The organism is Novosphingobium sp. LASN5T (genome assembly GCF_003856955.1).
Lineage (GTDB): Bacteria > Pseudomonadota > Alphaproteobacteria > Sphingomonadales > Sphingomonadaceae > Novosphingobium.
On record NZ_RQSI01000005.1, the window covers coordinates 1 to 57,671 of the forward strand.

The following is a 57,671-nucleotide window of genomic DNA, read 5'->3' on the forward strand; positions in this document are numbered from 1 at the left end:
GGGTGCTGGTATAGCTACCGGAGCAATCATGTTTTCGTTCGCCGTTTGGATATGGCGGCGACAAATCATCAAATATCCCGAAGACACTTGGAAAGCTCGCCTCTAGGCAATTTGTCCACGCCGCCTAGGGTCAGGACCGGATACTGGCGCGGCTAGCGCGAAACTCAGCAGAAATCGAGCGGCAGGGCGGTCGTTTTCTTAAGCTGCTTCATCACGATGAACGTGCGGACGTTATCGATCTCCTCCCCGATCAGCAGCTTCGCGGAAAGGAACTCGCTGTAGCTTTCCAGATCGTGGGTATAGATCCGCAGCATGAAGTCCATCTCCCCCGTGGTGTAATCGCACGAGATCACTTCGGGCAGCGCTTCGATCCGCGCGCGGAACAGGCGCTCGGCCTCGCCGGTCTGCGAGCGCAGCTTCACCGCGATATAGGCGGAAATGCCCAGATTGAGCTTTGCCGGATCGAGGATCGCGGCGGTGCGTTCGATAAAGCCCTGTTCGCGCAGACGATGCAACCGCCGCGAACATTGCGAGGGCGAGAGGTGGACGAGCGTGCTCAGTTCGCCCGGCCCCAGATCGCCTCGAATCTGGATGTGCTGCAGGATCTTGCGATCGAACCTGTCCAGCCGTTCCTGCGCCATCCTATACTCCTGCCTGCCGCCTCCCGCGCCCGGAGCGCGGCTCTCTCCCGGATCACCAACGGCTTGTCAGCCGGGCCAGACTTCGCGGAACAATCGATCGAAATTGCCGCCGATGACCTTTTCGACCACCCGATCCGGATAGCCGGCCGCGTTGAGATCGGCGGCGATCATCTCCAGCCGGCGCGGGGCGTTGAGATCGGGCACGGTCACCGGGCTGTCCGCCTCGCCCGGCGCACCGATACCGGCCTTCTGCCGCGCCTCGGCCGTCTGGCGCACGATGTCCATGTAGGCCGGCGAAATGTCCACGGGGGTGATGCTCTGGTCGCTGCCGATCCCGACATGATCCTCGCCGCAGGTATCCAGCGCGTGGCGCAAATGCCGGCGAAACAGCGCGCGCGAGGCCGCCACCGGATCGCGGCCGAGGAACGGCATCAGGTAGAGGCCCACCACGCCACCCCGGTCGGCAACCGTGCGGAACGCCGTGTCGGGCAGGTTGCGCTGGCTGTCGAACACCGCGCGGGCGCCAGTGTGCGAGATCGTGATCGGCCGGGTGGAGGCTTGCGCCGCCTGAATCGCGGTGGAGGGATTGGCGTGCCCCACATCGACAAGCACGCCCAGGCCGTTCATGCGCGCCACCGCCTCGCGCCCCAGATCGGTCAGTCCCTCGCTTTCGGGAAGCGAACTGCCCGCGCCCAGCGCGTTGCGATCGTTGTAGGTCAGTTGCATGATCTTCACCGACATGGCCGCAAAGGCATCGATCAGGCCAAGATCGGTGCCGATCATGCCCATGCCCTGAAACCCGAAGATCACGCCCAGCTTCCCCTCGCGCTTGGCCCGCGCGATATCGGCATGGTGGCGCACCAGTGTCAGGTAATCCGGATGACGCGCGATCTGGTCCAGCCAGAAGCCGATCTCCTTGACCGTCTCCGCCAGGCTGCCCGGCTTGCCCACGGTCAGGTTGATCGCGGTCATGCCGGAAGCGCGGACGTTCTCCAGTTGCGCGGGCGTGAGCGGCCCCGGCTTGGGATAGGGCACGTTCCAGGTATTCGGCGAGGCCAGCGCGTCGATGACGATGGCGCGGCGGTAAAACGCGCCGATCGCGGGTGGAACGCCGTTCGCCGCAGGCGCGGCGCTCGCCGTTCCGCCAGCGCCCGCGGCCAGCGTCGCCAGCATGCCCAGCGAAAAGGCGCGACGATCCACCCCCGGCATTCCCTTACTGCCCTTCCGGGACCGGCGGCGGCGCGGGCGGCGCCTCGTCGGTCAATCCCAGCTGCTTCCAGTTGATCAGCGCGTTGTACAGCATCCGGAATTCGCCCAGGTTCTGCCAGCGCCAGATCGGATTGGTGGCGAACATCAGCACGCGGCCCGAACCATCGGGCACGTTGATGATCGCCGGACGGTCCTTCACCTGGTCCGATCCGCGCATGAACCCGCTCTGCACGCCGTCCTTGCCGCCGGGAAATTCCATCAGGATCTGTCCCTTGAGCCTGTCCGGCACGGTGAACAGCGTGCTGGTCGCCCAGCGGACCGGCATCTTCTGGTCCTTGATGTCGGCATCGTAGCCATAGAAGATCGGGCTGGCGGGCTTGGTGACCCTGGCCGTCACCACGGGGCCGGGCGCGTAGAAATTGCCGCCGGCCTTGGTTTCGGACAAATCGTCCACCAGCCCGAAATCGATCGGCACTGCGCTGGCATCGCCGGTTGTGATCAGCGTTCCGCCCTGCTCGACGAACTTCTGCAGTTCGGCCAGGCCTTCCAGCCCCATGCCGCCGCGCACGTCTTCCGACGATCCGTAATCGCCCGAGAAGCGATAGCGGTCGGTCTTGGTGTAGGGCAGCGGCTTGCCCTTCATCGGAATGTCGAAAACGATGTCCTTCACCGACCGGCCCTGCATCGGCAGAATGATGACGTCGTAACTGGCGCGCAGGTTGCCCTTGCGGACCTGCTCCTTGTAGATCAGGTCATAGGACACGGCGTGCCGATCCATCGCATAGCGCAGCCAGCCGACCTTCTCGCTCGACCCCCAGGTGCTGAACACCGCCGTGCGCGGCAGGACGGTGTCATGCGCGGGGGCGTTCGGCTGCCCCGAAAGCCCGATGGCCTCCAGCCCCAGTTCCTCGACCGCCGGCTTGAGCGCCGCATAGGCGCCGCCATCGACCAGGAAGGAGCCCGCCGGAATGGTCTTGCCGCCGGACTGGAACGCCTTTTCGACGACCTTCACCGGCGTGTCCTTCAGCCGGTAGCGCAGCGTGGCCATGTTGACCGAGCCTTGATCGAGCACGGCGTAGGTCCGCGCGCCGCCGCCACTGATCCGCCCGGTAACGGTGAACTGCGCCAGCGGTGTGACCGGCACGGAGAGCGCGGCCTTGTCCGCCACCTCCACGATCCGGGTGTGCGTCATCAGCCCCATGGTCCAGGCCGCGTCGTCGTAGGTCGTCAGGTTCTCGTCCGGATAATCGTTCTGCAGCTTCAGCAGCATCTTGGCGAGCCGGCCGTAGGGCTGGTTGAGCTTGATGATGAGCGAACCGGCCGGGAACGTGCCTTCCTTGACCGTCACAGCCTGGTTGGCGCGCCCGATCTCTATCCCCTGCAACTGGAGAATGTCCGTCACGAACTTGATGCGCGAAGGGTCGGCGTGATCGGCGGGAATGACATAGGCGTAGGGCGCCTTGTCCGCTCCTGCCTGGATCGCGTTGCTGCTTTTCTTGTAGAAGTTCTCGAGGATGACCTGCGGGAACCGCGCGGCCAGGTCGAGCGCGGTCAGGATGCCGGTTTCCATGTAGTTGGTGTTGTTGCGCATCGACCACATCACCTCCTTGTAGGGAGGCAGCGGCCGGAACCAGTCGCGCTTGGTCCAGTCCCCGCCGCGCACGCCCGTCTGCACTTCGGGGGCGACATGGCGGTACATCGTGGTCGCGCCGGCGTTGCCGAAGGTTTCGTACATGCGCAGCATGCCGTTGTGGTTCGACGACATGAAGGCGAGGTAGCCCGGCGTCCAGGCATCGACAAAGCCGTGCGTCCACACGCCGGGCATGCCGTACTTGGTCATCTGCGCCATTTCGAAATTCGAGAACCACGGCAGTTCGCCGAACAGGATCGGATCGAGATCGGGGTTCTGCGGCGCCTGCCCGGAATAGGTGTACATGAAAGGCACCGATTCATGCAGTTCGTGCATGATCGGCGGATGCCAATCGAGGTAGTACTTCATCAGGTGACGCGCGCTGACGTCCGAGAAATTGATGTCGCGGTTGTTGTCGTGGTAGATGTACTTGCCCCAATAGGGCGGACCACCGGGCTTGTTGCGATCGTCCTTCTCGTCGATCAGGTTGCGATAATACCAGTCGACGTAGCGATCGCGCCCGTCCGCTTCCAGCACGGGCGTGATCGCTACGACCAGATTGTCACGAATGCCCTTCATCATCGCGCTGTCTTCGGTGAGCAGACGATAGGCCAGTTCCATCAGCATTTCCGGCGGACCGGTCTCTGCGCTGTGGAGGCCGCCGGAGATGTGATAGACGGGCTTGGTCGCGGCGATGACCGCCGGCGCGTCGGCGGCCGGCAGCTTGCGCGGATCGGCCAGCAGCGCCAGGTTCTTCTTGTAGATATCGAGGCTGGCGATGTTGTCGGGGGCAGAGATCATGACCACGATGTTCTCGCGGCCTTCCTCGGTCTTGCCGATCTCGATGATCTTCACGCGGTCCGGCGCGGCTTCCGCCAGCTTGCGATAATAGGCGATGATCTGCTCGTAGTAGTGCAGCGTATCGGGCGCGCCGATATTCTTGCCGAGCACCTGCTTGGGCGAAGGGATCGTCTGCGAGACCGGCAGGTGATCGACCAGCGGGCTCATGAACTCGGGCTTGGTGGTCCACCGTTTCACGTCGGCGGCGTAGTCCGGGTCCATCTGCTGCGCCATGGCGGTACCGCTCAGCAGCATGGCCATGGCCATGCCGGCAACAATCGTTCTGTTCTTCACACGTGCTCCCCGAAAATGACGATTACCCGACGCGCCGGCCAGGCATGCTGAAACGCCTCACGCCGCAGGCGCGAGGAAGAGAGGCTGGACAGTCCCTTTGAAAGGCGGCCAACCTTATCGGCGACCGGAATCGACACAACGCCTTTTCTTGCGCCGTGCGCGCGGATTGGCGAAGGATCATGCACGAGCGAAGCATTGTGCAGGCCGAAAATTCCACATTCGATGCGTTCCTCCGCCATCTTCCCCAATTCCGCAACCGGCGTGCGGCGCGATCGCGCTTCATGCAATCCGCGTGCATTCTGCGAATCCGGCCCCTTGCATTCTTATTGACGGCAACCCCCTCCTGTTTCACGCTCCCGGCCATAAGAACCTTTGGGGGCCGCGGCAGCGTGCATTTGCACCGTCGCGGAAAAATTGCGGGGAAACAAGGGAGTAGAATCTCCTCCTCTCATATGGGACTCCTGAAATTGGGCAGACAAGCCTGTCGATCGCATCCGTTGCATCGGCATGGTGATTTGTCATACGGCGGCGCCTTCGCGCGTCACCGCGTGATGAGGGAACAAACAAAAGGGAGGTCAAGTGACAAAGAACATGAACCGGGGTTGCACCTCAATCCGCCTCAAGGCCATGCTGCTGGCGGCGGGAAGCGCGACGCTGCTCGCCACACCGGCTCTGGCGCAGGAAACGCCCCAGGACCGCGGCGGCGATGAAATCGTGGTGACCGCGCTGAAGCGCGAAACCAACCTGCAGGACACGCCGATCGCGATTTCCGCCATCAGCGGCGCAGCGCTTGCCAATTCGGGCGTGCAGAGCATCGCCGATCTGGGCGCGACCACGCCGGGCCTCAACTTCGTCGATGGCGGGCCGTCGCAACGCCGCGTGGTCATCCGCGGCATCCAGGGTCCGGGCGAGCCGATGATCGGCACCTATTACGACGAAACGCCGGTGACCGGATCGATCGGCGCCAGCAACGACGCCGGCGGATCGACGCCCGAACTGCGCCTGTTCGACGTGCAGCGCGTGGAAGTGCTGCGCGGTCCGCAGGGCACGCTCTATGGCTCGGGTTCGATGGGCGGCACGCTGCGCGTGATCTACAACAAGCCGAACCTGGACGCGGTGCAGGCCGGCGTGGACATCAGCGGTTCCAACACGCACCACGGCGGCTGGAACATGGAAGGCAGCGCAATGATCAACGCGCCGATCGTGACCGACAAGGTCGGCCTGCGCGTCGTCGGCTTCTATCGCAACCAGGATGGTTTCATCGACAACACCACGCTGGGCATCAAGAACATCAACAAGCAGGAAAGCTTCGGCGGCCGCGCGCTGCTGCGCCTGAAGCCGACCGAGCGCTGGACGATCGATCTTGCGGCCTACATCAACCGCAGCCGGACCGACACGCCGAGCTGGACGCTGGGCGCCGGCAAGTACATCTCCGATGCCTATACCCGCCAGCCGGTGCGCGACAACGTGGAGCTGTACAGCATCACGTCGAACTATGACCTCGATTTCGCGACGCTGACCGCGACCGGATCGTACATGCACCGCAAGCTGTCGTCGGTCTCCGACGTTTCGCGCTACATCCGCGGGCAGCGCACGCCCGCCCGCTGTTCAGCGCTGGTTGCCGGCGGGGCGGCCTGTTCGCCGACCCAGCTCACGAACTTCTACGCGCTGGTCGATGGCCAGTCGACGTCGGCGCTGTTCCCGCAGCAGGACATGGACACCTGGACCGGCGAAATCCGCCTCAGCTCGAACGGCAAGGGACCGATCAACTGGACCCTGGGCGGCTTCTATTCGAACCGCCACACCAACGTGGCCAATCCGCAGGTCAATGCCGATCCGCTGAACGGCCAGGTGATCTATCCGCTCCAGATCGCCACGGTGCGCTTCATCGATGACAGGCTGGAACAGATCGCGGGCTTCGGCGAAGTGTCGTGGGATATCACCGATCGCCTCAACCTGACCGGTGGCGCGCGCTATTTCCACTACAACAAGAACATCGTGGGCCAGACGACCGTTCCCTCGATCCTGGTCGGCGCGCGCCTCACGCCGCCCACCGCCGTCACGTCGGGCGAAAGCGGCTGGGTGGTCAAGGCCAACGCATCGTACAAGATCACGCAGGACGTGATGCTCTATGCCGAAGCGGCGCAGGGCTTCCGCCCGGGCGGCGCCAACCAGGTGCTGGGCCTCGACGCCGCGCTGACCGCGTACAATTCGGACAGCCTGTGGAACTACGAAGTGGGCCTCAAGACGGCGTGGTTCGACCGCAAGGTGACGCTCAACGTCGATGCGTTCCAGATCGACTGGAGCGACATGCAGATCACGCTGCGCACGCCCAACGGCGCCTTCTCCTACATCGGCAACGCCGGCAAGGCGAAGGTCAAGGGGATCGAGGCGGAAACCGGCATCCACCCGCTGCCAGGCCTGTCGATTCTGGGCAACTTCTCCTACATCGACGCCAAGCTGACCGAGAACCAGAACACCGGCGTGACCGCCACGTCGGGCCTGAAGGGCGATCGCATACCCTACGTGCCCAAGATCATGGGTGGCGGTTCGGCGCAGTACAGCTGGCCGCTCACCGAGTCGCTCTCGGGCTTCCTGCGGGCGGACTTCAACTATGTCGGCAGCTCGTGGTCGGATTTCCGTCCGAACTACGTCTATGCCCGCAAGGTTGACGATTACGCGCTGGTCAACGCCCGCATCGGCATCGAGGAGCCCGACAACAAGTGGGGCGTGTACCTCTTCGTCACCAACCTGTTCGACGCGACCGCGATCACGCGTTCCACGTCGAGCGCCATCGCCGTCGGCCGCACGCTGGTAACCAGCGCCACGCCGCGCACGGTCGGCGTCAATTTCCGTACCAACTTCTGATCCCATCGGGGCGGCCTTCAGCCGGGAGAAGGCCGCCCCGATTCCATTCCCATTTCAAGAGAGCGCCCATGTTCACCATCACCAGGAACCGTCTGGCCGCCACGGCCGCAACCACCGTTTTCGCCCTGTTCACCACCCCGGCCCTGGCGAAGGATCTGGTGGTTCACGCCGGGCATCTGATCGACGGGGTCGGCGCGAAGCCGCGCGACAACGTCTCGATCCTGATTCACGATGATCGCATCACCGGCGTCCAGGACGGGTTCGTCACGCCCGCCGGCGCGGAAGTCATCGATCTTTCGACGGCCACGGTTCTGCCGGGCCTGATCGACATGCACGATCACATCACCTCGGCCTATACCGGCAAGAACCCGATCGCCGAGCGCGTGACGCATTCGGACATCGATACCGCCTTCGATTCCGTGGGCTTCGCGCGCAAGACGCTGGAAGCCGGCTTCACCTCCGTGCGCGATGTCGGCGGGGAAACCGGCGTTGTCGTCGCGCTGAAGCGCGCCATCGCCGGCGGCAAGATCGCGGGGCCGCGGCTGTGGGTTTCGGGCTATCCGCTCGGCCCCACCGGCGGCCATGGCGATCCGCAGAACGGCATGAGCACGGAACTCGATTTCCATAGCGAAGGCCGCGTCATCGATGGCCCGGACGAAGCCGCCAAGGTCGTCCGGCGGATGCACCGCGATGGCGTGGACCTGATCAAGATCATGCCCAGCGGCGGCGTGCTGAGCATTGGCGACGATCCGAACAACACACTGATGACCGACGCGGAGATCAGCGCGGTCGTCAACACCGCGCACAGCCTTGGCATGCGCGTGGCCGCGCACGCCCATGGACGCGACGCCATCATCCGCGCTTCGGCGCTGGGCGTGGATTCGATCGAGCACGGCTCGTTCGGCGATGCCGAAGCCTACAAGGTGATGAAGGCGCACGGCACTTATCTGGTACCCACGCTGCTCGTCGCCGACACGGTGGTCAAGGTCGCCAAGGCCCACCCGGAATCGCTGAACCCGTCGTCGGCAAAGAAGGCGCTGGAAGTCGGCCCGATCACGATCGCCAACCTCGGCAACGCCTACAAGGCCGGCGTGAAGATCGCCTTCGGCACCGATCAGGGCATGGCGCCCCATGGCACCAACGCGCAGGAATTCGCGCTGATGGTCCGCGCCGGCATGACGCCGATGGACGCGATCCGCGCGGCGACCGTCAACGCCGCCGATCTGCTCAACGCCAGCGCGGATGTCGGATCGGTCCAGGCCAATCGTTACGCCGACCTGATCGCCGTGGCGGGCGATCCGCTGGCGGACGTCACCCAGCTTGAACGCGTGCGCTTCGTGATGAAGGGTGGCGCGGTCGTGAAGGGTTGGACGGACGCCACGGCAAAGTAAGTATGTTCGGATCGGACCGGGGGCTATCGGCTTCCCGGTCCGGTGGTTACCCTTGCGCGCGGCGCATGCGCCTCACCGCCGCGTCGAACACCATGCGCGCCGCACCATTCGCACCGCCGGTGATGCGGCGCGCATCGGCCGCGCACTTGTCGCGAATGATCCCCGTCAGCGAAATCTGCTCGCCCTGCATCGATTGCGCGAGCAACTGGATCTGCGCGGCCCGCTCCACCGTCCACATCAGCATGAACGTCGACGCGATATCCGGCCCGCAGACCGCGACACCGTGGTTGCGCAGCGCCAGCACATCGTGCTCGCCCAGCGATTCCAGCATCCGCCCCTTCTCTTCCGGATAGAGCGTGATGCCCTCGAAATCGTGGTAGCCGATGCGGCCGGTCAGTTGCGCGCCGTAGAAGTTGTCGTGGCTGAACCCCTGCGCCTTGTTGACCACGGCGGAAACCGCCAGCGTATGCGCGTGGGCCACGCAATTCACGTCCGGCCGGTGGGCGTGGATCACGCCGTGCAGCGCGAAACCCGCCGGATTGGCCTTGTAGCCGTTGTCTTCCAGCAGGTTGCCGTCGGTATCGACCTTGACGAGACTTTCCGGCGTGATCTCTTCGTAGGCGAGGCCGAAGGGATTGACGAGATAGCCGTGAATCGCGCCCGGTACGCGCAGCGAGATATGGTTGAAGATGATCTCGTCCCAGCCGAACCAGGCGACGAGATGATAGAAATCGGTGAGTTCGCGGCGCAGCGCCGCCTCGTCCGTCAGAACGGCCTTGGTCATGCTTGCTTCTCCGGAAAGCGGGTGCCGGCACGGAAACGCGCCATGTCGACGATCGCCCGGCTGACGGGCAGGTCCATGCCGATCTCGTCCGCCATCTCGAACACGGCATCGGCGATCGACGACAGCTCCAGCGGCCGGCCTTTCAGGTAATCCTCCAGCATCGACGTCCGGAACGCCCCGGCCAGCCGTCCACGCCCCAGCATCTCGTCGCGCGTCATCGGCGGGCAGGCGTTGTAGCGCGCGGCGACGCGCCAGGTTTCGTCGAGGATGTTCGACACGATCGGGACCAGCCGCGCATCGGAGCACAGATCGCCGAGTCCCGCCTCCGCCACCACCGACAGCGGGTTCGTCGCCAGGTTGAGCGCGGCCTTGGCCCAGACCGCATCGACGATGCGGTCGCTGACCGTCACGTCGATGCCGCACGCCGCCAGCACCCGCGCGAGGGCCGCAACCTTGTCCCGGCTGTCGCTGCCGATCGCGCCGATCACCAGGCTTTGTTGCTGGGTGACGGTGACGTGGGCGGGCGCCTGCATCATCGCCGTCGTATAGACCACGCTGCCCACGATCTGCGCCGGCGCGAACCGCCGCGTCAGCGTGCCGTCGGGATCGACCGCGCGCAGCGGCTCTGCCCTATCCGCCCGCCCGAGCCGGAACCACCACGGAATTCCGTTGACCAGCGGCACGACCAGCGTGTCCCTGCCGATCGCGGCGGGCAACGTTGCGGCCACGCCGGGCAAGGCCGCCGCCTTCACCGCCAGCACCAGAACATCGGCCGGGGTATCGGGAACCCGATCGCTGACCGCCGGATGACCGGTAATCGTCTCGCCCGCCTCCTCGCAGGTCACGCCATCCCGTTCGATCAGCGCGGCCCTTGCCGCATCGCGCACGACCAGCGTCACGTCCTGCCCGCCATGGGCGAGCCGTGCCGCGATCGCGCTGCCGATCGCCCCCGCGCCGACCACCACGAACGTCATGCCAGCACCGCGCGCAGGGCAGCCACGAATGCTCCCACCTGCTCTTCGCGCAGACCTGCGATGTTGATGCGCCCGGACGGCACGACATAAACGCCGTGATCGTCGCGCAACCGCGCGATATCAGCGGGGGCAAGCGCCAACGACGAGAAAAAGCCATGCTGCGCCGCCAGCCGGCCCAGATCGATGGGGCCGATCCGTCCTTCCCGCGCAAGCAAGGCGCGCAATCCCTGCACGCGTCCGCGCATGGCATCCAGTTCGGCGCGCCAGATCGCGGTCAGTTCGTCCGAATGCAGGATCGTGCGCACCACTGCCGCGCCGTGGTCCGGCGGCATCGAATAGGTGGCGCGGGCCAGCGCGGTAAGGTTGGACGCCGCCAGCTCGACTCCCTGCCGCCGGCCAACCACGAAAAGCGCGCCCACGCGTTCGCGATAGAGCGCGAAATTCTTGGAGCAGGAATAGGCAACGAGCGCGTTTGGCACCTCCTCCAGCAGGATGCGCAATCCCGCCCGGTCTGCCTCGAGGCCCTGCCCCAGCCCATGGTAAGCGGAGTCCACCAGTGGCAGGAGATTGCGGCGCGCCAGTGCCCTGCCGATCGACCGCCATTGCGCTGCGCTGGCGTCCACCCCGGTCGGGTTGTGGCAGCAGCCGTGCAGCACGAAGACATCGCCTTCCCGCGCCGCTTCTAATGCTTCCCCGAACGCGGCTTCATCGATCTGTTGCGAGAGCGGATCAAGGTAGCTGAAGGTGCGGACAGCCAGACCGGCGGCGGCGAACAGGGCGCCATGGTTGGTCCAGCTTGGCGCGCCGAACCACACGGTGCGGTCCGGCTTCTCCCGCGCGAGCAGATCGGCGGCGAGCCGCAGCGCGCCGGTTCCACCGACGGTCTGGATCGCGGTGACGGCATGGTCCGCCCGCGCATCGCCCAGCGCCAGCGGCTCCACTCCCTCCAGAAACGCGCGATCGCCTTCGACGCCAAGGTAACTCTTGGTCGGTTGGTCGAGCAGCAGCCGGCGTTCGGCTTCCTTGACCGCCCGCATGACCGGGGTCTGCCCGCATTCGTCCCGATAGACGCCGATCCCCAGATCGAGCTTCCGGTCCCGGACGTCGGCGGAAAAGGCGGCGCCCATGGCCAGAATCGGATCGTCGGCCTGTCGCGCCAGGGTCATGAAGTGCATGTTCGGGTCCCGTGATGAACGGGCTTCACCCTAGCGGGGGGGCGCGGCAATCGGCTTGCGTAATGGGGGTCGGATGCGCGCCGGATGCAACCGGGTTGCACCTTCACGCCATTTGGAGAAGGCGGCTTGCGTCAGACCTCTGCGCCGCACTCGAAGCACCCTGCCGTGTACGATGATCCCGCAAGCGCCCTTGCGGCCTCGGCCATGAAGTCAGATATCTTTGAGATCGCTCACGAATTCGTAGCGGTCACCGCGATAGACCGATCGCGTGAATTCCACGATGCGGCCACTGGGCACCCAGGTCTTGCGTTCGATCCGCAGAACTTCCGAATTCTGCCGCACGCACAGAATGCCTGCTTCCGTCGGCGTCGCCAGCGATGCGCGCACGCGTTGCGTGCCCGCCGTCGGCCGGAAGCCATAACGGTCGAGCGCCTGATAGAGGGAATCGCCGAGCGCTTCGAGATCGGGAATGAACTCCGCCGGGACCACGGCATGTTCGATCGCCAGCGGTTCTCCTCCCGCCAGACGGACGCGCCCCAGCCGGGCGACGCGGGCGTTCGCGGCGATTTCGAGAGCGGCAGCCTCTTCCTCGGTCGGCTGGGCATAGCCCTTGTTGATCCAGACAACGCCGGGATTTTCGCCGCGCGAGCGGGTTTCGTCACTGAAACTGCTAAGCTTGCCGCCGGGCGTTTCGATGCGGCGGGCGACGAACGTGCCGGAGCCCTGCTTGCGGACCAGCACGCCTTCGTCGATCAACTGTTCGATCCCCTTGCGCACGGTGACGCGCGAGAGACCGGCCATTTCGCTGAGATCGCGCTCCGATGGAAGCGCGCTGCCCGGATCGATGGCCCCGCTGCTGATGTGTTCGCGCAGGCTGCGCGCCAGTTGCAGGTAGAGCGGTGTTCCCTCCCCGCTGCGTGTCCAGGCAATGTCTTGCATCGTTTGCTCAATCTCGCCTTTCCAGCGCCCCCATGACCTTGCGCAGGTCACCCCCGTTGGCGTCGAGAAGGGCCTGCCCTTCCCGTACCGGAACGCCCAGCGCCACGATCACGCCAAGCCGGATCTCGTTCCCGGCGGTCTCAAGCGCCTGCGCGGCGGTTTCGGCGTCCACCCCGGCGATATCCTGAACCATGCCGCGCCCCCGTTGCAAGAGCTTCGCGTTGGATATGCGCATCGCCACCATGCGCCCTTCATAGACCAGTCCGCGCCGGATCATGATCGCGGTGGAAAGAAGGTTGAGCACCGCCTTCTGCGCCGTACCGGCCTTCATCCGGGTGGACCCGGCGACGACCTCGCTGCCGGTCACCACCACGATCGCATGTTCGGCCTTTTCGGCAAGAACCGAGCCGGCATTGTTGGCCACGCCGATGGTCAGCGCGCCCAGCCGACGGGCCTGCTCGATCGCCGCGACGGTGTAGGGCGTGCGCCCGCTGGCGGCGACGCCGATCACGACGTCCGCCGGCCCGATCCCCGCCTCGGCAATTTCGGCGCAGCCTGCCTTCGCATCGTCTTCCGCGCCTTCATAGGCTTCGGTCAGCGCGCCGAGACCCCCGGCCATCAGGAACACCATCCGCTCCATCGGCCAGCCGAAGGTGGGGTGCAGTTCCGTGCCATCCTGCACGGCAAGCCGCCCCGACGTTCCCGCGCCGACGAACACCAGCCGCCCCGTCGCGCCGAGGCGCTCAGCCGCCGCTTCCGCCGCGCGAGCGATGGCGCGGGTCTGCGTCTGGATGGCCGCGATCGCCGCCATCTGGCCTTCGAGCATGGCCTCCACCGCCAGGTCCGTCGGCCAGAGATCGAGATCACGGTAGCGCGGATCGAGAGCTTCGGTATTCATGACATCCTTTTCCGCAAGGCGGGGATCAATCTGTTTCAGAAACCGCTGGCCCGCCCGGCCCCGGCACCACGGCACAGACCACGAAGGCCACCAGCGTGCCAATGCAGAGCTGGAAGGGAAACGACAGGCCGAGCAGCGCGGCCGGCAGCCCGATCGCGCGCGCGATCGCGGGTTGCAGCAGCAGCACGGTGAAGAAGCCCACCAGCAGCGATGCGATGACCGATCCGGTCGTTCCCCGCCGCGTGAACAGCGCGGTGAAATAGACGCCGAGCAGGCCCGCGTAAGTGAACACCATGACCTGCAGCGCGAATTCCAGCAGGCCCATGTCCGAATAGCGCTGCCAGTAGAACGAGACGATCGCCATCACGAACATCGCGAAGCCGATCACGCCCATGCCGGCGCGGCCCGCCTGCACGTAATGGTGTTCGGCCACGGCGCCGCGCCTTGCGCGCCAGGGTCGGTAGAAGTCCTGCACCAGCACCGAGGACATCGCGTTGAGCGCGGAATTGGTCGTGGCGACGGCCGCCGCGCAGATGCCCACGGTCACCAGACCGCGCAGTCCGCCGGGAAGCTGGGTCAGGATATAGTGCATGAAAATGCTGATCTTCTCGCCGCCGAACTCGTTGCCGGCAACCGCCGTGGCCCCGCCCATCAGGTCTGGCCGGTCATAGAAGACGTAAAGCAACAGCCCGATGACAATGAACATGCCGACTACCGGAACCGTCGCCAGGACCGAAAGGTAGAGGCTGCGCGCGCCGGTCTTCGCATCCCGGCAGGCGAGCAGGCGCTGGGTGGTATCCTGATCCAGGCCCGAATTGGCGATATAGAGCAGCGTCAGACCCGTCAGGATCGCCAGCATCGAGAACGGGCGCGACGGATCGATCGAGAAATCGAAAAGCCGCAGCTTGTCCACGCCTTCGGGCGTATGCGACAGCCCGTGGATGATGTCCGCCGTCGATGCCGGGATCGACAGGCGCAGGAACACCAGCACCGCGATGGCGGACCCCAGATAGACGACGAACTGGATCAGGTCGTTCCACAGCACCGACTTGAGCCCGCCGACGAAGGTGAACAGCACGCTCGCCACCACCAGCAGCGCGGCCGCGATCATGATGCCCTGCGCCTCGACCGTGCCGGTAATCACCATGGCGAGGGCGATGGCGGCAAGATAGACGCGCGCGCCGCCGGCTAAGACGCGGCCGACCAGGAACATGCCGCCGGCCCAGCGCGTCGCCTTCTCGCTGAAACGCAGGGTCAGGAGTTCATAGGCGGTCGTCGCCTTGATCCGGTAAAAGCGCGGGATCAGCACATGCGCGACGAAAATGGCTCCCAGCAAACCGCCGATATTGCCGCTGAGATAGGTGAGATCGCCGTGATAGCCATAGTCCGGCCCACCCAGGAAGGTCGCGGCGGACTGTGTGGCGGACAGCACCGAAATCGCCGCGAGCCAGGCCGGCACGTTGCCGCCCGCCAGGAAATAATCGTGCGCCGACGCGGTCTTGCGGGGCGTGAAGATCCATCCTCCCCCGACGAGCAGCAGGAGGTAGCCGGCGATCACCAGCCAGTCTGCCATCGAGAAAGGCAGCGTCATTGCGGAATTCTCCCGTCCTTTGCCCGGCATGCCATGGCCGGGGCCTTGGAAAAAGCCGGCGTCCGGTCAGCAGGGACCGACCGGACGCCGCGAAGGGTGGCAGGGTCTCAGAGATGCGCGGTCAGCGAAAGGCCGATCGTGCGCCCCATGATGTCGTAGGTATCGGGGAAGGTGTTGAACACGCCGCCGGTCGAAACACGCGGCGGGTCCTTGTCGAACAGGTTGTAGATACCGGCCGTCAGCGTGATCGCCTTGGTGAATTCATACGATGCCGACAGGTCGAAGGTATCCTGCGCCGCCAGCGTTTCCGTCGACCCGGCGGTGCTCGACCGCACCTTGCCGATGCGCTGCCAGTCGAACTGGATCACGCCCTTGTCGAACATCCAACCAAGGCCAACCGTGTGGCGATAATCGGGCTGGACCAGCGTGGTGCCATCGCTCGAACAGGTCGCGCCGAAGGTGCCCTTGCACTGCACCGCCGCCACCGTGGCGTTGGCCTGGATCAGATAGGACGTGACGATGTTGCCCTGATAGCTGAGGCGCATGCCCTTGCCGGGCAGCCAGTCGGGGCGGACGGTGTAGTTCGCCGCGATGTCGAACCCGCGCTGCAACAGGCGACCGAGGTTCTGGTTGTTGACGTAGGCGTCCTTGAAATAGCCGGTCGCCGGATCGCGGGTCACCAGCCCGCAGAGCGGGTTGCTGGCCGAGGGATTGGTGATGTAGCAGCTGGTGATCGCCGCGATCGGCTGGATCACGCCGACGGCGCCGCGCAGGTCCAGCTCGTACCAGTCGACCGTGACGTTGAGCCCCGGCACGAAAGTGGGCGTCAGCACCGCGCCCAGCGTCTTGGTATAGCCCGTCTCCGGCTTGATGTTGGGATTGCCGCCGTAGTAGTAGTTGCCGGTCAGGTAGCTGGCGGACATGGAATCCGCCGAACCCACCGCCGGGGCGCCGAAGCGCGCGCACTGCGCGGCGTTGCCGGTGCCGAGCACGCAGGGATCGCCGCCATAGCGGGGCTTGAGGCGATCGACCGTGACCAGGTTGTTGAACGGCAGCGACGAGGTGCTGGCGGCGAACTCGCCGAAGTTCGGCGCGCGCAGAACCCGCTGGTAGGTGCCGCGCAGACGCAGGTTGGCATCGACTTCCCAGTTGGCTTCCGCCTTCCAGGTGCCATGGTTGCCGAACAAGTTATAGTGCGAATAGCGATAGGCGCCACCGACGTTCAGCTTGCGGATCAGCGGCAGGTCATGCAGCAGCGGCACGAGCACTTCGCCGTAGAGCTCCGCCACATCGAACGAACCCTTGTAGGCCGCCTGCACGCCCTGGCGATAGGTATTGCCGCTGAGCAGCGCGCTGTCCTGCGCGATGGTCGCGTTTTCCTTGCGGTATTCCGCGCCGATCGCGAAGCCGATCGGGCCGGCGGGCAGCGAGAACAGTTCCTCCAGCGTGCCGCTCAGCGTGGCGGCGGTGACGAACTGGTCGCGCTTGCGGTTGAAGCCGTTGATCGAGCTGCCCAGCGCGCCGGCCAGGGCGCTCTGGTTCGGCCCGAAGATATTCACGGTGTTCACGATCGCGCCGAAGTTGTTCACGCCCGCCGCGTTGGCGACGAGGCCATCGCCGGTAATCAGCGAGTTCTCCGTCGAGCGGCTGTACTGCGCATAGATGTTCCACTTGGTCGAGGCCGTCAGCGGGCCACGCAGACCGGTCTGGAACTGCAGCGTGTCGCGTTCCGTATGGTACGTGATGAGGCCGAGTTCGGCCAGCGAGCGCGAGACGTTGACTTGCGCCGCGCCATTCACGAACGTCAGCTGGTTGCGGATCTGGTCGGTCAGGAACGGGTTGTTCTGGTTGATCGAGACCACACGGTTGACCGAGGCGGGCGTCGCGCCCGGCGTGCCGGTCTCTTCGGTGCGGGCGTTGGTGTACATCGCGCGGCCGTAGATTTCGACCTGCGGCGTGATCTCGTACTTGAACAGCGCGGCCACGTTGATGCGCTTCAGCGGCGAAACCAGCGGATAGCTGCCCGAAATGTTCGAGGTGGCCGAAGGCGTGGTCGTGAACGCGCCACCATCGGTGAAGCCGAACTTGCGCCCGCTGGCCACGTCGGTGAAGACGCCGCCGATGCTGGGGATCGTCTGGTTGGGCGTGGTCGCCCAGCTGCGCTGGCTGGCGGTAATCCCGTCCCGCTGGGTGTAGTCCGCCGCGATCACGATGTGGCCGCGATCGCCCAGCCCGGCGCCCAGCATCAGCGAGCCGCCATACTGCGCACCGCCATGCGTGGCGAGGCGCGCGGCGGACGTGGCCCGCAGGCCCTCGAAATCGTCGTTGAGGATGAAGTTCACCACGCCGGCCACGGCATCAGCGCCATAGACGGCGGCGGCACCGCCGGTCAGCACGTCCACCCGCTTGATCAGCGAGGCCGGAATCGCGTTCACGTCCACCGAGTTGCGGAAGCTGAACGGCGCGGCACGGGTGCCGTCGATCAGCACCAGCGAGCGGCTCTGGCCGAAGTTGCGCAGTTCGAGAACCTGCGCGCCGAATGCGTCGCTGCCCTGCGAGCCCTGGCGGACGCCGCCCGAAAGCTGCGGCAGCTTGGTCGAGAAATCCTCGATCGTCAGCGCGGACTGGAGCTTGATCTTCTCCTCGCTGGTCGAAGCGACGGGGCTGCTCGCGGTGAGGCCGGGCACGGCGATGCGCGTGCCGGTAACGACGATCTCCGCCGCTGGCGCTTCGGCGCCGGCATCCGACGGCGCATCGGCGGACTGCGCGTGCGCAACGCCCGTCCCCTGCACCAGCGCGACGGCGAGAGCGGCCGTGGCCACGGCATGACGATAGGATTTCACCATGGGATTTCCCTTCATTTTCCTGTTTCCCTGAACCCAGTCGCCGTCGCCGTGCTGACAGTGCGACCCGAAGACTCGACGGCTTGCTCGGCTGGATTGACCTTCAAAATGCATACCTGTGCGAGAATGTAAAGTATCGGTATTTAACTGGTACTATTTTTATCATACCACAGCAGCGGATGCAGCCTGCGGACGCCACAGCGTTCCGCCGGTGAGCGGCGCTTTCACACCGGTCGTGCCGGGATAGGTCAGCGGCAATCCGCGCACGCTGCGCGCGGCCAGGAACGCCATGGCCTCGGCCTCGACGAAATCGCTGCGCAACCCCAGATCGCCGGCCGCCCGGCAATCGCCGAGCCGATCGCGCAACCCCTGCATGAGCACGGGATTGTGGCAACCGTCACCACAGACAATCCAGGCATTGGGCGGCTCCGGGAGGCTGCGACCGGCCAGCGCGACGGATTCCACCGTAAACGCGGTCAACGTCGCCACCGCGTCTTCCAGCGCCAGATCCGTCAGGCAATCCAGTGAAAAATCGTAACGATCCAGCGAGCGGGGTCCTTTGCCCCGGAAGTGTTCGTGCGCCAACAGATCGGCCAGAATCCGCGCATCGACCTGCCCCGCAGCGGCCAGTCTGCCCCCGTCGTCGTAACGGCCCGCGCCGCGCTGTTGCACGATCAGATCGATAAGACCATTGGCGGGACCGGTATCGAAGGCGACCAGTTCCCCGTCCGCGCCGATCCAGGTTACGTTAGCCACGCCACCGAGGTTCAGGAACGCCAGCGGCCCCGGCAGTCCCATCCGCGCCGCCAGCGCGGCGTGGTAGGCCGGCACCAGCGGAGCGCCTTCGCCGCCCGCGCGCAAATCGTCCTGCCTCATCTGCGCGACCACGGGCACGTCCAGCACATCGGCCAGCGCCTGCGGATCGCCGACCTGCACCGAAAGCTGGCGGCGCGGCCGGTGCAGCAGCGTCTGCCCATGAAAGCCCACGAGGTCGGGCCTGCGCCCCGCCTGTTCAATCGCCGCACGGCCCGCGCGCAGATAGCCCGCGTCGATCACCGCCCCCGCTTCTGCGAACGAGGACGGCACGCTGCCATGGCCATCCCACGCCAGCGCCTCATGCGTCGCCCGCACCACCACGGCGCGCTCGTCATCGGAGAACGGAACCAGCAGGCACGGCCCGTACCCGTCGATCCGTTCGCCATCGGTTTCGACCAGCGCGACATCGACGCCATCGAGCGAGGTCCCGCTCATGTATCCCATCACCAGCATCAGTTTGTGTCCTCCCAGCGGCAGACGACCAGGCTGGCGTCGTCGTGCGGCTTGACGCGCGCGAAGCGACGCAAGGAGCCCGGCGCACGCTCCAGCGCCCGCAGCGCATCCACCCAGCGCCGCCATTCATGGGCGCTGCGGATGGCCAGAAAATCGGCCGGGTCGGCCACGCCGAACAGTTCCGTAAGGCGCAGAAAACCGTCGCTGGCGATGGCGAAGCTCTGACCGGGGCGCAGCGGAAGGCGCGCCTGCCAGGCATGGTCCGCCGCCGCCGGTTCGGTGCCGAGCACCCAGTAGCCGCCTTCCCGGTTCATCAGCCGGCGATTGGCGACAAGGCCCGGCATCAGTCGCTCCTTGAGCGCATCCGGCGTGATCGCGGGGTCTTCCGCCAGAACCCCGCGCAACGCGGCCAAGGTGCGCTCTTCGATCGCATCCAGCGCTGCGCTGCCCCAGAGCCGCGCCGCGCCGTCCGCATCGGCCGCCACCACGCGGCAGTCGGCCAGGGTGGTGATCTCCGCCATGCCATCAATCGCCCGCACCATGGCGAACGCCGCGGAGGGCAACTCGTGATGCCCTTCCGGTTCGCGCACGCGCTGGCGCAGCAGGGCTTCGCCACACTGCGCCATGACCGTGCGCAGCGCTTCAACCGTGGGCATCGCCGGATGCGCGCGCAGAACGTCGGCGAGGAACCGGCTCGCCGTTTGCGCCAGCCATGCCGCGTCACTTGGTTCTTCCAGCAGCGAGGCGCCGATGCCGGTCGCGCCGTCGATCACCCAGGCCGCGTTTCCGCAATGCCCCACAACATCCTCGTTGATCGCGCCCTGGTAATCGGTGGCGGCTATCTCGATCCTGAGCATGCATACGCCTCCCTGAGCCCCACGCGGACGACACCGTCCCGCCGCCGCCGCATCGCGAATTCGCCAGATCGGTATCATCATTTTTGAAAATAATAAAACCATTTTAATGCCACTTGAGGTGAATCGCCCTGAATGGTATCTCACACGCCATGACCTCGACTCCCCATACCCTCGAAACGCTCGTGCCGGGCGCAACGCGGATGGCCGCGGAAGCGCTGTCCGCGCCGGCATTGTGCGCGCGGCAGCTCCAGCTTAATACCAATCTGGTCCGCGACGCCGGCCAGCGCCTGCGCGCGCTCGCCCCGTCCTTCGCGGCGACGCTGGCGCGCGGCAGTTCCGATCAGGCCGCCGCCTTCGCCAAGTTCCTGCTGGAAACGAAAGCCGGCATCCCCACGGTCAGCCATGCCCCGTCGACGGGTTCGCTCTATCACGCCACCTCGGCCCATTTCCGCAACGTGCCGCTGATCGCCATCTCGCAATCGGGCCGCAGTCCCGATCTGCTCGCCGCCGCCGATGACGCGCGCGCGCGGGGTGCGGTGGTCATCGCCGTGGTCAACGATGCCGCCTCCCCCCTCGCCGACCTCGCCGAGATCGTCGTTCCCGTCCACGCCGGCCCCGAAACCAGCGTGGCGGCGACCAAGAGCTTCCTTTGCACGCTCGTCGCGCTTACCCATCTCGTCGCCGAATGGAGCCAGGACGCGGCCCTGCTGGAAGCGCTGCCCCAGACGGGACGCGTGCTCGAACAGGCCGCCGCCGCCGACTGGACCGCCGCCGTCGCGCCGTTGAGGGACGCCAGCGAGATGCTCGTGCTGGGCCGTGGCCCCAGCCTGCCCATCGCCGGGGAAGCCGCGCTCAAGCTGAAGGAGACATCGAACCTCCATGCCGAAGCCTTCAGCAGCGCCGAAGTCGCGCATGGCCCGATGACGCTGGTGGGAGCAGGCGATCCGGTGCTGGTCCTCGCCCCGCTCGATATCGCCCGGACCGGCCTTCGCGCGCGGCTGGAGGATTTCGCAGCGCGGGGCGCGAACGTGATCGCCGCCGGCCTGCCCGAAGACGTGGCGCCCGCGAGCCTCGTCCTGCCGATGGACACGCAGGTCCATCCCGTGCTGGGCGCGATCGCGCAGATCCAGAGCTTCTATGGCCTCGCCAATGCGCTTTCACTGGCGCGGGGGTGCAATCCCGATAGCCCTCCGCATCTCAACAAGGTAACGCGCACGCTATGACGCTGACGGCTCTTACCGGCGCGAACATTGTTCTGGCCGACGCGGTTGCCGAAGGGCAGGCGCTGTTGCTCGATGGCGACCGCATTGCCGGCCTTGCTCCGGCGGATGCCCTGCCGGCCGACTGCGCCCGCCATGACCTTGACGGCGGCTGGCTGCTGCCGGGCTTCATCGACGTGCAGGTCAACGGCGGGGGCGACGTGCTCTTCAACGATCACCCCTCGGTCGAGGGCATTCGCGCCATCGCCGCCGCCCATCGGCGCTTCGGCACGACCGGGCTGCTACCGACGTTGATCAGCGACTATGCCGCCGTGGTCGATAACGCCATCGCGGCGGGCGAGGCGGCGCTGGCCGACCGGGTGCCGGGTGTCCTCGGCATCCATATCGAAGGCCCGCACCTCAACCCCGCGAAGAAGGGCATCCACGACAAGGCGCGCTTCGCGGCGGTCGATGCGGACGTCATCGCGCGGCTGGCGCGGCCCACCCTGGGACGGCGCGTGGTGACGCTGGCCCCCGAACTCGCGCCGGCAGGAACGGTGCGGGCGCTGGCCGATGCGGGCGTGCTGGTCTGCGCGGGGCACAGCCTTGCGGACTACGACCAGACCCGCGCCGCGCTGGGAGAGGGATTGGCGGGCTTTACCCACCTGTTCAATGCCATGACGCAGTTGCTCAGCCGCGATCCGGGCATGGTCGGCGCGGCGCTGGAAGATCGCGCCAGCCATTTCGGGCTGATCGTCGATGGGCTCCATGTCCATCCCGCCGCGCTGCGCGTGGCGCTGCGCGCGCGCGGGATCGACGGGGCGATGCTGGTGACCGACGCGATGCCCCCGGTCGGCGGCACGCAGGACCGGTTCACGCTGATGGGGCAGGACATTGCGGTGATCGACGGCACCTGCCGGGGGCCGGACGGCACGCTCGCCGGATCGGCGCTGAGCATGGTGCAGGCGCTGTGCAACGCGATGGACCTGCTCGGCTGCGACATCGTGACCGCATCGCGCATGGCGAGCGGCAATCCGGCGCGGTTCCTGCGGCTCGGCCACGAAACCGGCGCCATCGCGCCGGGCTTGCGCGCCGATCTCGTCCATCTGGACGAAACGCGCGCGGTCACCGCCACATGGATCGCCGGCGCGCGCGCGGATCACCCCGCATGATGCCCGAACTGGGCCTGATCGAAGGCCGCTTCGGACGCATCTGGACCGAGGCGGAGCGCGGCCATGTCGTGCAGACGCTCGCGGCGGCGGGCTATGGCTTCTACCATTACGGCCCCAAGGCCGACCGCGCGTTGCGCCGCGCCTGGCGCGAGCGCCACGATCCCGAACAGACCGCGATGCTCGGTCGCCTCTCGGCCCAAGTGCGGGCGGCGGGGATGCGGTTCGGCATCGCGCTGACGCCGATCGGCTCCACGCACCCGTTCGACGACGACGCCCGCGACGCCCTCGCCCGGCGGGTGGCGGACCTTGATGCCATAGGCATCGACGACCTTGCCATTCTGTTCGACGACCTGCGCGGCGACATGCCGGGCCTTGCCGCGCGGCAGGCGGACGTGGTCAACTTCTGCGCGGGCCTGACCCGGGCGACGCGGGTCTATACCTGCCCCACCTACTATTCGGACGACCCGGTGCTCGATCTGGTGTTCGGCGACCGGCCCGCCGGCTATCTCGGGGAACTGGGGCGACGGCTCGATCCGGCGGTCCTCGTCTACTGGACCGGCGAGGAAGTCTGCTCGCGGGCGATCGACCGCGCCCATCTCGAACGTGTGGCGCGGGAACTGGGGCGGCCGGTCTGCCTGTGGGACAACTATCCCGTCAACGACGGCGCGCGCATGTCGCGCTTTCTCCACTTGCGCGCGTTCACCGGCCGCTCCGCCGCTATCGCTCCGCACGTTTCCGGCCACGCGATCAACCCCGCGATCCAGGCGCACCTCGGCTGCATTCCCGCCCTGACGCTGGCTGCGGTTTACCGGCAGGGTGAAGCCTACGCCTATGGCGCGGCATTCGGCGAGGCCGCGCGGCAGGTGCTGGGCGCAGAGTTCGCGCAGATGCTGCAGCAGGATCTTCCGGCGTTTCAGGACGTTGGCCATGAACGGCTGGGATCGCGCGGCGAACGCCTGCGGGCGCGCTATGCGCCGATCGACCACCCCGCCGCGCGCGAGATCGTTCGCTGGCTGGACGGCGACGATCTGATGACCGACGACGAAGTCCAGACGCAATAGGGCCAGACAACGGCGCCATGACCGGAAAACGCGACACGGAATTGCTGGAGCGGCTGCGCGATGCGGTGGGGCGGCGTCACGTGCTGACCTCGGCGCGCGAAACGGCGCGCTACCGCCAGGGCTATCGCACCGGCAGTGGGCCGGCGCTTGCCGTGGTGCGGCCCGGCAGCCTGGTCGAGCTGTGGAAGGTGGCGCAGGCCTGCGTCGCGGCTGACGTCTCGATCATCATGCAGGCTTCGAACACCGGGCTGACCGGCGGCTCCACGCCCGATGGCGCGGATTATCCCGGCGGCCTCGTCATCATCAGCACCACCCGCCTTTCCGCGCTGCATGTCATCCGCAATGGCGCGCAAGTGCTGTGTCTGCCCGGCACCACGCTGCACCGCCTGGAGCAGGCCCTGCGCCCCCACGGGCGCGAGCCGCATTCGGTGATCGGCTCCTCCTGCCTCGGCGCCTCGGTCGTGGGCGGAGTCTGCAACAACTCGGGCGGGTCGCTCGTGCGGCGCGGGCCGGCCTATACCGAGCTGGCGCTGTACGCGCAGGTCCGGCCCGACGGCACGCTGGCGCTGGTCAACCACCTCGGCATCGCGCTGGGGGACGATCCCGAAACGATGCTCGCCCGGCTGGACGCGGGGGCCTTCGCCGAAGCCGACATCGATCCCGCCCTCGACCGCCGGGCGCACGACCATCGCTATGCCGAGCATGTGCGCGATGTCGATAGCGCCAGCCCGGCGCGCTTCAATGCCGATCCGCGCTGCCTGTACGAAAGCGCCGGCAGCGCGGGCAAGCTGATCGTCTTCGCCGTCCGGCTCGACACGTTCGCGCGCGAGGAAGACACCGCCACCTTCTACATCGGCGCGGCTTCGCCCGAACCGCTCACCGAACTGCGCCGGGCGATGCTGCGCGATTTCGCGCAGCCGCCGATCGCCGGGGAATACATGCACCAGACCGCGTTCGACGTGGCCGACCGCTATGGGCGCGACATGTTCTTCGCGATCGAGCGGCTCGGCACGGACCGGCTGCCCGCGCTCTTTGCCGCCAAGGGCCGGTTCGACGCGCTGTTCGGCAACGGCCTGAGCGACCGGGTGATGCAGTGGGCCAGCCGGTTCGTGCCCGATCCCCTGCCCGCACGGATGCGCGCCTTCCGCGATCGCTTCGCGCACCACCTGATCCTCAAGGTCTCGCGCGATCAGGTAGAGGCCACGCGCGGGCTGCTTGCCCGCCTGTTTCCCGGTGATGAGAACGGCGATCATTTCGAATGCACGCCGGCGGAAAGCGCCAAAGCCTTCCTGCACCGCTTCGTCGCCGCCGGCGCGGCCGTCCGCTATCGCGCGGTGCATCGGCGGGAGGTGGAGGATATCGTCGCGCTCGATGTCGCGCTGCCCCGCAACACCCGCGAATGGCGCGAACAACTGCCGCCGAACCTCGCGGAAAAGACCATTCACGCGCTCTATTACGGGCACTTCTTCTGCCAGGTGTTCCATCAGGACTACATCGTGCGCAAGGGCACCGATCCGCTGGCCTTCGAACACGCGCTATGGGCACTGCTCGACGCGCGCGGGGCGCAGTACCCCGCCGAACACAACGTCGGCCATCTCTACGTCGCGCGGCCCGAACTGGAGCGGTTCTACCGCAGCATCGATCCGCGCAACCAGTTGAACCCCGGCATCGGCCACACCACGCGCGGCCGCGACTGGACCGCAACGGCAACCCCTGGAGAACACCGGCCATGACCTATTTCCTCGGCATCGACGCCGGCGGCAGCAATTGCCGCGCGCGCCTGATCGACGCGGCCGGCGCTACCATCGGCGAAGGCCGTTCGGGCACCGCCAATGCACGCATCGGCATCGACGCGCTCTATGACACCTTGAAGGATACCGCCGACCAGGCGGTGGCGCAGGCCGGCCTTACCCCATCACAGCGGGCGCAGATCCGCGCCGGCATGGGCATTGCCGGCATTACGCGCCCCGGCGTGCGCGAAGCGCTCGGTGAACTGGATTTCGGCTTCGCCTCGGTCGCCTATGCCACCGACGCGCAGATCGCCAACCTTGGCGCGCATGGCGGCGAAGACGGCGCGATCCTGATCATCGGCACCGGCAGCGCCGCCCAGTTGCGCGTGCATGGCGAGGATTTCACCATCGGCGGCTACGGCTTTCCCATTTCCGACGAAGGCAGCGGCGCGGCGCTCGGCCTCTCGGCCATGCGCCACGCTCTGCGCGCGCTCGACGGGCGCACCCGCCGCACGCCGCTGAGCGCCGCCGTGACCGAGCGCTTCAACCACGATACGGCGCAGGCGATCGCGTGGATGGATCAGGCGACGCCCCGCGATTACGGTGCCTTCGCCCCGCTGGTGATGGACTATGCCGAAGCGGACGACGCCATCGCCCGCTCGATCGTGGAAGACGCGGCCGCGCATATCGAGCGCTTCATCGAGACGATCTTCGAGCGCGGCGCCACGCGCTGCACGCTGGTGGGCGGGCTCGCCCCCCGCATGAAGCCCTGGCTGCGTTCCCGCACCGTCGAACGCCTGAGCGATCCGCTCGGCGATTCGCTCGATGGCGCGCTCCGTCTCGCCGGCTATCGCGGACCGGCCTGACCCCGGGGGACGGCCCGGATACCCGCCGTCAGCGCCCGATCAGTCCCAGTGCGTGACGGATGAACGCGTCGCGGTCCGTGACCCACCGTGCTTGGGGCGGCAGTGCCGGATCGACCAGCGTCCAGCCCTGCGGCGCATAGACCTGCGCCAGCGTTCCCCTGGTGTTGAACGCCATGGAGACCATGCGCTGCTGCGCCAGCGTCGTCTGGCTGTTGCCTTCCATCGCCACGCCATCGGGCGCGAGATGCGTTCCTTGCGGGCGCAGCGCGATCGCATAAGGCTCCGTCCGGAAGCTCTGGACCGTGGTGTTGAGGAAGATCGACAGATAGACCTTGTCCAGCGCCTGTCCGACGACAGCGGCTTTCGTGGGCGGCATCCGCCACGCGGGATCGACCAGCAGGCTCCAGGGGTAATTCTCCGGCGCGCCGTATCGCAGTTCGGTACGCAGATCGACGAGGCCCTCACGCGGTGTCTGCGCCGGCGCGATCCGGTTCAGCCGCAGCCCGTTCGACCACGTGAAGCCAAAGGCGCTGACATCCACCAGCGGCATGGCCGACGGCGTGGAACCGACGGGTCGGTTCGATACCGTTACGTTCTCGTAGATGCGCAGATAGGCCTTGTCCTTGATCTGGTGGCCGCTGGCGAGGTTCTGCCACGCGCGCTGGCCCTGCCAGCTCGAACGGACGAAATGCGAAACCAGCGTACCGTTGATATAGGTGCCGTGTTCCTGATCGCTGTTGGTGCCGACGTTGCCGGCAATCTCGCTGTCCTCGACATAGAGCATGGTCTGGCCGCTGGGGACGAAGATCGCGTTCTTGCCGCCATAGATCTTCGAGCGCCGGATAACGGCCGTGAACAGGCCCGGCCGATGCCCGTCGAAGGCTTCCAGATAGACCGCGCCGATCGGCTGGATCGCGCCGGGGAAATCCAGTTCGACATCGCGCATTTCAAAATGCAGCCGCTGCTGGCCGATGTCGTAAAGGTGAAGGCCGACGGACGCCCACTCGTTCCCCGTCCGGAACGTAACACGGCGCCCGGGGATCGACGAGCGCAGGATATATTGGGTTCCGCGCAGATCACCCGCAACCTGCGGCATCAAGGGCGCGAACGGGTAGATGCACGGTTGCCCCGTGCCATCTAGCGCTTCATAAACGAGTTCGTAGCCCCCTTCGATGCGCCCGCCGAAATCATCGACGCTCCGTCCGGCATAGACTTCGCGGCCGGCGGCGCGCGAGGCATCGCATTTCACCAGCAGCCGGACGGCGGGGCGGCGCAAGCCATCCATCGGCATATAGAACGGATAGGCGCGGTCAGCCTGGTCGGGTGGCAACGTGGCTGCCGAGGGCGGCGAAGGTGTATCCTGCGCGCCGGCGAGCGTTTCCGGCATGGAAACGTCGGCATAGCGCAGGCTTTGCCCGGCTCCCGCCCCCGCACCGGACAGCAGGGGCAACGCCAGCACCGGCAGGGCCAGAATCGTCAGCAGTTTGACCCTTGCAGGCACGCGCACCGGTTGCTCCCTGTTTCACGCGAAAGGAACACCCTCCTAGACGGAAGGGCGTTAAGGCGAAGTATCGATGCGGCTGGCCCATGCCGCACTCCGGGAGCCGCGACAGGCATCCGAACATGCTCCGGATCGGTGGAATCCGCCTGTTCACATTCAACCGAACTTAACGATTGTGACCAATAAACCGTCGCCTCCGAAGCAGCGCCAGGCACGGTGAAGATTCGCCACGCCGCGAGAAGCGCTGCCCTGCCGCAGGTGATGGACCGCAGATGAGCTTGGTGGATACGACGGACGGACAGGCTCTACGCAAGGCGCAGGTCGAAGCCAGCCTGAAGCTGGCGCGGACGGCGGTCATCGGCGGTATCATCAACGCAATCATCGTCGCGACCGTCCTGTGGTCTTCCGTGTCCCACGCGGCCATCGCGTTCTGGACCTTGCTGGTCCTTGGGCAAGGCCTCGTCCGCATTCTGCACGCGCGCCGTCTGGCCAAGAACGATTACGAGGACCTGTCTCCGTCAAGGGACGGCCGCTTCATAGAGCTTCTTGCCACTCTTAACGGCATTGCCTGGGGCATTTCCATGGCGATCGGCGGCCTCGACGCCACGCCTGGCGTGTTCACGCTGCTGGCCATGCTCACCGGCGGCATGATGGGCGCCGCTGTCATCAGCTATGGCCCGCTTCCGCGCGCCGCCTTTTCCTATATGATCCCGCTGACGATCGGCTCGATCGCCGGATGGCTGCTGTCCGGCAATCCCCTGGCGACAACGGGCACGCTGCTGATCCTGTGCTACGCCGCCGTCCTCTCCCGCTCGATCAAGGGCAACGAAAAGGTCTTCGCTGAAAAAGTCGCGCGCGAGCAGGCGCTCCGGGAAAGCGCGGAGACCGTGCAACTCCTGCTCAAGGATTACGAGGCGCAAAGCGCGGACTGGCTGTGGTCGATCGACCGGGAGGGGCTGATCGTGGCCCCCACCGATCGTTTCGTCGAAGCAAGCGGACGCGACCGGGAAGCGCTTGAGGGGCATGCCCTGCTTTCGCTGTTCGAAGCCGGCCACGAGTACGAGCGTCTCGCCGAAATGCTGCGGAAACGGCAGGCGTTCCGCGACCTGACCGTGCAGATCGCCGTGGGCGGCGAAACGTGCTGGTGGCGGCTTTCCGCCCAGCCACGCGCCGGCGGCCGCATGCAGGGCGTCGCGTCCGACGTGACGGCGGAAATGCGCGCGGAAGCACGGGTCAGCTACATGGCGCACTATTGCGGCCTGACCGACCTCGCCAACCGCTTCCTCTTCAACGAGACGTTGAGCCGCGCGGTCAAGCGGCTGCACGAAGAGGAACGGACGGCCGTCCTGTGCCTCGATCTCGACCAGTTCAAATCGGTGAACGATACGCTGGGGCATCCCATCGGCGATCGCCTGCTCTGCGAAGTCGCGCGCCGCGTCGAGGCCTGCGTGCAGGAAAAGGCCATGGTGGCCCGCCTTGGAGGCGACGAATTCGCCGTTCTGATCGAGCGGGTGAAATCGTCCGACGAGGTGGAAGCCTGCGCTGCCCGGATCATCGATGCGGTCGACCAGCCGTTCATCCTCGACGGGATGCAGGTGATGACGTCGACCAGCATCGGCATTGCCTTCGCCACTGTGGCGGACAGCGATCCCACCGAAGTCATGAAGCGCGCCGACCTGGCGCTGTACAGCGCGAAGACCAACGGGCGGAACCGCTTCGCCCATTTCCAGGTCGGCATGGACGAAGCGGCGCGCGAACGGCGCGATCTGGAAATGGACCTGCGCGCGGCGCTGGTGCGCAACGAGTTCACGCTCCACTACCAGCCGCTCGTCAACATCTCGTCGGGCGACGTGGTGGGTTACGAGGCCCTGATCCGCTGGCAGCATCCCACGCGCGGGCTGATCATGCCCAACGCCTTCATCCCGCTGGCCGAGGAAACCGGGCTGATCGTGCAGGTGGGCGAATGGGTGATCCGCCAGGCGACGGCGCAACTCGCGCTATGGCCGGCCGACCTGCGCATCTCGGTCAATCTTTCGCCCGCGCAGATGCGCAGCGCGAACCTGATCCCCACCGTGGTCAACGCGCTGGCCAGCGCGGGGATCGACGCCGGCCGGCTGGAGCTTGAAATCACCGAAACCGTGCTGATGCAGGACAGCGAAGCCAACGTATCGACCCTGTACAAGCTGCGCGAGATCGGCGTGCGCATCGCGCTCGACGATTTCGGAACGGGCTATTCCTCGCTCAACTATCTGCGCAGCTTTCCCTTCGACAAGATCAAGATCGACCGGTGCTTCGTGGAATCGCTCGATCACAACGCCGAATCGCGCGCCATTATCCAGGCCATCACCGGGCTCGCGGGCAGCCTTGGCATGGACACCACGGCGGAAGGCGTCGAGACCGACGCGCAGCTACAGGCGCTGCGCGACAAGGGATGCACCGAGATCCAGGGCTTCCTCATCTCCCAGGCGATCGATCCCGACGGCATCGGGGAGGGAACGCGCCCTGCTTCGCCAAAGGGAGAAATCGACAGTCTTCCCGTCGAAGCGAAAGACGAGGACGCGGAAAAGCGCAACCGCGCAGCCTGATAGGCCCTATCCGTTCGTCCGGCGCGGCACGCCATAGCCCAGCCCTTCCAGCCGGGCCATCGCGGGGCCTCGAAACAGTGCGGGATTGGCCAGATAATCGTCGATCATCCCGATCGTGTCGAACCCCCAGAAAAGTTCCGCGCCCACTTCCACCGTCGGCACGCCGAAAACGCCCCGCGCGATGGCAGCCTCGGTATTGGCGCGCAGACGGTCCTTTACCGTGGGCGCGGCGAGTACCGCCGCCACGCGGTCCAGCCCCAGCGCCCGGCCGAACGCTTCCAGATTGGCCGGATCGCCAAGGTCCAGGCCATCGCGGAACACCGCATCGAACAGGGCGTCCACCGCATCCACCCGCGCATCGAGCGCGACCAGCAGGCGCAGCGCCTCGATCGAGCGGAACGGGTGAACATCGGGGAAGCGGAACGGAATGCCGTGCCGATCGGCAAGCCACTGGCACATGCGGTAGATCTGGATGCGCTTGGGCGGCACTTCGGCTGGTCCCAGTTGCCCCCAGTGCTGGAGCAGGCCGCCCAGCAGGACGGGTTCGGGCCGCAACGCCAGGGTGGCGTTCCGCCGCAACTGCTTCCACATCAGGTACGCGAACGGCGACACCAGATCGAAATAGAACGTGGCGGGCGTGGTCGCGGGTGGGAACGCGGACATGGCCGGATGCCTCCTTCCGGGCGATCATGTCGCCTCGCGAGCCATCCGGCAATGTCGGTGGGCAGAAAACCGCTGCGACCTATCCGTGCGCCCGCTCGCCATAGAGCCGGGCCGCGCGCATCAGGCAGGCGGCCGTGAGGACGGGGGTGACCGCGATGATCAGCATCGAATGCCGGATCGCCATGTCGCCATAGCGCGGCGTCAGCAGATCGGTGACGAAGCCGACAGCGCTTGGCCCCACGACGTTGCCGATGAAGCTGGCGCCGAACAGCAGCAGCGCGATGGCGAGCGCGCGCTGGCGCTCGGGCACGATGTTGACGGTGGCGGCATAGACCGGCCCCTGGTGGATCAGGGTGACGAAGCTGGTCAGCGCGAAGGCGGTGAACCAGACGGCGCGGTCCGAACCGAGCAGGAACACCGCTTCCGCAGGCCCCGCCAGCAGGCAGGCCAGCGCGGGCACGGCCAGCCGCCAGCGGATGCGGCTGGCGGGCAGCCGGTCGATCAGCAGCCCGCCGCACAGCACGCCCGCCGCGCCGATGAAGCCGCGCGTCGGCCCGATCGTGCCGGCAATCTCGGCCAGGCCCATGTGATGCACGCGCGAAAAGAACGTCGGCGTCCACGCCCCCGCCGCCCACACGTTCGCTCCCATCAGGGTAACACCCGCGAAAATCCAGGTGTAGCACTTGTCGGCAAACAGCGTCCGGATGTCGGCGAATATCTTCGTGGCGGACAATCGCTCGCGTTCGCGCGGCGGCGCCTTGCGCGCGGGCTCGCGCACGGTCAGCAGAAGCAGTAGCGCCACGATCATGCCGGGCACGCCCATCGCCACGAACATCGCGCGCCAGCCGTGGTTCTGCGCGATCCAGCCGGCGATCGGAAAGAACACGATGAAGGCGATCGAGTTGGCCGTACCGAAGATCGCCAGCGCCAGCGGCCGCCGGCGCGGGTGGAACAGGTCGGCGATGATCGAATTCGACGGCGGCAGCCCGCAGGCTTCGCCCGCGCCCATCAGGAAGCGCGCGATGGCCAGTTGCCAGATGCTGGTGACGAAGCCGGTCAGCACCGTCATCAGGCTCCAGAAGCCCAGCCCGATGGCGATGATATTGCGGCGGTTGAACCGGTCCGCCAGCCAGGCGATCGGCAGGCCCAGCAGCGAATAGAGGAAAATGAACGCGAGGCCGGTGGCGAGGCCCAGCGCGGTGTCGGACACGCCGAACTCGCGCTTGATCATCGGCAGCACCAGCCCCAGCAACGCCCGGTCGAGGTAGTTGAACACGGAAATGAGCGTCAGGATGAACAGCGGCCAGGTGGCCGACCACGGCCACGTCGCGTTCTCTTCGCCGGTTTCCTGGCCGGGTTCCTTGCCGGGTTCCTCGATCGCGCTCATTCTACCCTTATCCCTTCGCGCCGGGTGCGTTCGTGATCGTCGTCGATAGCCACCGACCGCTCGGCAAAGCGGATGTCGGCCGGGGGGCACAGGTCCGACCGCAGCCACAGGCGCAGCAACAGCCTGCGCTGCTCCGGATCGTCCTCGAACGCGGTGCGTCCGTGCAGCCACGACCAGTTGTGCCACAGCACCACGTCGCCGGGCGAGAGCCGGAATTGCGCGGTGGCGGCAAGTTCCAGTGCCAGCGCGCGCAGATCGGTGACGGCATCGGCAAACGCAGGCGGAAGCGCTTCCCCGCGCGCCTGCGCGGCGGCCTGCAGGAAATAGGGGTTGAAGCAGCACTGCACCCCGTCGCCATCGCCCGCGAAAACCGGAACCTCGCTGGCGCTGACCGGCGCGCGTGAGCGGAGCACCGGATTGGTGCCGAAAAAATACCCCTTGCGCAGCGCCGGCAGATGATGCGGCATTCGCTGCCGAACCGCGTCGTGCAGGTCCGCCGCGCGTACCAGAAACGAATCTCCGCCCCGCGCCGCCTCGCGCACCGTGCCCAGCGCCAGAATATCGTGCAGATCGGTATGCGGCGCCAGTTCGAGATCGGAATGCGTGCCGCGCGCCTGCGCATCGCCCGGCCGCCGCTCCACCCGCGCAACGCGTTCTCCTTGCGGCGACTGGATCGATGGCGTGCCCAGCCAGCGGCCCATCATCAGCAGGCGCTCGGCGAAGCCATCTTCCCCCACAACCGAGGGATCGCCGGTTTCGACCACAATCGCCCGCGCGCCCTGCGTAAACGCCGCGCGCAGATCGCCCCGCAGAGCCGCCAGCGCCGCTTCCTCACCGGCGGCAAACGCATGGCGTTCCGCGGCCGACAGGCCGCGACGCGGCACCACTGCGGTCACAGGCGCGAAGCTCTCGTTTCGGTATGCGTGATGAACTCGATCAGCGCGGGCTGACCGGCCTCGATCGCGGCAATACCGCGCCGGATCGCCGGGGCGATCTGGTCAGGCGTGGTCACCCGCTCGCCATAGCCGCCCAGCGCGCGGGCGAAGGCGGCATAATCGCCCGAGATGTCGGTGCTGCGATAGCGCTCGGTGGCGATCGGCATGACCGGCAGTTCGATCGCCATGGCGCTGTTGTTGAGCAGGATCGAAAGGATCGGCAGCCGTTCGCGCGCCGCCGTTTCGAAATCCATGCCGGTAAAGCCGATGGCGGCATCGCCCCAGACGTTGATGCACAGCTTGTCGGGACAGGCAAGCTTGGCGCCCATCGCCAGGCCAAGGCCATAACCGAGCTGCGTCGACTTGCCCCAGCCGAGGTAGGACAGCGGCGTCACAGACTTCCAGAACGGCGTCAGTTGGTCGCGCGGCGAGCCGGCATCGTGGGTGATGATCGTATTGGCCACGTCCACCGTGCGCTGCAGTTCCCACAGCACGCGATAGGGGCTGAGCGGCGTGTCGTCGCTTTCGAGCAGGGGCAGCCATTCCGCCAGCCAGCGGGTTTCCACCTCGCGGATTTCGGCAATGGTGGCCGAGGGATTGCGCGGGGCGTCCAGCCGGGCGCGGCAGGCGGCTATCAGCATGGCCAGCGTCAGCTGCGCGTCGCCCACCAGCGCCGCTTCGCAGCGCACACTCTTGTTGATGTCGGCAGGATCGAGCGTGGCATGGATGATCGGCACATGATCGGGCATGGCCACGCCGAACGCGGTCTCCGACAGGCTGCACCCGATGCCGAGGATCAGGTCGGCCCGGTCGAGGAAATGGCGAAGCTGGCCGGGGATGGCCGCGCCGCCCGATCCCAGCGCCAGCGGATGCGTTTCGTCGAACGCGCTCTTGCCTTCCAGACTGGTGGACACGGGCGCGCCGAGCAGCTCCGCCAGTTCGCGCAGTTCGGCATAGGCCTCGGCCCAATGGACACCCTGCCCCGCGTGGATCACCAGCCGCCGCGCGGCGACGAGCCGGTCCGCCACCGCCTCGACCGCTGCGGGATCGGGGCCGAAACGGGTGCTGATCACCGGGCGGTAGTCCAGTTCCCCCGGAATCTCCTCGGCCAGGACGTCCCATGGCATTTCGACGAGCGCAGGGCGCAACCGGCCGTTGCGCAAGGCCGAGAAGGCGCGGCGCAGCACCGCCGGCGTGTCCTCTGCACGCAGGATCGGCTCCGCCGTCTTGGTCACGTCGCGCATCGAGATCGAGGCGTTGAAGTTGTCCGGCACGTGGGCGATGCGCCGGGCATAGCCCTGCGGCAGCACCAGCACCGGCACGCTTTCCGAATAGGCCTGCGCCACGCCGCCATAGGCGTTCTCGGTGCCCGGCCCGTGCTGCATCGCGAACACGCCCATGCGGCGGCCGCGCGTCAGCCGTGACAGCGCATCGGCCATGTGTACGCCGGTCCGCTCCTGCCGGACGATGACCGGGCGGATGCCGATCGCCGCCGCCGTTTCCAGCACCGCGTTGCGCGGATAGCCGAAAATGACGTCAACGCCCTCGCGCCTGAGGATTTCCGCGATCGCGGCGCTCACCTTCATGCCGTTTCTCCGTGTCCGCCGCGGTTCAGTTGCCGGTCTGGCGCGCGGCCGGACCGAGCGGGCGTTCGCCCACCACGGTGGTACGGATCAGATGACGCCGCTCGTACTTGAAATCGTGGACCCCGCGATGGAGCGTGAAGCGGTTGTCCCACACGATCAGCGTGTCCTTCTGCCACTTGATGCGGCAATGGTAGTGCAGATGCTGCGCCAGGCTCTGGAGATAGGCCAGCAAGGCCCGGCTTTCGTCCTCGCTCCAGCCGACGAAGCGCTTGAAATAGGCACTCGTGGCAAACAGCGCCTTGCGCCCGGTTTCGGGATGGACGCGCACCGCCGGGTGGATGCTTTCGAGCTGGTCCTCGGTGAAATCGTGGCTTTCGCGCAGGCGCAGCCGCTTGTCGGGCGCGAGCTTCTCGTTCTTAGCCCAGATGTCCTTGCCCGAATAGACGACCTGCAGGCTATCGAGCAGCGTCTTCATCCCGTCGGACAAGTGCTCATAGACGAGGTAGGCGTTGGAAAAGGCCGTATCCCCGCCCCACTGCGGCACTTCCAGCGCGCGCATGACGATGCATTTGGGTGGCGTGGGCAGAAACGGGCTGTCGGTGTGGAAATGCTCGAACGAGGGCACCACGTTTTCGGGCTCGTGCGCTTCGCGGCGCACTTCCTGCATGTCGCGATGGCCGGCATAGGTCGGCGCCTGCGGCAGTTCGGTCAATTCGCCGAAATAGCGCGAGAAGGCCTTGTGCTGTTCCGGCGTCAGATCCTGATCGCGGAAGACGATCACCAGGAACTGCTCGAACGCCTTCATCACCTCGGCCAGCGTTTCCGCGTCAAGCGGCTGGCGCAGGTCCACCCCGGTGATCTCGCAGCCGCAGGCGCCCGAGATCGGTTCGACGCCGATCCTGCGAAATTCGGGCATCGGCAGGCCGGCGACGATGGGGGTTCCGGCGGGAGTTTCGGTGGCCGGAACGGCGGGGTTGGCAACGGGTCGAGACGACACGGTCATTCCTTTCCTGCGATAGTGCGGGTCGCCGGTCTCCGACCGGGCCGGATGTCCGGCGAAGGACGACCCACAGGCCGTCCTTCGCCGCATCAGCCGTTCCTAGAAACGGCGCTTGAGCGTGACGGCCCAGGTGCGCGGTTCACCGGGAACGCCCTGGATCGAGTTGGTCGATCCGCGATTGTCGAAAATGTCGGAATAATAGAGCTTGTTGGTAAGATTGCGGACTTCCACCGCCAGTTCCCAATCCTTCTCCGCCGTCGCGTAGGCCACGCGGGCGTTGACCAGCGTGCGGCTGGGGATCACGCCGAAAATGTCCTTGCCGCCGGTCGCCGCATCGACGTTGTTGGCATTGCGTTCGAACGCGTCCTCATGGTTGACGTCGATGCGGGGAATGATCGTGCCGGCCTTGCCCAGATCGAACTCGTATTGCGCGCCAAGGCTCCACTGCCAGGGCGAGATGTAGACGCCCTTGTCCTCCAGACCGATGCCGGCGCTCGCCGCGATCGCGCTGATCGAATCGTACTTGAAGTGGAGGTAGGCGAGCGACGCGTCGATCGAGAGGCCCTGCACCGGACGCAGCGCCAGCTCGGCCTCGAAGCCCTTGATCGTCGCCTTGCCGGCGTTGAGCGGCAGCGCGCACGGCGCGGCTGGCACGCCCACCGCCACCGGGCAGTTCGAGACCGTCACCAGGATGTCGTTGTACTTGTTGATGAACGCCGATGCGTTGAGGCGCACGCGATGGTCGAGGAATTCGCTCTTGAGGCCGATTTCATAGGCCTTGAGCGTTTCCGGATTGTGCGGCAGGGCCTGGGCCGGGAAGAAAGGCCGGGGATTGATACCGCCACCCTTGAAGCCGGTCGAGAACTGGGCATAGCCCATGATCGCGTCGGTCAGGTGGTACTGCGCGCCAAGCCGGTAATCGACCCGGCTCCCCGAGAACTCGCGCGACAGCCCGTTGAGCGGCGCCAGCGAAGCCGGAACGGCGCCACCGGTGGACGAGCCGGGAATGCCCTCACGCCCATAGATGAAGGTTTTGCTCTGGTCGGTGTAGCGGATGCCGCCCAGGATGGTCAGCCGCGCCAGCGGCGAAACTTCGGCGTTGGCGAACACGGCCTTGGTCTTGGCCGGAATCGTGTTGTCCTCGATGAAGTTCAGCGTCGGCAGTGTGACGCGCGACCGGTTGCGGCTGGTTCTGTCCAGATAGAACCCGCCGACGGTGAGGTTGACCATGTCGCCAATCTTGGCGGACAGGCGCAGTTCCTGGCTGAACTGGTGGTTATAGACGCGGTTTGCTTGCAGCCCGGTGTTGAATGGCGAACTGTCGCCGGACGAATAGTTGCCGTCGAACTTGCGATAGGCGGTGATCGAGGTGAGGTTGAGGTTGTCGGTCAGTTCCGCCGTGATCGTGCCCGAAACGCCCCAGCTGTTGATCAAGCCCTTGAGCGGCGCGGACCACGTGCCCGAACCATCGCGCGGGGTGACCTCGGTATAGTTTTCGTAGCTGACAAAGGGGCTCTTGGTGAACGTATCCTGCGCGTAGTTCCCGTAGGGCGAATACGAGATGTAGGGCGAACCCGATGCCGTGCCGAAGACGTTGCCATTGAGCACATAGGCCGAGGATGGCGGCGTCGCCACGCCGGTCAGCGTTGCGCCGGGGACCGCCTGGCGACCGACGTAGAGCAGCGTTGCGGGGCCGACCTCGCTGTTGTCGCGCGTCATGTCCGCCGCAAGGTCCACCGTCACCCGGCTGGAAGCCTGCCAGCGCAGCGCGAGCCGGCCGGCGACGTATTCCTTGCCGCCCTCGGTGCCCAGCTTGCACTTGTCGGCGGCCACCATGCTCGGCAGCGTGCTGCCGGGATGGGTGCAGGCATAGTCATAGCGGGTGACGTAACCGTCCTTCTTGACGGCAACGCCCGAAAGGCGGGCGAAGAGCTTGTCCGGCACCACCGTGAAATTCGCCGCGCCGCGCAACTCCATGCGGTTGTAGCTGCCATAGGTCGCCGACAGGTAGCCGTCGTTCGAACCGTCGGGCTTCTTGGAATAGAGCTTGATCGCGCCGCCGATCGAATTCTGGCCGGCGAGCGTTCCCTGCGGACCACGCAGGATTTCGATGCGGTCAAGATCGATGAGGCTCAGCATCGATCCCTGCATCGTCGGCAGATAGACATCGTCGACATAGATGCCCACGCCCGGTTCGAGCGCGAACGAGGTATCGCGCTGGCCAACGCCGCGAATGTAAGCGACGACGGCGGGACCGAAGTTCGCCGAAGCCGTCCGGAGCGTCACGTTCGGGGCCTTGCCGCCCAGATCGACGAGGTTGGTCTGGCCGCGCTGTTCCAGCATGGCACCGCTCATCGCCGTGATCGCGATGGGCACGTCCTGCAGTTTCTGGTCGCGGAACTGCGCGGTGACGATGATCTCCTCGGCCGCCGGGTCCTTGCCCTTGGCCGTGTTGTCCGGAGCTTCCTGTGCGAATCCCGGCCCTGCCCAGAGCATCGCGCCGGCCAGCGCCATCACCGAACCGCCGGCCGCCCGTAACATAGCACCACGCGCCATTCGTCCATCTCCCCTTGTTGCGGCCATCTTTGTCCCGGCCTACGGGAGGTATAGAGCATGTTGATAAATCAACGGTCAAGGGCGTTCCGAATTTCGGAATCACAATTCCATTATACGGAAAACTAGCTGTAAGAGATGGCCGCCAGTTCGCTGATCCGCATGGCCGCCCCGCGGACGGCGGCGGCAAGGTCATCCTCTTCATGCAGCCGGTAGCGTGCCGAAGGCATGGTCACGCCGATGCAGCCCAGCATTTCCTTCTCCGCCCCGAAGATCGGCGCAGCGATGCCGGCGATGTCGTGACGCGGATCGAAATAGCGCGCCGTTCCTTCCTTCCGGATTCGCGCGAGGTCCGCTTCCAGTTCCGCCCGCGTTGGCCGGGGGCGCCCTGTCAGTGGGCCATCGCCGGCCTTGCGCAGCAGGATTTCCCCTTCCCCCGTCGGCAGGAACGCCAGAATGGCCCGTCCGAGCGAACCCCAGGGCAGGGCAACTTCGCCCCCCTTCTCCACCGCGAACCGCAGCAGGTGCGGCGTGGAGACCACATCCGCGATGATCCCGCAGCGCCCCGGCGGACTATAGGCGCACAGCACCGCCGTCTCCTGCCATTCGGCGACCAGCATGTCCAGGAACGGCCGCGCGCTGCGCGTCAGATCGAAGCGGGCAATGAGTTGGGAAGCCGTGCGGTAAAGCTCGCGCCCGGGGCGATAGCTCTGCCCGCTTCCCCGCTCCACGAAACCGCAATCGAGCAGCACCTTGAGCAGGCGATGGACCGTGCTTGGCGGCAGTTCCGCGCGCGCGGCGAGTTCGCCCAGACTAAACCGGTGCGGGCCGGCGGCGACCAAACGGATCAGGTAGGCGACGCGCTCGGCGGCACCACGCGGCGGTTCAGTCATGGCACCTCTTGTTGTTGATCCATCGCCTGTATCTCCCGCTTATGCTGCACGCCGGTCACCCGGCAAGGCAAGAGCGCTACGGACGGTGGTCAAGCAAGAGGGGACGCAAACAGTGGCACGGCGCGCGCTCAGACCAGCGCGTAGTAGCGGAACAGCGAGCGGTCGGGATCGGTTCGCCGTTCCCCGCCGCCGACGATGACCGTGCGCGAGAGCCAGTCGTGCGGCCCCTCGGGCACGCGGAAATAGGGCGTCAGCCGGAAGTATGACGGCTGCGGCTCACCCGGTAGCGGACGGACGAGATAGCCCTTGTTCTGGATGTAGATCGTCGTCCCGTCATCGGCCTGAAGCAGATAGTGCGCGTTCAGCTCAATGGTGCCGTCGGCGCGCACGGTCGCGTAGTCCGCACCGCTGTGCGGCACCACCGTACCGGACAGGCGCGGGCCGAAAATGGTGCCGCCGATCGCCGGGGTATAGCCTTGGTTGCCCCCGCCCGGAAGCGGACCGAAAATCACCCGGTCGGCACCGAACAGGACTTCGATGTCGAACACGTGCTCAAGGCGGCAGTCGGCGGGGGACGGGGTCATCGGTTTTCCTCGGAACTGAAAGGCAACAACGGGTTGCAATCAAAGGCGCCACCACCCGGGAGGCGATCGCGGCAGGTCACAGCACGACGAAGTAGTGGATGCGGTTGGCGCCGGGGATCTTTTCCGCCACGCCCACGAAGACATGCTGCGACAGCCAGGCGTGCGGCCCTTCCGGCGCATCGAACCGGGGCGTCACCCGCATGTAGTAATCGTCGAAGCCCACCGGCTCGTTGCGGCGCATCCGGTCGGCGATCTCGTCACTGCGCGCCCAGCGGAAGCCGCGGTTTTCCAGGTAGATGATCGCGCCGTCATCCGCTTCCAGCAGGTAACGCGCGTCGAAGTCAATCACCCCATTCGGGCGCGTCAGCGGGAAGTCCCCGCCCGACATCGGCACCACGCGGCCATTGAGGCGAGGCCCTTCGACCACACCCTCCTTGGCATAAATCGCCCCGCGCGAATCCCCTCTTGCGGCGGGAGCGACCCAGCTTGGCCGCGAAAGGGTGATCGAGATCGTGAAGGCGTGCTCAAGACGCGGCAGGAACGGATGCGGGTTCGACATCGCTCGAGCTAGACGCACAATAGTTGATTCGTCAATACAATAGCGATGGCGATGCCGCGCAGCATTTGGCGTCCGTCACCCTGATGCCGCTAGCGCCAATCTGGACGGGGACACCATGCTCCACGCGTTTAGGGTCAGGACCCAGCCACTGCTCGGCTTACTGCGCTTGCGCCGCTGATCCGGCTTTCCCGGCCTTGCTCGCCGCCACCATGGCATCCCACGCGCTCCATTCGATCGCACGGCCGGGATATGCGACGTTCGCGAACGGCCAGTCGGCCTTCACCCAGGCGGTCACCCACTGGTAAAGCTCGGCGTCGAAGCCCGCGTCGTATTCGGCCTTGGTCACCCACAGCCTGACCACGGCGTCGTAGCCGGGAACGGTGCTGGGATAGACATAGACACAGCCGCGTTCGCGCGTGCCATCGGGCGTCAGCACGGAATAGGCGAAGGACTTGCGGCCCTGAAACCGGGCCTGCTCGGTTTCCATGTCCTGCACGGCGTCGGCGGCGGAGATCCCCTCGCGGGGCCAGCTGGTGCTGCGCGAAAACGTCTTCTGCAAGTGCTCGATGGAGGCCATGTAGGCGTCGTAGTCGATCTTCGCCAAGGAGGGGGCGAGCGGCACGACCTTGAAACCCGGTCCTTCCACGTGAGTCGGAACGTTGAAGCCGGCCGATACAAAGGGCGGTGCCGGCGCGGCAACGGTCGCGGATGACGGCGCCGTCCCTTCAGCCCATGCGGCAGCCGCCGGCATGGCAAGCATCGTCAACGCCAGACCTGCACCGGCCTTCCACATCATCCTGTTACCCTTCCGGACCGAACGCGCCACACAAGCTGTCGGCCCTCGCAAGAACCGCAACGATGCGGTGGCTAGGGCGGCGGGCGGTGGCGGGCAATACGCCATTTGCGCGGGTGTTTCGCATTCTCGCCCCGCGCGTGAACCGCAGGGTTGGCGAAGCGAAAAAGGACTGGCATCACCCACCCCAGGCAGCCAGCCGGACGCTTGAACGAACGAGGCAGAAGCAATGACCAATCGCGGTACGATCACACTTGTCGCCCTGCTGTTGACCGGCGCCGGCGCGGGCGCCGCACTGGCCGGGCAGACCTCGCCCGGATCGTCCAGCGCATCGCCGTCTGCCTTGCCGATGACCGCAACGGCGGCGGGCGCCTATCTGGCTCCCGGCACGGGTATTGACAGTGTGGCGCTGGTGCCCCCCGCACCCGCGGCCGGTTCCGCCACGGAAGCGCGGGACCATGCCGCCGCCGACCGCGCGATGGCCTTGCAGGGCAAGGCGCGCTTCGCGCTCGCGGCGAGCGATGCCGATCTCTGGTCGCCCAAGGCCACCGGCACCTTTTCCTGCACCGCCGGCCTTGCCATCACACCGACGGACACGCCCGCGCTCAACCGGCTGATGCGCCGCGCCATGATCGATTTCGGCATGGCGACGAGCGGCGCCAAGGACAAGTACAAGCGCCCCCGCCCCTTCATGGAGAACGGCAAGCCAACCTGCACCCCTTCGCAGGAAGCCGGCCTGCGCACCAACGGTTCCTATCCCTCCGGCCACAGCGCCATCGGCTATGGCTGGGGGCTGCTGCTGGCGGAGCTGATCCCCGACCGCGCGACGCAACTGGTCGCGCGCGGCCGTACGTTCGGCGAGAGCCGCCGGATTTGCAACGTCCATTGGGAAAGCGATATCGAGGAAGGACGCGTGGTCGCATCCGCCGTCTTCGCCCGGTTGCAGGCCGAGCCGGGTTTCCAGGCCGACCTGGCGGCCGCCCGCGCCGAACTGGCCAGCCAGCCGCACAAGGCACCGGATCGCGATTGCGCGGCGGAAGCGGCCGCGCTGGCGGAGGACATCCCCGGATAAGAAGGTTCACTCGCCGCCGCTATCCGGCGAAGACTTCCGCGCGTACCCAGTCCACCGAACCCGCCGGATCGGCGAGCCGGGCATGGCCCAGCACGCCGTTCCAGTATCCTTCTGAGCCGTCCGCCAGGCGCCATTCGTGGAGCCGCCGGGTCAGCAACGGAAGGTCGAATTCCTCGCTGATGCCGATCGCGCCGTGGACGGCATGGGCAGTGCCGGCCAACCGCGCTGCCACCGACGAGGCGGTCGATTTGGCCACCGCAGCGGCCGCGAGCGAAACATCGAGCCCCCGCGCGCAGCCCAGTTGCGCGGCGATGCGGGCAGCGACGGCATCTTCCGCCATGACCGCGAGATTCTGTTGCAGGGCCTGCTGGCGGCCGATGGGCTTGCCGAACTGCACCCGTTCATTGGCATGGCGCGTCGTCATATCCAGCAGGCGGTGCGCCACGCCGGCGATCAGGGTGGCCCGAACGACCGCCGCCAGTGCCCGCAGCCCCGCCTCAGGGCGGGCGATCTCCTGCCCCGCTGGTGTGTCACGCCAACCGATCCGCGCGCACAGCGCGTGATGCACGCCCGTCGGCGTCACCGCCAGCGCATCGACCGGGGCAAGCACGAGGCGGTCACCCGTATCGACCAGGACATGCTTGGCCACGAGACCGCACGACACGATCTGCTCCGGCACGCCCGCCGTGGCGAGCGCGATCGGGCCATCGGGCGAGGCGACGCCAGCCCCGGCCATCAAGGCGCGCGCCACCATGGTTTCGGCCACCGGCAACGGCACGGCATGAGCGCCCACGGCCTCGATCAGCGGCGCGATAGTTGCCAGCGACAGGCCGGCTCCCCCCGCATCCTCGGGCACCAGCGCATCGAGAAAGCCCGATTGCGCCAGTTCGCTCCACATCGCCGAGGCATCGCCGCCGCTTTCCACGGCGCGCACCGCGGCCGGCATGGCAATCGCCACCAGCATCCGGTCGAAGGGTTCGAGCAGTTCGCTTGCATCCATCGGCTCTCTCCCGTCCCCTACCGCAGACCCATGCCGCGCGCGATGATCCCGCGCAGGATCTCGCGCGTGCCGCCGCGCAGCGAAAAGCTGGGCGCGATGTGCGTGACATAGAGCAGCGTGCGGTAGAGCTCGTCGCTCACCGGCTCGTCGGGATGCGCGGCCAGGTCGTCACCGATCGCCACGGGGAGGTCCTGTTCGAACGTCGTACCCCGATCCTTGACGATGCTCGCCTCAACCACCGGGCTCTCCCCCAGCGCAAGGCGCGCGGTGCAGGCGATCGACATGGCGCGCAGCGTGGCGATTTCCGCCATGAAACGGCCGGTCAGCGCATCCGCGTCACGGCGGCCAACCGCCTGCAGGTGCCGTATCCAGGCATCGAGCAGCACCACCGAGGAATAGATGCGTTCCGGCCCGGAACGCTCGAACGCGAGTTCGGCCGTGACCTGCTTCCAGCCTTCGCCTTCGCGGCCAATCAGCGCATCGGCGGGAAGCTCAACATTGTCGAAGAACACTTCGGCGAAATGCGCATCGCCCGTGAGATCGACGATCGGCCGCACCGCAACGCCCGGCGCCTTGAGGTCGATGATCAGCTGCGAAAGCCCTGCGTGCCGGTCTTCCGACGTGCCCGACGTGCGCAGCAGCGCGATCATGTAATCCGAATGCATCGCATTCGTGGTCCAGATCTTCTGGCCGTTGACGCGCCAGCCCGCGTCCGTGCGCTCGGCGCGGGTTCGCACGCTGGCAAGGTCCGAGCCGGAGCCCGGCTCGCTCATGCCGATGCAGAACAGCGCCTCCCCCCGGCAGATGCGCGGGATATAGGACTGGCGCTGCTCTTCGGTACCATAGCCCAGGATCAGCGGCGCGCTTTGCCGGTCGGCGATCCAGTGCGCGGCCACCGGCGCGCCGGCGCTCAGCAATTCCTCCACCACCACGAACCGGGCAAATGGCCCGCGCTCCTGCCCGCCATAAGCCCTGGGCAGCGTCAGCCCCAGGAACCCCGCCTGCCCCAGCGCACGGCTGAACGCGGCATCGAAGCCCTGCCACGATCGCGCCCGCCGATCCGCCGGCAGTCCCGCGACGTGACTGGCGATGAAGGCCCGGATTTGCGGGCGCAAAGCCTCATCCTCGGGCGGCAGCGCGGCCAGCGTCAGCGTGTCGAACACTGTGAGACATCCTCGATCAGAACCAGCCGCATGATCGTTCATGCGTTCCGCCGGACCGGCTTAACCGATCAGTTAAAGCGACGCAATGCAGGCTCCATCGCGCTTCAACCGACGGCAAGGGCAAGGTGGCAGGCGGGTTACGCCTCCACCTGCAGCCGATAGCCAACGCCGGGTTCGTTGCGCAGCAAGGTCGGCCGCGACGGGTCTTGCTCCAGCTTGCGGCGGATCGCGCGCGCCGCCACGCGCAAGTATTCCACATCGTTTTCGTGGCCAGCGCCCCACACCGTGCGCAACAGCTGGGTGTGCGTCACCACGCGCCCAGGCGATTTCGCCAGCTCCGCCACGAAGCCGTATTCCTTGGGCGTCAGGCGCACATCCTCACCGCCCCGGCTCACCCGGCGCGCCGCCAGATCGATCTCCACGTCGCCGTGGCGCAGCACTGGCGCGCCGGTGGCACTCGCCAGCCGGTGCCGCAGCGCCGCCCGGATGCGGGCGAGCACTTCCTCGCTGTCGAACGGCTTTGCCACGAAATCGTCCGCGCCAAGGTCCAGCGCCGCCACTTTCTCGTCCGTCGCATCGCGCGCGGAAACGACGATCACCGCCGCTCCGGCGACCTTGATGAGCGGGATGAGCTCCAGTCCATCCCGATCGCGCAGGCCAAGGTCGAGCAGAACCACTTCGGGCTTATCGATCTGCAGCGCCGCCAGCGTCTCGCGCGCGGACCCGGCCTCCACCACGCGATAGGCGGCGCGGGCCAGGCTGGCATGGAGCAGCCGCCGGATGGCCGGCTCGTCATCGACCACGAGTATCGTCACCGCACTGTTCATTCCGCACTGCTCATTCTGGGGGCAATTCCTTCAACTGGCCGGGCGGGAAGCGGATCGCGAACGACGCGCCGCGCCCGTCCGCGCGATCGGACGCGGAAACGCCCAGCCCCATCGCTTCGGCAAAACCCTTGACGATCGCAAGCCCCAGCCCGGTGCCGCCCTTGCGGTCCGATCCCTCGATCCGCGCAAACGTCTCGAAAATCCGCTGCGCCTGGCCTGCGGGAATGCCCGGCCCTTCATCCTCGACGAACAGCGTCAGCCCTTGCGGGTCGCGGTGGGCGCGCACGGTTATGCCCGTTCCGGGATCGCCATATTTGGCCGCGTTCTCGATCAGGTTGATCAGGCAATGGTGGAACAGTTGCGGATCGACCAGCACGAACGGAAGATCGGCGGCGATCTCTACGTTCACCAGACGCCCGTGCAGCGCCGTGCCCAGATCGTGCAACGCGCTGGCGACCGCCTCGGCCAGATCGACGGGCTCGATCTTGCGGTGCAGCGCCCCTGCCTCGATCCGCACCATGTCCAGCAGGTTGGCGACGAAGCGGTGGAGCCGTTCCGCCTCGGCGCGCGTCTCGGCGAGCTGGTCCTCCTGCTCAGGCGACATCGCGCGGATCTGCGCCAGCGAGCCGAGGATCGTGGTCAGCGGGGTGCGCAGATCGTGGCTGACGGACGACAGCAAGGCATGGCGCAGCCGGTCGCGTTCGCGGACGTGGGCGAGGTCCGCCATTTCCTCGGCCAGTGCGATCCGCTCCAGCGCCAGCCCGGCCTGGTCCAGCAGGCTCAGCAGGAACGGCAGCTGATCCGCCCGCACCGGCGCGCCCGCATCGGGGCGCGACAGGCCGAACACCGCCAGCACCCGGCTGGTGGTGCCGATCGGATAGAACAGCCATTCCGACGCGGTGAGCGTATCCGATCCCTGCCCCGCGGGCTTGTTGTTGTCGAAGGCCCAGCGGGCGGCGGCATCGTCGAGCATCGCCAGCCTGCCCCCCGGCGGCGCGGCAGCCCGCACCGCAAGGCCCGCCGCATCGGGCATCAGCAGCACCGTGTTACCGGCCAGGCGCTGCCCGATCTCGTCGCACAGCACCTGCGCCAGTTCATCGGTGGAAGCGATGCCGGTCAGCCGCCGGGCAAAGCCCGCGAGCGACCGGTTCTGCGCCGCGCTCGCCTGCGCCAGCAATGCCTGCGCCCGCACGCGCGAAGCGAGCTGGCTGCCGACGATGGCCACGCCCAGCAGCACCAGCACGGTGATGATGTTCTGCGGGTCCTGAATGGTGAAAGTGTTGAGCGGCGGGATGAAGAAGAAGTTGTACGCCAGCGAGCACGCGAGGCTGGTGACGATGCCGGTGCGCAGGCCATAGCGTGTCGCCGCCAGCATCACGGGCAGCAGGAACAGCAGGCCGATATTGGTAATGCTGCCCTGCGCGAAGATCATCCGCCCCAGCACGGTGATCGCCGCACCAAGGCCCAGCGACACGGCATAGCCCTGCCACGAACCCCAGCCCTCGCCCAGATCGGGAAGACGCATTTTGCGGGCCGCTCCCGCTTCGGACAGCGGCAGGACATGCACGGCAAGTCCGGGGGCATCGCGCACCAGCCGGTCCACGATCGATCCGTGGCGCAGTTCGAACCAGCGCGACCGCCGCGATTTTCCGACGATCAGCTGGGTCGCGCGCGCTTCCGCCGCGAACTGCCGCAAGCCGGCCAGCGCGCTTTCGGCGGGGATGGTCTCGATCTGCGCGCCGAGTTGCGAGGCAAGGCGCATGGCTTCGGCCAGCCGCGCACTTTCGGCCGAGGTGAATCCGGCATCGCGCGGGGTTTCGACATGGACCGCCGTCCACGGCGCGCGCAGCGCGTCGGCCAGCCGCTTGGCCGCGCGCACCAGTTCGATCGCGCCCGCCTGTTCGCTGATGGCCACGACCAGCCGGTCGTTGACCGCGAACGTGCCGCCCACCGCGTTGGCGCGCACATAGTCCAGCATCTGCGCGTCGACGGCTTGCGCCGCGCGGCGCAAGGCCAGTTCGCGCAATGCCGAAAGGTTGGACTTGGAAAAGAAGTGCCCCAGCGCGCGCGCGGCTTCGTCCGGCACATAGACCTTGCCTTCGCGCAGCCGTTCGATCAGCTCGTCGGGGGGAATATCGACGATCTCGATTTCCGCGTTCTCGATCACCCGGTCCGGCAGCGTTTCGCGCACGCGGACCTTGGTGAACGAGGCGACCAGATCGTTCAGGCTTTCGAGATGCTGGATATTGAGCGTCGAATAGACGTCGATCCCCGCCGCCAGCAGTTCCTCTACATCCTGGTAGCGCTTGTCGTGGCGGCTGCCCGGCGCGTTGGTATGGGCCAGCTCGTCGACCAGCACCAGTTGCGGCCGGCGCGCGAGAATGGCGTCGATGTCCATCTCCGCCAGGGTGTGTCCCTGATAGGCGATGGGTTTGCGCGGCATGATCTCGAAGCCGTCGACCTTGGCCTCGGTTTCGCGCCGGCCGTGGGTTTCGACCACGCCGACCACGACATCGACGCCCGCGTCACGCCGCGCCGCGCCATCGCTGAGCATCTCGTAGGTCTTGCCCACGCCCGGCGCCGCCCCAAGGAATACCTTGAGGCGGCCCTTGGCCTCGCGCGCGGCGGCGCGCAGCAAGGCATCGGGATCGGGCCTGGCGTCGTTCATGGCCTCCCGTGTGCGCCCGCAGGAGCCGCGCTGTCGAGAGCCAGATTGAGTTCCAGCGCGTTGACGCGCGGCTCGCCCAGAAAGCCCAGCGTCCGCCCTTCCACATGGCGGGCGACCAGCGCGCGCACGGCCGGTTCGCTTATCCCCCGCGCCCGCGCGATGCGGCCCACCTGGAAATAGGCCGCCTCGGGGCTGATATGGGGATCGAGCCCCGAGGCGGAAGTTGTCACCAGGTCAGGCGGAACGATGACGCCCGGTGAGGTCGCGAGAGCGCGGGTATCGGCTTTCACCCGGTCGGCCAGCGCCTGGCTGGTCGGGCCGAGGTTGGAACCGGCGGAGGCGGTGGCGTCATAGCCCCTGCCGGCGGCCGACGGGCGCGGATGGAAATAGCCGTCGCTGGCGAAGCCCTGCCCGATCAGGCTGGAGCCCACCGGACGGCCATCGCGATCGATCAGGCTGCCATTGGCCTGGCGGGGGAACAGCACTTGCGCCACTCCCGTCAGCACCAAGGGATAGGCAAGCCCCAGCAACAGGGAGAACAATACCGTGAGCACCAGCGCGGGGCGCAGCGCGGCCAGAAGATCCTTGGTCATATCGAAAATCCTCAGACGAGATGAAGCCCGGCGACGGCGAGATCGATCGCCTTGATGCCGATGAACGGCGCGACCAGGCCACCAAGACCATAGACCGCCAGATTGCGGGCCAGCAGCGGCCCGGCACCCATCGGCCGATAGGTCACGCCCCTGAGCGCCAGCGGCACCAGCGCCGGAATGATCAGCGCGTTGAAGATGATCGCCGAAAGGATCGCGCTTTCCGGGGAAGCGAGCTTCATCACGTTGAGCACGCCCAACCCCGGATAGAGCACCACGAACATCGCCGGGATGATCGCGAAATACTTGGCGACGTCGTTCGCCACCGAGAAGGTGGTCAATGCCCCGCGCGTCATCAGCAACTGCTTGCCGAGGCCCACGATCTCGATCAGCTTGGTGGGATCGCTGTCGAGATCGACCATGTTGCCCGCCTCGCGCGCCGCCTGCGTGCCCGTGTTCATGGCAACGCCGACATCGGCCTGGGCCAGCGCGGGCGCATCGTTGGTGCCATCGCCGCACATCGCCACCAGCTTGCCGCCCTGCTGCTCCTTGCGGATCAGCGCCAGCTTGTCCTCGGGCGTCGCTTCGGCCAGGAAATCGTCGACGCCGGATTCGGCGGCGATGGCGGCCGCGGTCAGCGGGTTGTCGCCGGTGATCATCACCGTGCGGATGCCCATGCGGCGCAGTTCCGCGAACCGTTCGCGCACGCCCGCCTTGATCACGTCCTTCAGCGCGATCACGCCGAGCAGCTGGCCATCCCGCGCGACCGCGAGCGGCGTCTGGCCCGACCGCGCGATCTCTTCGGATATGCGCCGCAGTTGGGGGGCATGACTGCCCGAAGCCGCCTCGGGATTGGCGCGCAGGATCGCGTCCACCGCGCCCTTCTGCACCAGCCCGGCGTCGGTCCTGACGCCCGAAATCCGGGTCTGCGCGGTGAAGGGAATGATCTCCGCGCCTGCGGGCAGGGCATCGATGGCGACACCGAACGTTTCGCGCGCGAGAACGACGATGGAGCGTCCTTCGGGCGTCTCGTCGGCCAGGCTCGCCAGCATGGCGGCCTGCGCCAGCGTGGCGGCGGCGATGCCGTCCAGCGGACGGAAGGCGCAGGCCTGCCGGTCGCCGATGGTGATCGTGCCGGTCTTGTCGAGCAGCAGCACGTCCACGTCGCCCGCCGCTTCCACCGCCCGGCCCGACTTGGCCAGCACGTTGAAGCGCACCAGCCGGTCCATCCCGGCAATGCCGATCGCCGAAAGCAGCGCGGCGATGGTCGTGGGGATCAGCGTGATGAGCAGCGCGGCCAGCACGGCGACGGGAATGTGCCCGCCGGCATAGCGGGCGAAGGCGGGCACCGTCGCCACCGCGATCAGGAAGATGATGGTCAGGCCCACCAGCAGGATCGTCAGCGCAATCTCGTTGGGAGTCTTCTGCCGCTCCGCCCCTTCGACCAGCGCGATCATCCGGTCGAGGAAGCCCTGCCCCGGCTCCTGCGTCACCCGCACGCGGATCGAATCCGAGATGACGCGCGTCCCGGCGGTGACGGCGGACCGGTCGCCGCCGGCCTCGCGGATCACGGGCGCGCTTTCGCCGGTGATGGCCGCCTCGTTGACGGAGGCGACGCCGGCGATCACTTCCCCGTCGGCGGGGATGAGGTCGCCGGTTTCGACCAGCACCTCATCCCCCCGCCGCAATTGCGAGGCGGGCACGACCTGGCCATTGGGCAGCCGGGCGGCAAGCTCGCTCTTGGTCGCGCGCAGCGACGCCGCCTGGGCGCGGCCGCGTCCTTCGGCCAGCGCTTCGGCAAAGGTGCCGAACAGCACGGTCAGCCACAGCCAGACGATCAGCTGCGCCTGGAAACCCAGCGGCAGCGGCTCGCCACCCAGCGCCAGCAGCAGCGTGAGCAACAGGGCCACCACCGCCGTGGTGAACAGCACCGGATTCTTCACGAGCGCGGCGGGATGGAGCTTGCGGAAGGCGTCGCCGATCGCGGGAACGGTCAGCTTGGCCGAGAACATGGATGCGGGAACGCTCTGGGGCGTGGTCATGATAACAAACCTCTCAGAACAGCTGGCCGGAGATCATGGCGAGATGATCCGCGATGGGGCCAAGCGCGAGGCTAGGAAGAAAGGTGAGGCCGCCGACGATCAGGATGATGCCCACCAGCAGGCCGACCCACAGCGGGCCGGTCGTGGGGAAGGACCCGGCGGTTTCGGGTGTGTACTTCTTGGCCGCGAGGCTGCCCGCGATGGCCAGCGCCGGAACGATCATGAAGAACCGGCCGATCCACATCGCCACCGACAGCAGCCCGTTGTAGAACGGCGTGCCGGCAGTCAGCCCGGCGAAGGCCGAGCCGTTGTTGCCCGTGCCCGACGAATAGGCATAGAGGATCTCGGTGAACCCGTGCGGCCCCTTGTTGAGCGGCCCGGCCAGCCCCGCCGGCAGCACCGCGCTGATCGCGGTGAAGCCCAGGATGCACAGCGGCAGCACGGCGATGGCCAGCACCGCCAGCTTCACCTCTTTGGCCTCGATCTTCTTGCCCACGTATTCCGGCGTGCGGCCAACCATCAGACCGGCAATGAACACCGCCAGCAGAGCGAACAGAAGGAAGCCATAGATCCCCGCGCCGACGCCGCCGACCACGATCTCGCCCAGTTGCATGTTGAACAGCGGGATCATCCCGCCCAGCGCGGTGAAGCTGTCATGCATGGCGTTGACCGCACCGCACGACGCGGCTGTGGTGACCACCGAGAACAGCGCGCTGGCGGCAATGCCGAAGCGCACTTCCTTGCCTTCCATGTTGCCGCCGGCCACGCCAAGCTGGTGCAGCACCGGATTGCCCGCCGCTTCCTGCCAATAGGTGATGCCGGCGCCCGCCAGGAACAGGATCATCATCGCGGCCAGGATCGCCCAGCCCTGTCGGACGTTGCCCACCGCCTTGCCGAAGCAATACGTGAGGCCCGCGCCGATCGCGAAGATCGACAGCATCTGCACCAGATTGGTCAGCGCGGTGGGGTTCTCGAACGGATGGGCGCTGTTGGCGTTGAAGAAGCCGCCGCCGTTGGTGCCCAGCATCTTGATCGCTTCCTGGCTGGCCACCGGCCCCAGCACCAGCGTCTGCTTCACACCTTCCAGCGTGGTCACGTCCACGCTCGACGCCAGCGTCTGCGGCACGCCGCTGGCCACCAGAAACAGCGCATAGACGATGCAGGCCGGCAGCAGCAGATAGAGCGTGACGCGCGTGCAATCGGCCCAGAAGTTGCCGATCGTGCCGCTCTCGCGCCGGGCGAAACCCCGGAACAGCGCGAAGGCGATGGCGATGCCGGTGGCCGCCGACAGGAAGTTGTGAATGGTCAGCGCCAGCATCTGGCTGAGATTGCTCATCGTGCTTTCGCCGGCGTACCACTGCCAGTTGGTGTTGGTAACGAAGGCGATGGCGGTGTTCATCGCGCCATCGCCGCCAATGGCGCCCAGCGCGCGCGGATTGAGCGGAAGCACCGCCTGGAACCGCAGCAGCGCATACGTGAACACCGTCAGCACCAGCTGGAACAGCAGCATGTGCAGCGCATAGGCGCGCCAGGTCTGCTCATGGTCTGGCCGGATGCCGGCAAGACGGTAGAAGCCGCGCTCCACCGGCCCAAGCACGCGATGGAGCGGTGTCGTCCGCCCTTCATAAAGGGCGAACAGGAATGCACCGACCGGCTGTGCCAGCGCGACGGTCAATGCCGTGAACAGCAGGATCAGGGTCCAGCCTTCGATGGTCATGGATGGCTCCGTTCAGAAGCGTTCGGGCCGCAGGAGCACGGCGAGAAGATAGACGAGCAGGCCGGCGGCGGTGATACCGGCCAGCAGAAGCGGAAGGGTCATGGCGAAATCCTCAGGCCTTTTCGCAAAGGCGGACAAAGGCGAGCGTAAGCAGGAAAAGGCCGCCCAGCAGGGCGAGCCACGCGATGTCGGGCATCGGACGGTCCTTTCAGTACCAGAGGCTGCGCGAGGGGATGGGGACGTGGCGGAACAGGCCCGGTCCCTCGATCACGAAGGCGAGCCCGCTGGTCAGCAGCAGGAAGACCACCCCGCACAACGCCAGTTCGCCGGGAGTGGTGTGGTGCGCCGGCGGCGTGGTAATGATCCGGTGCGCCCACACCGAGGCCCGGTGCGCGCCGCCGAGCAGCAGGACGCCAAGCGACCGCATGACGAGTTCGGCGGTCCACCAGCGTTCACCCCGGCGCAGGCGATCGAAAGCGTGTGACATGGAAAAGCTCCCGCAATGCAAATGCGGTGCTTCCACTGCGCCTTCCGGGCGTTAAGATTCCACGGGGAATTCAGGCCGCGCCGTAAAGATTCCATAAAGCGCGCGGGGCCGCTCGCGGCCGCCCGAACATGACGCCCTAACGCTTCCAATGCCGCGCAATAGCGGCCTTCTCCGCATCCGCATCGAGCGCCGACCCGCTCGCCATGTCCTGCACGGCCGCCATCAGGCGCGGATCGGCGCTGCCGGCCTGGCGATAGACGCCTTCTTCTCCAGCCGATCCACCGAACGCCTTCTCCAGCCGCCAGCCGCGCGCATCGCGGCAGGCGATCCCGGCCCCGGCCTGCCCGCTATAGCCACGGCAGAAATCGCCCTTGGCGTTGGCGAAGCTCAGCATCACGCGCACCGGCGCGCCCGCCGCCGGGGTTCCGGAAAGCTGCGTGTCGAGCGCCGCCGCCAATTGCCCGTCCGCATAGCCGGGGCCACCGCTCGGCGCCGGCCGATTGACCACCACGGCCAGCGCCAGCGAGGCCGCCAGCGCCGCCCCGGCGCCCCAGGCCCAGCGCGATCGCGTGCCGCTGGACGCCGACGCGGCGCGTGCCTTGCGCGCGGCATCGAGCGAAAGGACTTCGGCTTCCGGCCGCGCCCGCACCGCGCGGGTCAGCGCCTCGGGCAGCGGGGCGTCGAGAATCGGCGCGAAATGGGCGGAAAGCCGCGCCTTCAGGGCCCGGTGCGCTTCCACCTGGCGGGCGAGCGCGGGGTCCCGCGCCAGCGCCTGCTCCACGCGATCGCGCTCCGCGCCTTGGAGTTCGCCATCAGCATAGGCGGCGATCATTTCGGGGGTGATGGTCATGCCGCTTCTCCCAGCAGGGCGAGCAGGGCGTCGCGCCCCCGGACCAGACGCGAATTGAGCGTGCCGACCGGACAGCCGACGATGTCCGCCGCTTCCTTGTAGGACCAGCCTTCGACCATCACCAGCAGCACGGCCTCGCGCTGATCGTCGGGCAGGCGGGCCATCGCACGATCGACATCGGTCAGCATTGCGCGCGCTGCCTGCCCGCCGTCCGCGCCCACCGCGGCGCCGGCTTCCTCGTCTACGAAGGTCTGTCCACGCCGACTGGCCGCGCGCGTCTCGTCGATCCAAAGGTTGCGCATGATTCGGTACATCCAGCTATCCATCCGTGTCCCCGCCTGCCACTGGTCGCGGCTGCGCAAGGCGCGTTCCACCGTCATCTGGCAAAGATCGTCCGCCCGCGCCGGATCGCGCGCCAGCCCGGCCGCGAACCGGCGCAACCGGGGCAGCAGGGCCAGCATTTCGGATTCGAAGCGGTCTGACAGCGTTTTTGCCTTTCCGATGGATAAAACGGATGACGCCAATCGTTTCATCCATAATGAAATCCGAAAGATCGGGAAACGCGGATGCGAAGTCGAATATGGATACTCCTGTCGGTCGCCATGGCCTCCCCGGCGCTGGCGCAGATCGGCCCCATCGGTCAGCAATTGCCCGGCGTGGCCCAGCCCGTCGAGCGCGTGCTGGGCGGGACGCTGGAATCGGTCGATCGCACGCTCGGCACGGGCGTTGATGCCACGACGCGGACGGTGCGCGGGGCCGCCGCGCTGGCGCAGGCGCGGATCGACCGGATCGGCGATCTGGTTCGCCGCAACCCGGCGGCGATCGAGCGCGATGCCGACGGCAATCCCGCGCGCAAGGGCGAATTGCTGCTGGTAGCGCCGGATCAGGCGACGCTCGATGCCGCGCGGCAGCTTGGCTTTGCGGTCATGGCCGAGGAACGGCTCGATACGCTCGATATTTCCGTCACCCGGCTCTCCGTGCCGCGCGGCATGACGCTGGCCCGTGCGCAAGCCCTGCTGCGCAAGGCCGCGCCCGATGCAACCGTGTCCGCAGATACGCTGAACTTCCCGTCGGGATCGGCCGCGCCGGCGCGTGGGCGGGAAGGCAAGGCCTCGCCGCCGCTCCCCCCGGTCGCCACGCCGGTCGGCGTGATCGATGGCGCGCCCGGGCGGGCCATCCCCGTGGAAGCCGTCCGCGGCTTCGCGCCCGGCGCGCCGGCACCGGGCGATCATGGCAGCGCGGTGGTCTCGCTGCTGCGCCGCGCCGGGGTGCAACGGGTACTGGTGGCCGATGTCTATGGCGCGGGGCCAGCCGGGGGAAACGCGCTGGCGATCGCGCAAGGGATGGACTGGCTGATGGGGCGCGGCGTGCGGGTCATCTCGATCAGTCTGGTCGGACCCGCCAACGGCCTGCTGGCGCGGACCATGGACGCGGCGCAACGGCGGGGGGCGGTGATCGTCGCGGCGGTGGGCAACGATGGCCCGGCCGCGCCGCCGGCCTATCCCGCGTCCTATCCCGGCGTGCTGGCGGTCACCGGCGTCGACGGCCGCAACCGCGCTCTGATCGAGGCGGGTCGGGCGCGGCACCTCGACTACGCGGCCCCCGGCGCCGACATGCGCGCGATGAACGCTGCCGGACGGCTCGTGCCCGTGCGCGGCACCTCTTTCGCGACGCCGCTTGTCGCCGCGCGCGCCGCCAATGCCATGGATGCCCGCGCCGCGCTCCCGGCCGCACTCGACCGGGAGGCGATCGACCTGGGCGCGCGCGGGCCGGATGCGGTTTACGGCCGTGGCCTGATTTGCACAATTTGTCGATAAATCAGATATTTGTGAAAAATATCGAGCGAGCGTGGATTAAACCGAACGCATCCTTCGTTTTCAGGGCAAGGGGATGGATCAGGATCCATCACCACCAAACGAAAGGATGGATACCATGCGTAAGCTCATCACGATTTCGGTTCTCGCCTTCGCCGTTTCGACCATGCCGGCCCACGCCCAGCTCCTGGGTGGCGGCCTTGGCGGCGGATCGCTCGGCGGCATGGTCGGCGGCACGCTGGGCGGTACGCTCGGCGGCGGCCTGAACGGCGACCTGCCGATCGGCTCGACCATGGACCGCGTGGGGTCGGCTACGTCCGGCGCGGCCAGCGCCACCGGCTCGACCACGGGCAGCACCCGCGTCAACCGCCACAACGGGCAGGTTCACGCCGACCGCAGCGCCAGCGGCAGCGCGACCGGTGCCGTCACCCAGAACCTTGCCAGCCCGGCCGGCGCCCTCACCGGCGCGGTTTCCGGCAGCGGCTCGGCCAGCGGGTCTGCCAACGCCGATGCGCAGCTGATCGGCACCGACCAGATCGCCTCGACCTCGCGCGCCGTGGCGGGAACGGCCCGCAACACCGCGAGCGCCGCTGCCGGCAAGGCTCGCACCACGGCTCAAGGCGCGGCGATGACCGCGCGGGACACCGCAGCCGGCGCGGCATCGCGGACCCGCGATGTCGCCGGCAAGGCGGCCCAGCGCGCGAACAGCACTGCGGGCGCCGTGGCCGACAAGGCCGCCAGCACCTCGGTGACCGGCGGGGTGACCGGTTCGGTCAGCGGAAACGGTTCGGCAACGGCCGGCAACTGACGCCCCGGGGGCACTCTCGAAGGGCCTGATCACTCCTTAAGGGGTGGTCAGGCCCTTTCGTTCAGGGCTGGGGCGCGGTGCGGACCCGCAGGGTGGCGACGGCCGCGAGCAACAGCATCAGCCCGGCCAGCGACAGCACGTTGCGTGGATCGGAGCCCAGCACGGTGCCGTATAGCAATGGCATCGTGACCGTCTGGATCAGCATCGGCACGACGATGAACATGTTGAAGATGCCCATGTAGATCCCCGTGCGTTCGGCCGGGATGCTGTTGGCCAGCAAGACATAGGGGCTGCCCATCAGGCTGGCCCAGGCGATGCCGATGCCGATCATCGGCAGATAGCTCCAGGCCTCGTTGCCCATGTGCGGCAAGGCCAGCATCGCCACGCCGCCCAGCGCGATGCTGACCGCGTGCACCGGCTTCACGCCCAGACGCCGGATCAGCGGAACGAGCGCGAACGCGGCGAGGAAGGCCAGGAAGTTGTAGAACCCGCCCAGCCGCCCGTTGACAAGCGTGGCATCGCGCAGCGCCACCGCCGAATCCGAACCGTGAAGCGACCGCGCCAGCGACAGCGTGACGTACTGCCAGTAGCAGAACATGCCATACCATTGGAACAACATGGCCACACCGAACTGCCGCATCGGCCCGGGCATTTCGCGCACCGCATCCGCGAAATCGCGCCACGCGGTTCCGGCCGACAATGGCTGGGCACGCATCGCCGCCGCCTCGTCCGCCGGCAAGGGCAGCTCCGGCACACGCCAGACCGACCATACGATCGTCGACAGCGACAGCACCGCGCCGATGATGAAGGCCACGCGCGTCACGTGCGGAATGCCGTTCGCGTCGACCGCGTCCGCGCTCATGCCGGCCCACACGAACAGCGACGGCGCAAGGTAGGACAGCGTCTGGGCAAGTCCGGTAAAGGCGCTCTGCGTCAGGAAACCGAGTGGCCGCTCGGCCGTGTCGAGCCGGTCGCTGACATAGGCCCGGTACGGTTCCATGGTGATATTGTTGGCAGCATCGAGCACCCACAGCAGCGACGCGGCGACCCACAAGGCGGGGCTGAACGGCATGGCCAGCAGGGCCAGGCTGCACAGCACCGCCCCGATCAGGAAATAGGGCGTGCGGCGTCCGATTCGCGTGGACGTGCGATCGCTGAGCGCGCCGATCAGGGGTTGGACGAGCAAACCCGTCATTGGGCCGGCCAGCCACAGCACCGGCATGATCGTCGCGTCCGCGCCCAGATAGGTGTAGATCGGCGCCATGTTGCTCTGCTGCAATCCGAAGCTGAACTGCAGCCCCAGAAAACCCAGATTCATCTGCACGATGCCAGGAAAACCAAGGCGTGGCCGGGTGCCCTTCAT

At 67.0% G+C, this 57,671-nt stretch carries 47 protein-coding genes; 11 read left to right on the forward strand and 36 right to left on the reverse strand.

Annotated elements, in window-relative coordinates; genetic code table 11:
- Positions 1-164 precede the first annotated feature (164 nt).
- From EH199_RS05355 to EH199_RS05370, 4 genes are all read right to left on the reverse strand, one after another.
- Positions 165-641 (reverse strand): Lrp/AsnC family transcriptional regulator, encoded by a 477-nt coding sequence (locus EH199_RS05355; RefSeq protein ID WP_124808249.1) that lies wholly within the window; start codon positions 639-641, stop codon positions 165-167.
- Positions 642-707: 66 nt separating this feature from the next.
- A complete protein-coding gene (locus EH199_RS05360; RefSeq protein WP_223806481.1) occupies positions 708-1,841 on the reverse strand; it encodes a dipeptidase in 1,134 nt (377 codons plus the stop codon).
- A 13-nt stretch (positions 1,842-1,854) separates the two neighbouring features.
- On the reverse strand, positions 1,855-4,614 hold the full coding sequence (locus tag EH199_RS05365; protein WP_223806482.1) for a M14 family zinc carboxypeptidase: 2,760 nt from the start codon (positions 4,612-4,614) through the stop codon (positions 1,855-1,857).
- Positions 4,611-4,853: a hypothetical protein gene (locus tag EH199_RS05370; RefSeq protein WP_124808251.1), complete on the reverse strand. Its 243-nt coding sequence runs from the start codon at positions 4,851-4,853 to the stop codon at positions 4,611-4,613. Before EH199_RS05370 ends, EH199_RS05365 begins: the two co-directional genes overlap by 4 nt.
- A gap of 340 nt (positions 4,854-5,193) precedes the next feature.
- Here EH199_RS05370 and EH199_RS05375 point away from each other — a divergent pair, with 340 nt between their 5' ends.
- Both EH199_RS05375 and EH199_RS05380 read left to right on the forward strand, forming a co-directional pair.
- Positions 5,194-7,482 carry a TonB-dependent receptor gene (locus EH199_RS05375; RefSeq protein WP_223806483.1) on the forward strand — a complete coding sequence of 763 codons (2,289 nt, stop codon included), beginning with the start codon at positions 5,194-5,196 and terminating at the stop codon, positions 7,480-7,482.
- Positions 7,483-7,559: 77 nt separating this feature from the next.
- Positions 7,560-8,873, forward strand: a complete 1,314-nt coding sequence (locus tag EH199_RS05380) for an amidohydrolase family protein (protein ID WP_370449666.1) — start codon at positions 7,560-7,562, stop codon at positions 8,871-8,873.
- Positions 8,874-8,919: 46 nt separating this feature from the next.
- Here EH199_RS05380 and EH199_RS05385 read toward each other — a convergent pair whose 3' ends face one another.
- The 9 genes from EH199_RS05385 to EH199_RS05425 all read right to left on the reverse strand — a co-directional run bounded on the left by EH199_RS05385 (position 8,920) and on the right by EH199_RS05425 (position 20,203).
- Complete coding sequence (locus tag EH199_RS05385) at positions 8,920-9,657, reverse strand: class II aldolase/adducin family protein (protein ID WP_124808253.1); 738 nt, start codon at positions 9,655-9,657, stop codon at positions 8,920-8,922.
- Positions 9,654-10,631 carry a ketopantoate reductase family protein gene (locus EH199_RS05390; RefSeq protein WP_124808254.1) on the reverse strand — a complete coding sequence of 326 codons (978 nt, stop codon included), beginning with the start codon at positions 10,629-10,631 and terminating at the stop codon, positions 9,654-9,656. Before EH199_RS05390 ends, EH199_RS05385 begins: the two co-directional genes overlap by 4 nt.
- The gene (locus tag EH199_RS05395; RefSeq protein WP_124808255.1) at positions 10,628-11,806 is read right to left on the reverse strand and encodes an aromatic amino acid transaminase; all 1,179 of its coding nucleotides are present in this window, start codon (positions 11,804-11,806) and stop codon (positions 10,628-10,630) included. The genes EH199_RS05390 and EH199_RS05395 overlap by 4 nt, the downstream gene beginning before the upstream one ends.
- 210 nt (positions 11,807-12,016) lie before the next feature.
- Positions 12,017-12,745 (reverse strand): GntR family transcriptional regulator, encoded by a 729-nt coding sequence (locus tag EH199_RS05400; protein WP_124808256.1) that lies wholly within the window; start codon positions 12,743-12,745, stop codon positions 12,017-12,019.
- Between the two features lie 7 nt (positions 12,746-12,752).
- A complete protein-coding gene (locus EH199_RS05405) occupies positions 12,753-13,643 on the reverse strand; it encodes an N-acetylmuramic acid 6-phosphate etherase (RefSeq protein ID WP_124808257.1) in 891 nt (296 codons plus the stop codon).
- Between the two features lie 25 nt (positions 13,644-13,668).
- A complete protein-coding gene (locus EH199_RS05410) occupies positions 13,669-15,234 on the reverse strand; it encodes a sodium:solute symporter (protein ID WP_124808258.1) in 1,566 nt (521 codons plus the stop codon).
- Positions 15,235-15,341: 107 nt separating this feature from the next.
- Entirely contained in the window at positions 15,342-18,095 is a 2,754-nt protein-coding gene (locus EH199_RS05415) for a TonB-dependent receptor domain-containing protein (protein WP_223806484.1), read from the reverse strand.
- A 144-nt stretch (positions 18,096-18,239) separates the two neighbouring features.
- The gene (locus EH199_RS05420) at positions 18,240-19,346 is read right to left on the reverse strand and encodes an anhydro-N-acetylmuramic acid kinase (RefSeq protein WP_124808259.1); all 1,107 of its coding nucleotides are present in this window, start codon (positions 19,344-19,346) and stop codon (positions 18,240-18,242) included.
- Positions 19,346-20,203 carry a protein phosphatase 2C domain-containing protein gene (locus EH199_RS05425; protein WP_124808260.1) on the reverse strand — a complete coding sequence of 286 codons (858 nt, stop codon included), beginning with the start codon at positions 20,201-20,203 and terminating at the stop codon, positions 19,346-19,348. The genes EH199_RS05420 and EH199_RS05425 overlap by 1 nt, the downstream gene beginning before the upstream one ends.
- A 149-nt stretch (positions 20,204-20,352) precedes the next feature.
- On the opposite strand from EH199_RS05425, the gene EH199_RS05430 reads away from it, so the two are divergent.
- The 5 genes from EH199_RS05430 to EH199_RS05450 are packed head-to-tail and all read left to right on the forward strand — an operon-like array spanning position 20,353 to position 26,231.
- Complete coding sequence (locus EH199_RS05430; protein WP_223806485.1) at positions 20,353-21,426, forward strand: SIS domain-containing protein; 1,074 nt, start codon at positions 20,353-20,355, stop codon at positions 21,424-21,426.
- Positions 21,423-22,574 carry an N-acetylglucosamine-6-phosphate deacetylase gene (nagA, locus tag EH199_RS05435; protein ID WP_124808261.1) on the forward strand — a complete coding sequence of 384 codons (1,152 nt, stop codon included), beginning with the start codon at positions 21,423-21,425 and terminating at the stop codon, positions 22,572-22,574. The genes EH199_RS05430 and nagA overlap by 4 nt, the downstream gene beginning before the upstream one ends.
- Positions 22,571-23,635 carry a beta-N-acetylglucosaminidase domain-containing protein gene (locus tag EH199_RS05440; protein ID WP_124808262.1) on the forward strand — a complete coding sequence of 355 codons (1,065 nt, stop codon included), beginning with the start codon at positions 22,571-22,573 and terminating at the stop codon, positions 23,633-23,635. Before nagA ends, EH199_RS05440 begins: the two co-directional genes overlap by 4 nt.
- A 17-nt stretch (positions 23,636-23,652) precedes the next feature.
- Positions 23,653-25,368, forward strand: coding sequence for a D-lactate dehydrogenase (dld, locus tag EH199_RS05445; protein WP_124808263.1), 1,716 nt, complete (start codon positions 23,653-23,655; stop codon positions 25,366-25,368).
- Positions 25,365-26,231, forward strand: a complete 867-nt coding sequence (locus EH199_RS05450) for a BadF/BadG/BcrA/BcrD ATPase family protein (protein WP_124808264.1) — start codon at positions 25,365-25,367, stop codon at positions 26,229-26,231. Before dld ends, EH199_RS05450 begins: the two co-directional genes overlap by 4 nt.
- Positions 26,232-26,259: 28 nt before the next feature.
- Here EH199_RS05450 and EH199_RS05455 read toward each other — a convergent pair whose 3' ends face one another.
- Positions 26,260-27,738 carry a hypothetical protein gene (locus tag EH199_RS05455; protein ID WP_124808265.1) on the reverse strand — a complete coding sequence of 493 codons (1,479 nt, stop codon included), beginning with the start codon at positions 27,736-27,738 and terminating at the stop codon, positions 26,260-26,262.
- Between the two features lie 266 nt (positions 27,739-28,004).
- Between EH199_RS05455 and EH199_RS05460 the strand changes: the two genes are divergently transcribed.
- Positions 28,005-30,317: a bifunctional diguanylate cyclase/phosphodiesterase gene (locus tag EH199_RS05460; RefSeq protein WP_124808266.1), complete on the forward strand. Its 2,313-nt coding sequence runs from the start codon at positions 28,005-28,007 to the stop codon at positions 30,315-30,317.
- 6 nt (positions 30,318-30,323) lie between these two features.
- Here EH199_RS05460 and EH199_RS05465 read toward each other — a convergent pair whose 3' ends face one another.
- The 10 genes from EH199_RS05465 to EH199_RS05510 form a co-directional block, all read right to left on the reverse strand.
- Positions 30,324-30,980, reverse strand: coding sequence for a 2-hydroxychromene-2-carboxylate isomerase (locus tag EH199_RS05465; RefSeq protein WP_124808267.1), 657 nt, complete (start codon positions 30,978-30,980; stop codon positions 30,324-30,326).
- A gap of 79 nt (positions 30,981-31,059) precedes the next feature.
- Positions 31,060-32,367 (reverse strand): MFS transporter, encoded by a 1,308-nt coding sequence (locus tag EH199_RS05470; protein WP_124808268.1) that lies wholly within the window; start codon positions 32,365-32,367, stop codon positions 31,060-31,062.
- On the reverse strand, positions 32,364-33,263 hold the full coding sequence (locus EH199_RS05475; protein WP_124808269.1) for a TauD/TfdA family dioxygenase: 900 nt from the start codon (positions 33,261-33,263) through the stop codon (positions 32,364-32,366). Before EH199_RS05475 ends, EH199_RS05470 begins: the two co-directional genes overlap by 4 nt.
- Entirely contained in the window at positions 33,260-34,888 is a 1,629-nt protein-coding gene (locus EH199_RS05480) for a thiamine pyrophosphate-requiring protein (RefSeq protein WP_124808270.1), read from the reverse strand. The genes EH199_RS05475 and EH199_RS05480 overlap by 4 nt, the downstream gene beginning before the upstream one ends.
- Before the next feature lie 25 nt (positions 34,889-34,913).
- Complete coding sequence (locus tag EH199_RS05485; RefSeq protein ID WP_190287141.1) at positions 34,914-35,885, reverse strand: TauD/TfdA family dioxygenase; 972 nt, start codon at positions 35,883-35,885, stop codon at positions 34,914-34,916.
- Between the two features lie 102 nt (positions 35,886-35,987).
- Positions 35,988-38,444, reverse strand: a complete 2,457-nt coding sequence (locus tag EH199_RS05490; protein WP_190287142.1) for a TonB-dependent receptor — start codon at positions 38,442-38,444, stop codon at positions 35,988-35,990.
- A 122-nt stretch (positions 38,445-38,566) separates the two neighbouring features.
- A complete protein-coding gene (locus EH199_RS05495; RefSeq protein WP_124808273.1) occupies positions 38,567-39,334 on the reverse strand; it encodes an IclR family transcriptional regulator in 768 nt (255 codons plus the stop codon).
- A 128-nt stretch (positions 39,335-39,462) separates the two neighbouring features.
- Entirely contained in the window at positions 39,463-39,918 is a 456-nt protein-coding gene (locus EH199_RS05500; protein WP_124808274.1) for a DUF3237 domain-containing protein, read from the reverse strand.
- A gap of 76 nt (positions 39,919-39,994) precedes the next feature.
- Positions 39,995-40,477: a DUF3237 family protein gene (locus tag EH199_RS05505; RefSeq protein WP_124808275.1), complete on the reverse strand. Its 483-nt coding sequence runs from the start codon at positions 40,475-40,477 to the stop codon at positions 39,995-39,997.
- A 157-nt stretch (positions 40,478-40,634) separates the two neighbouring features.
- Positions 40,635-41,273 (reverse strand): twin-arginine translocation pathway signal protein, encoded by a 639-nt coding sequence (locus EH199_RS05510; RefSeq protein ID WP_124808276.1) that lies wholly within the window; start codon positions 41,271-41,273, stop codon positions 40,635-40,637.
- A gap of 226 nt (positions 41,274-41,499) precedes the next feature.
- Between EH199_RS05510 and EH199_RS05515 the strand changes: the two genes are divergently transcribed.
- Positions 41,500-42,342 carry a phosphatase PAP2 family protein gene (locus EH199_RS05515; RefSeq protein ID WP_124808277.1) on the forward strand — a complete coding sequence of 281 codons (843 nt, stop codon included), beginning with the start codon at positions 41,500-41,502 and terminating at the stop codon, positions 42,340-42,342.
- Between the two features lie 19 nt (positions 42,343-42,361).
- Here the strand turns inward: EH199_RS05515 and EH199_RS05520 are convergent, their stop codons facing one another.
- The 11 genes from EH199_RS05520 to EH199_RS05570 all read right to left on the reverse strand — a co-directional run bounded on the left by EH199_RS05520 (position 42,362) and on the right by EH199_RS05570 (position 54,147).
- A complete protein-coding gene (locus tag EH199_RS05520; protein WP_124808278.1) occupies positions 42,362-43,342 on the reverse strand; it encodes an acyl-CoA dehydrogenase family protein in 981 nt (326 codons plus the stop codon).
- A 17-nt stretch (positions 43,343-43,359) separates the two neighbouring features.
- Complete coding sequence (locus EH199_RS05525) at positions 43,360-44,505, reverse strand: acyl-CoA dehydrogenase family protein (RefSeq protein ID WP_190287143.1); 1,146 nt, start codon at positions 44,503-44,505, stop codon at positions 43,360-43,362.
- Between the two features lie 137 nt (positions 44,506-44,642).
- Positions 44,643-45,332 (reverse strand): response regulator, encoded by a 690-nt coding sequence (locus EH199_RS05530; protein ID WP_124808280.1) that lies wholly within the window; start codon positions 45,330-45,332, stop codon positions 44,643-44,645.
- Positions 45,333-45,342: 10 nt separating this feature from the next.
- Positions 45,343-48,000: a sensor histidine kinase KdpD gene (locus EH199_RS05535; protein ID WP_124808281.1), complete on the reverse strand. Its 2,658-nt coding sequence runs from the start codon at positions 47,998-48,000 to the stop codon at positions 45,343-45,345.
- Positions 47,997-48,593, reverse strand: a complete 597-nt coding sequence (gene kdpC, locus EH199_RS05540) for a potassium-transporting ATPase subunit KdpC (protein WP_124808282.1) — start codon at positions 48,591-48,593, stop codon at positions 47,997-47,999. Before kdpC ends, EH199_RS05535 begins: the two co-directional genes overlap by 4 nt.
- Before the next feature lie 11 nt (positions 48,594-48,604).
- Positions 48,605-50,602: a potassium-transporting ATPase subunit KdpB gene (gene kdpB / locus EH199_RS05545; RefSeq protein ID WP_124808363.1), complete on the reverse strand. Its 1,998-nt coding sequence runs from the start codon at positions 50,600-50,602 to the stop codon at positions 48,605-48,607.
- Between the two features lie 43 nt (positions 50,603-50,645).
- Positions 50,646-52,349, reverse strand: coding sequence for a potassium-transporting ATPase subunit KdpA (kdpA, locus tag EH199_RS05550; protein ID WP_124808283.1), 1,704 nt, complete (start codon positions 52,347-52,349; stop codon positions 50,646-50,648).
- Between the two features lie 12 nt (positions 52,350-52,361).
- On the reverse strand, positions 52,362-52,451 hold the full coding sequence (kdpF, locus tag EH199_RS05555; RefSeq protein ID WP_124808284.1) for a K(+)-transporting ATPase subunit F: 90 nt from the start codon (positions 52,449-52,451) through the stop codon (positions 52,362-52,364).
- 106 nt (positions 52,452-52,557) lie between these two features.
- Positions 52,558-52,836 (reverse strand): hypothetical protein, encoded by a 279-nt coding sequence (locus tag EH199_RS05560; RefSeq protein ID WP_124808285.1) that lies wholly within the window; start codon positions 52,834-52,836, stop codon positions 52,558-52,560.
- A 136-nt stretch (positions 52,837-52,972) separates the two neighbouring features.
- Entirely contained in the window at positions 52,973-53,686 is a 714-nt protein-coding gene (locus tag EH199_RS05565; RefSeq protein ID WP_124808286.1) for an anti-sigma factor, read from the reverse strand.
- Positions 53,683-54,147, reverse strand: coding sequence for an RNA polymerase sigma factor (locus tag EH199_RS05570; protein WP_223806486.1), 465 nt, complete (start codon positions 54,145-54,147; stop codon positions 53,683-53,685). The genes EH199_RS05565 and EH199_RS05570 overlap by 4 nt, the downstream gene beginning before the upstream one ends.
- Positions 54,148-54,252: 105 nt before the next feature.
- Here EH199_RS05570 and EH199_RS05575 point away from each other — a divergent pair, with 105 nt between their 5' ends.
- Entirely contained in the window at positions 54,253-55,503 is a 1,251-nt protein-coding gene (locus tag EH199_RS05575) for a S8 family serine peptidase (RefSeq protein ID WP_124808288.1), read from the forward strand.
- A 115-nt stretch (positions 55,504-55,618) separates the two neighbouring features.
- Positions 55,619-56,308: a hypothetical protein gene (locus EH199_RS05580; RefSeq protein WP_124808289.1), complete on the forward strand. Its 690-nt coding sequence runs from the start codon at positions 55,619-55,621 to the stop codon at positions 56,306-56,308.
- Between the two features lie 61 nt (positions 56,309-56,369).
- Here EH199_RS05580 and EH199_RS05585 read toward each other — a convergent pair whose 3' ends face one another.
- Complete coding sequence (locus EH199_RS05585; RefSeq protein ID WP_223806487.1) at positions 56,370-57,671, reverse strand: MFS transporter; 1,302 nt, start codon at positions 57,669-57,671, stop codon at positions 56,370-56,372.

Bases quoted from the DNA above. Each gene is read 5' to 3' on its own strand.
- EH199_RS05355 (WP_124808249.1), bottom strand. From the start codon at position 641: ATGGCGCAGGAACGGCTGGACAGGTTCGATCGCAAGATCCTGCAGCAC.
- EH199_RS05370 (WP_124808251.1), bottom strand. From the start codon at position 4,853: ATGGCGGAGGAACGCATCGAATGTGGAATTTTCGGCCTGCACAATGCT.
- EH199_RS05385 (WP_124808253.1), bottom strand. From the start codon at position 9,657: ATGACCAAGGCCGTTCTGACGGACGAGGCGGCGCTGCGCCGCGAACTC.
- EH199_RS05390 (WP_124808254.1), bottom strand. From the start codon at position 10,631: ATGACGTTCGTGGTGGTCGGCGCGGGGGCGATCGGCAGCGCGATCGCG.
- EH199_RS05395 (WP_124808255.1), bottom strand. From the start codon at position 11,806: ATGCACTTCATGACCCTGGCGCGACAGGCCGACGATCCGATTCTGGCC.
- EH199_RS05400 (WP_124808256.1), bottom strand. From the start codon at position 12,745: ATGCAAGACATTGCCTGGACACGCAGCGGGGAGGGAACACCGCTCTAC.
- EH199_RS05405 (WP_124808257.1), bottom strand. From the start codon at position 13,643: ATGAATACCGAAGCTCTCGATCCGCGCTACCGTGATCTCGATCTCTGG.
- EH199_RS05410 (WP_124808258.1), bottom strand. From the start codon at position 15,234: ATGACGCTGCCTTTCTCGATGGCAGACTGGCTGGTGATCGCCGGCTAC.
- EH199_RS05415 (WP_223806484.1), bottom strand. From the start codon at position 18,095: ATGAAGGGAAATCCCATGGTGAAATCCTATCGTCATGCCGTGGCCACG.
- EH199_RS05420 (WP_124808259.1), bottom strand. From the start codon at position 19,346: ATGCTGGTGATGGGATACATGAGCGGGACCTCGCTCGATGGCGTCGAT.
- EH199_RS05425 (WP_124808260.1), bottom strand. From the start codon at position 20,203: ATGCTCAGGATCGAGATAGCCGCCACCGATTACCAGGGCGCGATCAAC.
- EH199_RS05430 (WP_223806485.1), top strand. From the start codon at position 20,353: ATGACCTCGACTCCCCATACCCTCGAAACGCTCGTGCCGGGCGCAACG.
- nagA (WP_124808261.1), top strand. From the start codon at position 21,423: ATGACGCTGACGGCTCTTACCGGCGCGAACATTGTTCTGGCCGACGCG.
- EH199_RS05440 (WP_124808262.1), top strand. From the start codon at position 22,571: ATGATGCCCGAACTGGGCCTGATCGAAGGCCGCTTCGGACGCATCTGG.
- dld (WP_124808263.1), top strand. From the start codon at position 23,653: ATGACCGGAAAACGCGACACGGAATTGCTGGAGCGGCTGCGCGATGCG.
- EH199_RS05450 (WP_124808264.1), top strand. From the start codon at position 25,365: ATGACCTATTTCCTCGGCATCGACGCCGGCGGCAGCAATTGCCGCGCG.
- EH199_RS05460 (WP_124808266.1), top strand. From the start codon at position 28,005: ATGAGCTTGGTGGATACGACGGACGGACAGGCTCTACGCAAGGCGCAG.
- EH199_RS05465 (WP_124808267.1), bottom strand. From the start codon at position 30,980: ATGTCCGCGTTCCCACCCGCGACCACGCCCGCCACGTTCTATTTCGAT.
- EH199_RS05470 (WP_124808268.1), bottom strand. From the start codon at position 32,367: ATGAGCGCGATCGAGGAACCCGGCAAGGAACCCGGCCAGGAAACCGGC.
- EH199_RS05480 (WP_124808270.1), bottom strand. From the start codon at position 34,888: ATGAAGGTGAGCGCCGCGATCGCGGAAATCCTCAGGCGCGAGGGCGTT.
- EH199_RS05490 (WP_190287142.1), bottom strand. From the start codon at position 38,444: ATGGCGCGTGGTGCTATGTTACGGGCGGCCGGCGGTTCGGTGATGGCG.
- EH199_RS05495 (WP_124808273.1), bottom strand. From the start codon at position 39,334: ATGACTGAACCGCCGCGTGGTGCCGCCGAGCGCGTCGCCTACCTGATC.
- EH199_RS05500 (WP_124808274.1), bottom strand. From the start codon at position 39,918: ATGACCCCGTCCCCCGCCGACTGCCGCCTTGAGCACGTGTTCGACATC.
- EH199_RS05505 (WP_124808275.1), bottom strand. From the start codon at position 40,477: ATGTCGAACCCGCATCCGTTCCTGCCGCGTCTTGAGCACGCCTTCACG.
- EH199_RS05510 (WP_124808276.1), bottom strand. From the start codon at position 41,273: ATGATGTGGAAGGCCGGTGCAGGTCTGGCGTTGACGATGCTTGCCATG.
- EH199_RS05515 (WP_124808277.1), top strand. From the start codon at position 41,500: ATGACCAATCGCGGTACGATCACACTTGTCGCCCTGCTGTTGACCGGC.
- EH199_RS05520 (WP_124808278.1), bottom strand. From the start codon at position 43,342: ATGGATGCAAGCGAACTGCTCGAACCCTTCGACCGGATGCTGGTGGCG.
- EH199_RS05530 (WP_124808280.1), bottom strand. From the start codon at position 45,332: ATGAACAGTGCGGTGACGATACTCGTGGTCGATGACGAGCCGGCCATC.
- EH199_RS05535 (WP_124808281.1), bottom strand. From the start codon at position 48,000: ATGAACGACGCCAGGCCCGATCCCGATGCCTTGCTGCGCGCCGCCGCG.
- kdpC (WP_124808282.1), bottom strand. From the start codon at position 48,593: ATGACCAAGGATCTTCTGGCCGCGCTGCGCCCCGCGCTGGTGCTCACG.
- kdpB (WP_124808363.1), bottom strand. From the start codon at position 50,602: ATGTTCTCGGCCAAGCTGACCGTTCCCGCGATCGGCGACGCCTTCCGC.
- kdpA (WP_124808283.1), bottom strand. From the start codon at position 52,349: ATGACCATCGAAGGCTGGACCCTGATCCTGCTGTTCACGGCATTGACC.
- kdpF (WP_124808284.1), bottom strand. From the start codon at position 52,451: ATGACCCTTCCGCTTCTGCTGGCCGGTATCACCGCCGCCGGCCTGCTC.
- EH199_RS05560 (WP_124808285.1), bottom strand. From the start codon at position 52,836: ATGTCACACGCTTTCGATCGCCTGCGCCGGGGTGAACGCTGGTGGACC.
- EH199_RS05565 (WP_124808286.1), bottom strand. From the start codon at position 53,686: ATGACCATCACCCCCGAAATGATCGCCGCCTATGCTGATGGCGAACTC.
- EH199_RS05570 (WP_223806486.1), bottom strand. From the start codon at position 54,147: ATGCTGGCCCTGCTGCCCCGGTTGCGCCGGTTCGCGGCCGGGCTGGCG.
- EH199_RS05575 (WP_124808288.1), top strand. From the start codon at position 54,253: ATGCGAAGTCGAATATGGATACTCCTGTCGGTCGCCATGGCCTCCCCG.
- EH199_RS05580 (WP_124808289.1), top strand. From the start codon at position 55,619: ATGCGTAAGCTCATCACGATTTCGGTTCTCGCCTTCGCCGTTTCGACC.
- EH199_RS05585 (WP_223806487.1), bottom strand. From the start codon at position 57,671: ATGAAGGGCACCCGGCCACGCCTTGGTTTTCCTGGCATCGTGCAGATG.